Origin of the sequence: Xanthomonas sp. NCPPB 1754 (assembly GCF_041475725.2) — a bacterium.
Taxonomy (GTDB): domain Bacteria; phylum Pseudomonadota; class Gammaproteobacteria; order Xanthomonadales; family Xanthomonadaceae; genus Xanthomonas; species Xanthomonas euvesicatoria.
In genome coordinates this window covers 4,422,111-4,479,364 of the sequence record NZ_CM192982.1, presented here as the reverse complement: position 1 = coordinate 4,479,364, position 57,254 = coordinate 4,422,111, and the positions used below count along the sequence as shown (strand labels likewise).

Annotated in this window: 50 protein-coding genes (1 of these 50 only partly in view); 31 read left to right on the top strand and 19 right to left on the bottom strand. The window is 65.5% G+C overall.

Translation table 11 applies throughout. The annotated features are described in order from the left end of the window. The 4 genes in view from ACCQ15_RS19290 to cyoE are tightly spaced (at most 27 nt apart) and all read left to right on the top strand, a layout consistent with a single transcriptional unit that may run on beyond the window. Nucleotides 1-438, top strand: partial view of an SURF1 family protein gene (locus tag ACCQ15_RS19290; RefSeq protein ID WP_046933469.1) — the 3' portion only. Its footprint begins 285 nt before the window's first position; the window shows 438 of its 723 coding nt (coding positions 286-723); its start codon lies off the left edge, out of view; its stop codon occupies nt 436-438. A gap of 27 nt (nt 439-465) precedes the next feature. Beyond that, nucleotides 466-1,041 carry a redox-active disulfide-containing membrane protein gene (locus ACCQ15_RS19285; protein WP_008577447.1) on the top strand — a complete coding sequence of 192 codons (576 nt, stop codon included), beginning with the start codon at nt 466-468 and terminating at the stop codon, nt 1,039-1,041. Nucleotides 1,042-1,051: 10 nt separating this feature from the next. Beyond that, nucleotides 1,052-2,215: a COX15/CtaA family protein gene (locus ACCQ15_RS19280; protein ID WP_011348838.1), complete on the top strand. Its 1,164-nt coding sequence runs from the start codon at nt 1,052-1,054 to the stop codon at nt 2,213-2,215. 2 nt (nt 2,216-2,217) lie between these two features. After that, nucleotides 2,218-3,114 (top strand): heme o synthase, encoded by an 897-nt coding sequence (cyoE, locus tag ACCQ15_RS19275; protein ID WP_011348837.1) that lies wholly within the window; start codon nt 2,218-2,220, stop codon nt 3,112-3,114. Between the two features lie 234 nt (nt 3,115-3,348). Here cyoE and ACCQ15_RS19270 read toward each other — a convergent pair whose 3' ends face one another. The 6 genes from ACCQ15_RS19270 to rpsU form a co-directional block, all read right to left on the bottom strand. Further along, entirely contained in the window at nt 3,349-4,929 is a 1,581-nt protein-coding gene (locus ACCQ15_RS19270) for a thioredoxin family protein (RefSeq protein ID WP_372157529.1), read from the bottom strand. A gap of 170 nt (nt 4,930-5,099) precedes the next feature. Next, nucleotides 5,100-6,146, bottom strand: coding sequence for a bile acid:sodium symporter family protein (locus ACCQ15_RS19265; protein ID WP_057680838.1), 1,047 nt, complete (start codon nt 6,144-6,146; stop codon nt 5,100-5,102). A gap of 109 nt (nt 6,147-6,255) precedes the next feature. Next, on the bottom strand, nt 6,256-8,004 hold the full coding sequence (gene dnaG / locus ACCQ15_RS19260; RefSeq protein ID WP_372380952.1) for a DNA primase: 1,749 nt from the start codon (nt 8,002-8,004) through the stop codon (nt 6,256-6,258). 81 nt (nt 8,005-8,085) lie between these two features. Further along, a complete protein-coding gene (locus ACCQ15_RS19255) occupies nt 8,086-9,048 on the bottom strand; it encodes a YihY/virulence factor BrkB family protein (protein WP_033479312.1) in 963 nt (320 codons plus the stop codon). Nucleotides 9,049-9,614: 566 nt separating this feature from the next. Further along, the gene (locus ACCQ15_RS19250; protein ID WP_011348832.1) at nt 9,615-10,061 is read right to left on the bottom strand and encodes a GatB/YqeY domain-containing protein; all 447 of its coding nucleotides are present in this window, start codon (nt 10,059-10,061) and stop codon (nt 9,615-9,617) included. Between the two features lie 263 nt (nt 10,062-10,324). After that, entirely contained in the window at nt 10,325-10,540 is a 216-nt protein-coding gene (gene rpsU, locus ACCQ15_RS19245; RefSeq protein ID WP_002808376.1) for a 30S ribosomal protein S21, read from the bottom strand. Between the two features lie 278 nt (nt 10,541-10,818). On the opposite strand from rpsU, the gene tsaD reads away from it, so the two are divergent. From tsaD to ACCQ15_RS19230, 3 genes are all read left to right on the top strand, one after another. Beyond that, nucleotides 10,819-11,880 carry a tRNA (adenosine(37)-N6)-threonylcarbamoyltransferase complex transferase subunit TsaD gene (gene tsaD, locus ACCQ15_RS19240; RefSeq protein WP_031425137.1) on the top strand — a complete coding sequence of 354 codons (1,062 nt, stop codon included), beginning with the start codon at nt 10,819-10,821 and terminating at the stop codon, nt 11,878-11,880. A gap of 84 nt (nt 11,881-11,964) precedes the next feature. Beyond that, nucleotides 11,965-12,321, top strand: coding sequence for a dihydroneopterin aldolase (folB, locus tag ACCQ15_RS19235; protein ID WP_008577426.1), 357 nt, complete (start codon nt 11,965-11,967; stop codon nt 12,319-12,321). Nucleotides 12,322-12,547: 226 nt separating this feature from the next. After that, complete coding sequence (locus tag ACCQ15_RS19230) at nt 12,548-14,719, top strand: glycoside hydrolase family 3 N-terminal domain-containing protein (RefSeq protein WP_372380951.1); 2,172 nt, start codon at nt 12,548-12,550, stop codon at nt 14,717-14,719. A gap of 171 nt (nt 14,720-14,890) precedes the next feature. Here the strand turns inward: ACCQ15_RS19230 and ACCQ15_RS19225 are convergent, their stop codons facing one another. Further along, nucleotides 14,891-16,069 carry a PQQ-dependent sugar dehydrogenase gene (locus ACCQ15_RS19225; protein ID WP_277573240.1) on the bottom strand — a complete coding sequence of 393 codons (1,179 nt, stop codon included), beginning with the start codon at nt 16,067-16,069 and terminating at the stop codon, nt 14,891-14,893. Nucleotides 16,070-16,251: 182 nt separating this feature from the next. Between ACCQ15_RS19225 and yiaA the strand changes: the two genes are divergently transcribed. Continuing rightward, nucleotides 16,252-16,686, top strand: a complete 435-nt coding sequence (yiaA, locus tag ACCQ15_RS19220) for an inner membrane protein YiaA (RefSeq protein WP_372381587.1) — start codon at nt 16,252-16,254, stop codon at nt 16,684-16,686. 54 nt (nt 16,687-16,740) lie between these two features. Here the strand turns inward: yiaA and ACCQ15_RS19215 are convergent, their stop codons facing one another. The 6 genes from ACCQ15_RS19215 to ACCQ15_RS19190 form a co-directional block, all read right to left on the bottom strand. Then, a complete protein-coding gene (locus ACCQ15_RS19215; protein ID WP_014091261.1) occupies nt 16,741-17,073 on the bottom strand; it encodes a hypothetical protein in 333 nt (110 codons plus the stop codon). A 175-nt stretch (nt 17,074-17,248) separates the two neighbouring features. Continuing rightward, on the bottom strand, nt 17,249-17,746 hold the full coding sequence (locus tag ACCQ15_RS19210; RefSeq protein ID WP_372380950.1) for a hypothetical protein: 498 nt from the start codon (nt 17,744-17,746) through the stop codon (nt 17,249-17,251). Nucleotides 17,747-17,945: 199 nt separating this feature from the next. Continuing rightward, nucleotides 17,946-19,262: an APC family permease gene (locus ACCQ15_RS19205; protein WP_014091259.1), complete on the bottom strand. Its 1,317-nt coding sequence runs from the start codon at nt 19,260-19,262 to the stop codon at nt 17,946-17,948. Continuing rightward, nucleotides 19,259-20,035 carry a L,D-transpeptidase family protein gene (locus ACCQ15_RS19200; protein WP_218502695.1) on the bottom strand — a complete coding sequence of 259 codons (777 nt, stop codon included), beginning with the start codon at nt 20,033-20,035 and terminating at the stop codon, nt 19,259-19,261. The genes ACCQ15_RS19205 and ACCQ15_RS19200 overlap by 4 nt, the downstream gene beginning before the upstream one ends. Nucleotides 20,036-20,294: 259 nt before the next feature. Then, nucleotides 20,295-21,392: a dipeptide epimerase gene (locus ACCQ15_RS19195; RefSeq protein WP_372167025.1), complete on the bottom strand. Its 1,098-nt coding sequence runs from the start codon at nt 21,390-21,392 to the stop codon at nt 20,295-20,297. Further along, nucleotides 21,389-22,801, bottom strand: a complete 1,413-nt coding sequence (locus tag ACCQ15_RS19190; protein ID WP_372380949.1) for a C40 family peptidase — start codon at nt 22,799-22,801, stop codon at nt 21,389-21,391. Before ACCQ15_RS19190 ends, ACCQ15_RS19195 begins: the two co-directional genes overlap by 4 nt. A 372-nt stretch (nt 22,802-23,173) precedes the next feature. On the opposite strand from ACCQ15_RS19190, the gene ACCQ15_RS19185 reads away from it, so the two are divergent. The 10 genes from ACCQ15_RS19185 to hglS all read left to right on the top strand — a co-directional run bounded on the left by ACCQ15_RS19185 (nt 23,174) and on the right by hglS (nt 31,076). Continuing rightward, nucleotides 23,174-23,980, top strand: coding sequence for an N-acetylmuramoyl-L-alanine amidase (locus tag ACCQ15_RS19185; RefSeq protein WP_372380948.1), 807 nt, complete (start codon nt 23,174-23,176; stop codon nt 23,978-23,980). Between the two features lie 91 nt (nt 23,981-24,071). Beyond that, the gene (locus ACCQ15_RS19180; protein ID WP_031425132.1) at nt 24,072-24,818 is read left to right on the top strand and encodes a M15 family metallopeptidase; all 747 of its coding nucleotides are present in this window, start codon (nt 24,072-24,074) and stop codon (nt 24,816-24,818) included. Nucleotides 24,819-25,103: 285 nt separating this feature from the next. Beyond that, on the top strand, nt 25,104-25,301 hold the full coding sequence (locus ACCQ15_RS19175) for a CPXCG motif-containing cysteine-rich protein (protein ID WP_008577403.1): 198 nt from the start codon (nt 25,104-25,106) through the stop codon (nt 25,299-25,301). Between the two features lie 225 nt (nt 25,302-25,526). Continuing rightward, the gene (locus tag ACCQ15_RS19170) at nt 25,527-25,904 is read left to right on the top strand and encodes a hypothetical protein (protein ID WP_031425131.1); all 378 of its coding nucleotides are present in this window, start codon (nt 25,527-25,529) and stop codon (nt 25,902-25,904) included. A gap of 226 nt (nt 25,905-26,130) precedes the next feature. Further along, nucleotides 26,131-26,484, top strand: a complete 354-nt coding sequence (locus ACCQ15_RS19165) for an EF-hand domain-containing protein (RefSeq protein WP_005911460.1) — start codon at nt 26,131-26,133, stop codon at nt 26,482-26,484. Nucleotides 26,485-26,715: 231 nt separating this feature from the next. Continuing rightward, complete coding sequence (locus tag ACCQ15_RS19160) at nt 26,716-27,117, top strand: EF-hand domain-containing protein (protein ID WP_029820509.1); 402 nt, start codon at nt 26,716-26,718, stop codon at nt 27,115-27,117. A gap of 37 nt (nt 27,118-27,154) precedes the next feature. Then, nucleotides 27,155-27,907, top strand: a complete 753-nt coding sequence (locus ACCQ15_RS19155; RefSeq protein ID WP_071117254.1) for an HAD family hydrolase — start codon at nt 27,155-27,157, stop codon at nt 27,905-27,907. A gap of 137 nt (nt 27,908-28,044) precedes the next feature. Next, nucleotides 28,045-28,632, top strand: a complete 588-nt coding sequence (locus tag ACCQ15_RS19150; RefSeq protein ID WP_372380947.1) for a hypothetical protein — start codon at nt 28,045-28,047, stop codon at nt 28,630-28,632. A 295-nt stretch (nt 28,633-28,927) separates the two neighbouring features. Next, nucleotides 28,928-29,545, top strand: coding sequence for a hypothetical protein (locus ACCQ15_RS19145; protein ID WP_218533077.1), 618 nt, complete (start codon nt 28,928-28,930; stop codon nt 29,543-29,545). Nucleotides 29,546-29,708: 163 nt separating this feature from the next. Further along, nucleotides 29,709-31,076: a 2-oxoadipate dioxygenase/decarboxylase HglS gene (gene hglS / locus ACCQ15_RS19140; protein WP_011348817.1), complete on the top strand. Its 1,368-nt coding sequence runs from the start codon at nt 29,709-29,711 to the stop codon at nt 31,074-31,076. A gap of 190 nt (nt 31,077-31,266) precedes the next feature. Here the strand turns inward: hglS and ACCQ15_RS19135 are convergent, their stop codons facing one another. The 3 genes from ACCQ15_RS19135 to ACCQ15_RS19125 form a co-directional block, all read right to left on the bottom strand. Further along, the gene (locus tag ACCQ15_RS19135) at nt 31,267-34,407 is read right to left on the bottom strand and encodes an efflux RND transporter permease subunit (protein ID WP_372380946.1); all 3,141 of its coding nucleotides are present in this window, start codon (nt 34,405-34,407) and stop codon (nt 31,267-31,269) included. Between the two features lie 133 nt (nt 34,408-34,540). Next, on the bottom strand, nt 34,541-37,789 hold the full coding sequence (locus ACCQ15_RS19130) for an efflux RND transporter permease subunit (RefSeq protein ID WP_014091248.1): 3,249 nt from the start codon (nt 37,787-37,789) through the stop codon (nt 34,541-34,543). Between the two features lie 93 nt (nt 37,790-37,882). Next, on the bottom strand, nt 37,883-39,127 hold the full coding sequence (locus ACCQ15_RS19125) for an efflux RND transporter periplasmic adaptor subunit (RefSeq protein WP_008577384.1): 1,245 nt from the start codon (nt 39,125-39,127) through the stop codon (nt 37,883-37,885). Between the two features lie 259 nt (nt 39,128-39,386). Between ACCQ15_RS19125 and ACCQ15_RS19120 the strand changes: the two genes are divergently transcribed. From ACCQ15_RS19120 to ACCQ15_RS19100, 5 genes are all read left to right on the top strand, one after another. After that, on the top strand, nt 39,387-40,694 hold the full coding sequence (locus ACCQ15_RS19120) for a M20 family metallopeptidase (RefSeq protein WP_014091247.1): 1,308 nt from the start codon (nt 39,387-39,389) through the stop codon (nt 40,692-40,694). 205 nt (nt 40,695-40,899) lie between these two features. Then, a complete protein-coding gene (gene queF, locus ACCQ15_RS19115; RefSeq protein ID WP_008577380.1) occupies nt 40,900-41,715 on the top strand; it encodes an NADPH-dependent 7-cyano-7-deazaguanine reductase QueF in 816 nt (271 codons plus the stop codon). Nucleotides 41,716-41,817: 102 nt separating this feature from the next. Continuing rightward, the gene (locus tag ACCQ15_RS19110; RefSeq protein ID WP_003484545.1) at nt 41,818-42,111 is read left to right on the top strand and encodes a LysM peptidoglycan-binding domain-containing protein; all 294 of its coding nucleotides are present in this window, start codon (nt 41,818-41,820) and stop codon (nt 42,109-42,111) included. Between the two features lie 106 nt (nt 42,112-42,217). Further along, on the top strand, nt 42,218-42,775 hold the full coding sequence (locus ACCQ15_RS19105; protein WP_372380945.1) for a RodZ family helix-turn-helix domain-containing protein: 558 nt from the start codon (nt 42,218-42,220) through the stop codon (nt 42,773-42,775). Nucleotides 42,776-43,132: 357 nt separating this feature from the next. After that, nucleotides 43,133-45,364, top strand: a complete 2,232-nt coding sequence (locus ACCQ15_RS19100) for an NADP-dependent isocitrate dehydrogenase (protein ID WP_127171189.1) — start codon at nt 43,133-43,135, stop codon at nt 45,362-45,364. Nucleotides 45,365-45,435: 71 nt separating this feature from the next. On the opposite strand, the gene ACCQ15_RS19095 is transcribed toward ACCQ15_RS19100, so the two are convergent. Continuing rightward, complete coding sequence (locus ACCQ15_RS19095; protein WP_372380944.1) at nt 45,436-45,696, bottom strand: hypothetical protein; 261 nt, start codon at nt 45,694-45,696, stop codon at nt 45,436-45,438. Between the two features lie 101 nt (nt 45,697-45,797). Between ACCQ15_RS19095 and ACCQ15_RS19090 the strand changes: the two genes are divergently transcribed. Genes ACCQ15_RS19090 through ACCQ15_RS19080 form a run of 3 tightly spaced genes read left to right on the top strand, consistent with a single transcriptional unit; the run spans nt 45,798 to nt 49,423 of the window. Beyond that, nucleotides 45,798-46,742 carry a LysR substrate-binding domain-containing protein gene (locus tag ACCQ15_RS19090; protein WP_008577370.1) on the top strand — a complete coding sequence of 315 codons (945 nt, stop codon included), beginning with the start codon at nt 45,798-45,800 and terminating at the stop codon, nt 46,740-46,742. After that, nucleotides 46,739-48,478: a bifunctional isocitrate dehydrogenase kinase/phosphatase gene (gene aceK, locus ACCQ15_RS19085; RefSeq protein WP_372380943.1), complete on the top strand. Its 1,740-nt coding sequence runs from the start codon at nt 46,739-46,741 to the stop codon at nt 48,476-48,478. Before ACCQ15_RS19090 ends, aceK begins: the two co-directional genes overlap by 4 nt. A gap of 60 nt (nt 48,479-48,538) precedes the next feature. Beyond that, nucleotides 48,539-49,423 carry a TonB C-terminal domain-containing protein gene (locus ACCQ15_RS19080; RefSeq protein WP_136733296.1) on the top strand — a complete coding sequence of 295 codons (885 nt, stop codon included), beginning with the start codon at nt 48,539-48,541 and terminating at the stop codon, nt 49,421-49,423. Nucleotides 49,424-49,530: 107 nt separating this feature from the next. On the opposite strand, the gene rho is transcribed toward ACCQ15_RS19080, so the two are convergent. Then, nucleotides 49,531-51,405 (bottom strand): transcription termination factor Rho, encoded by a 1,875-nt coding sequence (gene rho / locus ACCQ15_RS19075; RefSeq protein WP_372380942.1) that lies wholly within the window; start codon nt 51,403-51,405, stop codon nt 49,531-49,533. Between the two features lie 215 nt (nt 51,406-51,620). After that, nucleotides 51,621-51,962 carry a thioredoxin TrxA gene (gene trxA, locus ACCQ15_RS19070; protein ID WP_005923050.1) on the bottom strand — a complete coding sequence of 114 codons (342 nt, stop codon included), beginning with the start codon at nt 51,960-51,962 and terminating at the stop codon, nt 51,621-51,623. Between the two features lie 198 nt (nt 51,963-52,160). Here trxA and rhlB point away from each other — a divergent pair, with 198 nt between their 5' ends. The 5 genes from rhlB (at nt 52,161) to ung (ending at nt 57,164) form a co-directional block, all read left to right on the top strand. Beyond that, on the top strand, nt 52,161-53,882 hold the full coding sequence (rhlB, locus tag ACCQ15_RS19065; protein WP_011348805.1) for an ATP-dependent RNA helicase RhlB: 1,722 nt from the start codon (nt 52,161-52,163) through the stop codon (nt 53,880-53,882). A 75-nt stretch (nt 53,883-53,957) separates the two neighbouring features. After that, entirely contained in the window at nt 53,958-54,644 is a 687-nt protein-coding gene (gene ftsE / locus ACCQ15_RS19060) for a cell division ATP-binding protein FtsE (protein WP_003484499.1), read from the top strand. Beyond that, nucleotides 54,641-55,591, top strand: coding sequence for a permease-like cell division protein FtsX (gene ftsX / locus ACCQ15_RS19055; protein ID WP_029820491.1), 951 nt, complete (start codon nt 54,641-54,643; stop codon nt 55,589-55,591). The genes ftsE and ftsX overlap by 4 nt, the downstream gene beginning before the upstream one ends. 8 nt (nt 55,592-55,599) lie before the next feature. After that, complete coding sequence (locus tag ACCQ15_RS19050) at nt 55,600-56,442, top strand: response regulator (protein ID WP_003484494.1); 843 nt, start codon at nt 55,600-55,602, stop codon at nt 56,440-56,442. Then, nucleotides 56,439-57,164: a uracil-DNA glycosylase gene (gene ung / locus ACCQ15_RS19045; RefSeq protein WP_277574799.1), complete on the top strand. Its 726-nt coding sequence runs from the start codon at nt 56,439-56,441 to the stop codon at nt 57,162-57,164. Before ACCQ15_RS19050 ends, ung begins: the two co-directional genes overlap by 4 nt. Nucleotides 57,165-57,254: the final 90 nt, after the last annotated feature.

Here is a 57,254-nt window from a genome sequence, read left to right as displayed (position 1 = left end):
GTGCCCGAAGGTGGATCGACAGACGTGCTGGTGGATCTGGGCTGGCTGCCATTACCGGCCGATCGGCAGTTGCCCGGCATCGTTGCGCTGAAAGGCGTGCAGACCGTGCAGGGGCTCTTGAGCGCTCCGCCGTCGGCGGGGCTGGCGATCGGACCGGCGCTGGCGCCGGGGGCTGCGGCGCAGACCTGGCTGGCCACGCGACTGGATCTGCAGGCCTTACGCAGCACGCTGGGCAGGCGCGACATTTCGTCGCAGGTCCTGCGCCTGGACCCTGCACTGCCGGTTGGCTACGCACGCGATCTGGACATGCTGCCAAACACGCTACCACCCGCGCGGCACTTGGGTTACGCGGTGCAATGGTTCGGGTTGGCCGTCGCGGTCCTGGCGACCGCAATGCTGCTGACATGGCGTGCGCGCCGCCGCGACCGCGGGCACTGACGCCTGCGGCATGAGAAAATCGCCGGCATGACCTCCTCCACATCGGCCACGCCGCATTCGGTCAAACGCGGCCGCAGGATGCTGATTGCCCTGGCGGTGCTGTTCTTCGGCTCGATGTTGCTGGCCGGCGTGCTGCGCTTCTCCGGATGGCAGCCGGCGTCGATGCGCAATCACGGCGAGCTGCTGAAGCCGCCCGCGGACCTGCGGGCGCTGGTGCCAGTCCGTGCCAACGGGCAACCGTATGCATGGGCGCCGAGCGAGCGCATCTGGCGCATTGCAGTGGCGCCGCCGGCCGATTGCACGCAGCAGTGCGTGGCGTTGGCCGCGGAACTGGACAAGGTGTGGCAGTTGCTCGGGCATCGCGCCGACAAGGTGGAGGTGCTGTGGATCGGCCCACCGCCGGCCGGGCTGCCGCCGATGCCTGCATTGCGCGTGCTGCGCGACGATACCCGCCTGCGCCAGGCATTGCCGCGCGGCACCGATGCGGCCGGCGTGCCGGTGTATGTGATCGACCCCAATGGCTTTGTGATCCTGCGGTATGCCCCGGGTTTCGACCCGGCCGGCCTGCGGTCGGATCTGGTCAAGCTGCTGAAACTGATGTGAGCCCGTTTCGATGAACCTGTTTGCGCCACCGGCGTTGTTCCGTCACTTCCATCGCATGGCCTGGCTGGCCGCGTTGTTCACTGCGAGCACGATCCTGTTCGGGTCGTTCGTCCGTTTGTCCGATGCCGGCATGAGCTGCCCGGACTGGCCGACCTGCTACGGCCGCGTGACCTGGCCGCAGACCAGCGACGAAGCCAACACGCACGTGGCCAGCAAGATCCGCCCGCTGGAATCGCACAAGGCCTGGCGCGAACAGGTCCACCGCTTCCTGGCCGGTGCGTTGGGCGTGGAAGTGCTGGTGCTGTCGTTGCTGGCGGTGCGTCGCCGTCGCATGGGCATTGCCCAGGTGGTGTCGGCCGCGGTGCTAGTGGCGTTGTCGATCCCGCTCTATATGTCCGGCTGGCACGCCATGGCCTTCGGCGTGGCGATCGCCGGCGAGGCCATCCTGCTGCTGGCGGCATTGCGCTGGAGCAACATCGATCTGGCGCGTGCAGCGGTGCTGACGCTGGCGGTGGTGATCTTCCAGGCGTTGCTGGGCATGTGGACGGTGACGTTGCTGCTCAAGCCGATCGTGGTGATGGGACACCTGCTGGGCGGCATGCTGATGTTCTCGCTGCTGGTGTGGATGGCCTGGCGCGCGACGCATTTGCCGATCACCCTGGCCGATGCATCGCGCTTGAAGTGGCTGCTGCGCCTGGGAGTGGCGGTGCTGGGCCTGCAGATCGCGCTTGGTGGCTGGGTCAGCGCCAACTACGCCGCGCTGGCGTGTGGCGGCGGCAGCTGGTCGGCCGACAACTTCCCGCGCTGTGTCAGCCAGTGGTGGCCGCCGCACGATTTCCGTGAAGGTTTCACGCTGTGGCGCGGCATCGGAGTGGATTACGAAGGTGGCGTGCTGGACGGTGCGGCGCGTATCGCGATCCAGATGGCGCATCGGCTATGGGCAATTGCGACCGCGCTGTACTTGTGGTGGCTGGCCTGGCGCTTGTCGCGCTCGCCGGGCATGCGGGTGTGGGCCGGCGCATTGGCGCTGCTGGTGGCCGTGCAGGTGACCCTGGGCATGCTCAACGTGAAGCTGGCGCTGCCGCTGGAGGTCTCGGTCATGCATAACGGCGGGGCGGTGGCGTTGCTGTTCGTGCTGGTCTCGCTGCTGGCGCGGCTGCGCGCGCCGGAGTGAGCATGGCTGTCAGCGCACGCGATTATTGGGATCTGACCAAACCCAAGGTGGTGGCACTGATCGTGTTCACCGCGTTGGTGGGCATGTTCCTGGCCATTCCCGACATGCCGACCTGGCTGCAGGTACGCACCGGCGCGCTGGGCTTCCTGGGTATCTGGCTGGCGGCTTCAGCGGCGGCAGCGATCAACCAACTGCTCGACGCCAAGATCGACGCACAGATGGCGCGCACCTCATGGCGCCCGCTGGTGGTGGGCAAGGTGCGGCCCTGGCAGGTGCTGGTGTTCGCCGGCGCGCTGATCGTGATCTCCATGACCATTCTGGTGGTGTGGGTGAATGTCATCACCGCGGTGCTGACCTTCGCCTCGCTGATCGGGTACGCGGTGATTTACACCGTGTACCTGAAGCGTGCGACCTCGCAGAACATCGTGATTGGCGGCCTGGCCGGCGCCACCCCGCCGATGCTGGGCTGGGCCGCGGTGACCGGGCTGCCGACCAGCGCCGACTGGATCAATGCCTCGCTGCTGGTGCTGATCATCTTCATCTGGACGCCGCCGCATTTCTGGGCGCTGGCGATCTTCCGCCGTGCCGATTACGCCAAGGCCGCGATCCCGATGTTGCCGGTGACCCATGGCGTGCCGCATACGCGCAAGCAGATCCTGGTGTACACCGTATTGCTGGCGATCGTGACCTTGGCGCCGGTGGCGGTGGGCATGAGCGGGGTGTTCTATCTGGGCGGTGCGATCGTGCTCAATGCGGTGTTCCTCTGGTACGCGTGGCGCATGCTGAACCCGCCGGACGAACTGTTTTCAATGAAGATGTTCGGGTACTCCATCGTGTACCTGATGGCGTTGTTCGCCTTCCTGATGGTCGACCATCTGCTGCTGCCGTGGGTGCGCTAGTCGCCGCAGCGAGACGAGCGGCAATGCGGTAGCTCTGCCCGATGACTTGCGTGGCAATCAGGCGGATGGATGGATCACGCCTGCAGCGCCTGCCGCGTGTGGCGAAAGGTGCCGGATGCGTGCCGCGTGCGCCGCGTCGAGGTCACCAGCGGCGTCCATGTCAGCAGACGCCGCGGTTTGCGGCTTGCCACGCTCTGATCATCATGCGTTGCCGGCACACGGCACTGTGTCGACTCAACTCAGCCAACTGGCGCACTCGCTGGGAGTTTTGCTGTCGCAGCTGGACTGCATTTTCTGCTGCAGACGCGCCAGCACTGCACTGCCTTCGCGGCGATGCTGCTTGCTCCAGGTCTTCAATGCGGTGCCGAGGGTGGCGAAGCGCTGACGGGTCCGTTGCCGGTAACCATCCGGTTGACCGGCCAACTCGCCGATCACCTGGGTGGCGGCGCCCTCGATGCCGACGGTGTCATCGGGGCTGAGCCGGATGAGCCCATCCACGTACATCACGCCCCACTGCACGCGTGTGGCGGGACCTTGCGCGCTGTCGTAGGCCCGTTTGAGCCACAACAGGGCGGTCTTCTTGTCGCCGCGTTGTTCGGCCAGATCCGCCAATTCGGGCATGTAGTAGTACGGCGTCTTGCTGCGCGACAACTCGGCCAGCAGCAATTGCTCTGCCGCGCTGCGATCGCCCACCTCGCTCAGCAACGCGGCGGCCATGCTGATGGTGGATTGGCGCTCCTCGTCGGTCTTGGCGGTGTCGGTGGCCCACTGCACGCGCTGGTGCACCACCTCCACCACGTCTTTGGGCAACGGTGGTTGCGGGCCTTCGGCTTCGGTTTCGGTGGGCTGGCCTTGTGCCAGGCGTGCCAGCTGGATGCGCGCGTATGCGGTGCCAAGCCGGTCGGAGATCGGCAATGAAGGATCGGCGTAGACCTTGTCCAAGGCCTGATTCAGTGCGTTGGAGAGCGTGCTGCGCTCGCCGGCCTCGTTGCTGGCGGCGGTGACCAGGCGTGCCGGCACATAGTTCAGCGTGCCGAGATTGGCGCGCACTTCTGCCGGGTCGGCCAACACCGCTTCCAACAGCGTGCGGTTGGCGCTGCTGGCAGCCGGTGGGTGTCTGGCGGCACTGATGGCGGCCAGGGCGAAGCTGCGTTGCAGTGCCGGCTGTGGCGCCGAGGTGGAGAGCCGGGTGAGCACGTCGGCGGCGGCATCGGGTTTGACCAGCGTATCGTCGGTGCCCCAGGCGTAGTTGCCGAGCACGGCCCAATCGTCCGCGCTGAGCTGTTGTGGTGTGTGCAGCGCCTTGTCGAGCAATTGCTGGGCGGTACTGGTGCTCTTGGCCGCAACCCGCAACACCTCGGCCAGGCGCGCGTTATCGGCATTGCCGGCCAGTCGGGTGATTTCGCTGCGGTCCGGGCGCAGCACGATGATGGTGGGATACGCCTTGACCCCGAAGCGCTCGCCCCAGGCCTGCGCGCCCTCCGAATCGCCGTCCAGGTGCACGGCGACGAACTGCTGGGTGCGCGCGATGAAGGCCGGATCCTTGAACAGCGTGGCCTTGAGGCGATTGCAGGGCGGGCACCAGGCTGCGCCCCAATACAACAGGATCGGCTTGCCGCTGTCCTTGGCTTCGGCAAAGGCATCTTCCACGTCGCCCTCGCGCCAGGCGATGCCGGCAACGGGTGCCGGCGTGGACGCCGTCTTGGGTGGTGCGGGCGCCGCAGGCGGTGCTGGCTTGTCGCAGGCAGTCAGCGCAGCCAGCACGGCCAGCAGCGCGATCAAGGAAGGGGAAGGGCGTGGCAGCGACAGCGTCATGGCAAATCACCGTGGGGCGGCAGAAGGTCGATCGCGCACTCTAGCGGCCGCTGGCGGACCTGGGCGGGCGTGCGTCATCACCGTTGTACATCTGCTTACAACCTGGATGTGCGGCGATGCGAACTGCTGTTACGCGATACGCAGCGGGCAGGTGCTGGCGTGGCGCAGCGTCAATGACGCTCGGCTGCGCCTTGCGGCTGGCCGGATGCACTGCGCGCATACCGTGCGGCCACAACGGCGCAGACGATCAGCTGCAACTGGTGATACAGCATGATCGGCAACACGATCGCGCCCAGCCCGCCGCCGGCAAACATCACCTTGGCCATCGGCACGCCGGTGGCCAAGCTCTTTTTCGAGCCGCAGAAGACGATGGCGATTTCATCGGCGCGGCTGAAGTGCAGGCGCCGGGCGATGAAGGTGATCGAAAGCATCGCCATGGCCAGCAACAATGCTGCAGCGCCGAGTACCGCCAGCAGTGCAGGCAGCGGCGTCTTCTGCCACAGCCCTTCGTTCACCGATGCACTGAAGGCGGTATAGACCACCAGCAGAATGGTGCCTTGATCGGTGTAACGCAGCACGGCGCGGTGACGTTCGACCCAGCCGCCGATCCACGGACGCATGAAATGGCCGGCCAGAAACGGCACCAGCAACTGCAGCAGGATCTTGCCGATCGCTTCGGCCGGATGCGCCATGGCGCCCTGACTGCCGACCAGTGCGCCCATCAGCAACGGGGTGAAAAACACGCCCAGCAGGCTGGAAAGCGAAGCGGCGCAGACTGCGGCCGGCACATTGCCGCGTGCCATCGAGGTGAAAGCGATCGAGGACTGCACCGTGGACGGCAACGCGCACAGGAACAGCACGCCGACATACAGCTCCGGCGTCAGTGCCAGATGCGCCAGTGGTTTGAACAACAGCCCCAATAGCGGGAACAGCACGAAGGTGCAGCCCAGAATCACCAGATGCAGGCGCCAGTGCAACGCGCCGGCCTTCACCGCTTCGCGCGACAGCCGCGCGCCGTGCAGGAAGAACAGCGCCGCGATCGCCACGTCGGTGACATCGTCCATAACCGCCGCCGCCGTGCCCGTGACCGGGAGAAACGAGGCCAGTGCAACTGTGCACAGCAGCGCGAGGGTGAAGGGGTCAATGCGCAACCGCGCCAGCAGCTTCTTCATCGAGGTCCAACGGTAGCGCGCGATCTTGCGCCTGGTATGGGCCATTCTACGATGCGTGCAGGCCCTGGCTGTGGCATCGACGTCACCGGTCAGGCCTGAAACGGCACGGCAGTGCGCGATGGCCTTGCGCTGCCTTCGGCCAGGCAGCACTGCATCACAACGCTGCGAGCGCCTTGAGCAGTTCGCGCATTTCGTATTTGTCGGTGTCGTCCAGCCCTTGCGCGCGCTGTTTGGCCTGCAGCTCCTCCACGCGTTGACGCAGCAACTGCTTGTCGAGTTGCGCGACGACGTCATGCAGTTCAAGCGTCCAACTGTGCTCGTCGCCGGGAAGCTCCTGCGCCGCCAGCTTCTGCAAGGCAGCAAGCTCCTGGCGCTCGGCGAAGTGCTCCAGCAGCGCGCCGGTGCTGATTTCCGGGCGTTGCCGCACCAGGTCCAGCAACTCCATCAACAAGTCGATCCCGGGCAGGCGCAGCCCGGAAAAATCATGCACGCCCTCCAGGCTCATCGCCAATGACGGCCGTTGCAGCAGGATGGCGATGGACGCACGCACCAGGCTGCGCTTCTGCGTGGGCGCACCCATGCGCGCAGGCGGCCGTGGCCTGGGTGCGGACTGCTGGGCAGACGCAGTGGCACCAACCCCGGTCAGGCGCGCCAGTTCTTGTTTCATCAGATCGCCGAACGCACCTTCGGGGATCTGCGCCAACAGCGGGCGCGCACGTTCGGCCAGGCGCGCCTTGCCGTCGAGCGTGTGCAGGTTGATCTCACGCGACATCTCGTCGAAGAAGAACTGCGACAGCGGCGTGGCCTGCTTCAGGCGCTGATCGAAGGCCTGCGCGCCTTCCTTGCGCACGATGGTGTCCGGGTCCTCGCCATCGGGCAGGAACAGGAAAAACGCCTGGCGGCCGTCCTTCATGCACGGCAGCACCGATTCGAGCGCGCGCCAGCCGGCCTTGCGCCCGGCGTTATCGCCATCGAAACAGAAATACACATCCGGCGCGTTGCGAAACAGCAGCTCGGCATGTTCGGGCGTGGTGGCGGTGCCCAGCGTGGCCACCGCCTGGGTCACGCCGAACTGGAATAGCGAGACCACATCCATGTAGCCCTCCACCACGATCAGCCGCTCGATCTTCTGATTGGCCTGGCGCACCTGCCACAGGCCATACAGCTCGCGGCCCTTGTGGAACAGCGCGGTTTCCGGCGAATTGAGATACTTCGGACCCGGGTCGCGGCCATCGGCCGGCGCGCCCATGATGCGCCCGCCGAAGGCGATCACGCGGCCGCGGCGGTCGAAGATCGGGAACATCACCCGGTCGCGGAACTTGTCGTACACATGGCCGCGATCGTTCTTGGAAAACAGCCCGGCGCGTTCGAGCACGCTCATGCGGCGCGCATCGGTGCCCAGGGTGTCCTTCAGTGCGCTGTAGCCATCGGGCGCGTAACCGATCTGGAAGCGCGCGCGGTTGTCGGCATCCACGCCGCGACCGTCCAGATAGTCGCGGGCGCGTTCGCTGCCCTCGAGCTGGCGCTGGAAGAACTTGGTCGCCGCGTCCAGTGCCGAATACAGCTCGCGGCTGTCGTCCTGCTGTTGCGGGGTGCGTTGCTGGGTCTCGCGCGGGATGTCCATGCCGGCGCGCTTGGCCAGCTCGTCGACCGCATCGAGAAATTCGAGGCGGTCGTAATTCATCAGGAAACTGATGGCGGTACCGTGCGCACCGCAGCCGAAGCAGTGATAGAACTGCTTGGTCGGCGAGACCGTGAACGAGGCCGAGCGCTCGTCATGGAACGGGCAGCGCGCCGAATATTCCTTGCCCTGACGCTTGAGCGGCACACGACCGCCCACCACCTCGACGATGTCGGTGCGTGCTAGCAGTTCGTCGATGAATGCGTCGGGGATGCGGGCCATCCCGATAGGATATCCCAGCGGCCTGCCAGCACTTCGTCGCCCCCGCTGACGAGGCCGGCGAGGCAGGCTTTGCAGCAGTCCTCAGCCGCGTGGCAGCGCGTGCGAGTCAGACGTTGAAGATGCAGGCGCCGCATCGGCAGGCGGCACGATCACCGGCGGATGCTCCGGGTCGACGCCCGCCTCGCGCAGCTTGCGATGCGAGCGCACCCGCTCGTCGATCACCGCAGTGATCAAGGCGCCGACGAAGAACACCACCGAGGCGTAGTACATCCACACCAGCAAAATGACCAATGTCCCCATCGAACCGTAGGCGCTACCCGGCGCTGCGGTGGCGATGTACACGCCGATGGCGTAGCGGCCCAGCGCGAACAACACCGCGGTGATGACGCCGCCCAAAAATGCCTGGCGCCAGTCGACGGTGCGATCGGGCAGGTAGCGATACAGGAACGCGAACGCCAGCGAATACAGGGCCAGCGTGGTCACGTAGCCGACCGCCGGCAGGACCGAGGGCAAGCGCGCAAAAACCACCTGTAGTGCGGTGGTGGCGATCATCGACACGATCAGCAAGAAGCCCAGCGCCAGGATCACCCCGAACGAGAACACCCGCTTCTGCAGCCAGGCCATCAAGCCGTCCAGGCGTTGCTTGTCGGTGCGAAAGATCAGGTTCAAGGCGTTCTGCAACTGCGCAAACACCGCCGTGGCGCCGATGAACAGCAGTAGCGTGCTCCACACGCCGGCCAGCGAGCCAACGCCAGGTTGATCGGTGGCATTGCGAATGATGGTCTGGGCGACTTCGGCCGCGCTGCCGCCGGCCAATTGCCCGATTTGCTGCACCAACGCTTCTTGCGCTGGCGGATAGAGCGAGGCGGTCAGCCACAACAGCAGCACCAGCAACGGGGCCAGCGACAGCAGCGCATAGAACGACAGCGACGCTGCCTGCGTCATCACGTCGATCTCGATGAAGCGGTTCAGCAGCGCCATCGGCACGCTGCGCTGCAGACGGCTCAGATGCTTGTGCAGATAGGCGGATGAAAGCGTCGTCACCGGCGGGAGAATCCTTGGCGCATACCGTTGGCGCGCAGGCGACGTCAGGGCAAGGTCGGTATGCGGAAGGACCTTGCCCATGCCTGCGCTGGCGCACCCGTTCTAGCAGGGCCGGATCGAAGGACGGGTGAAAGCGCGCACGCGGTGTGGGTAAAGCAGGAGGCGGCGCATCTGGTAGGCGCAGTCCTGTTGCTCGTCGGGAGCAAGGTGCGCGGTGTGTCTGTCAGCGCATTCAATGTGCGCCAGATGCCGATCTACCTGTATCAGTCCGTGCCTGGCACTGCCAGCTGTCCACGCGATGACGAGAGCGCACACTGTGCAGAGCGCTTGGTCCGCATGCTGGGCCAGACGCGTCTGAAGACGGCATTGCGCCTTGCCTGATGCGTTGCGTGTGGCAGATGTGCAACGGCCGTGGCGCTCCAGCGGCGTCTTGCACCATCACTGTTCGTTGGAAGGTCCGCCTTCCACTGGAAAAGCCGCTCGGTGATGCGGCAGGCAGTGCCGCAGCGCTCACTGCGCACCGGTCGCAGCGCCCTGGCCGTGGCACAGGGCGCTGCGGCGATCCATCAGCCTGCCAGCTGCTGCTTGACCAGGGTCGAGACCAGGCCCATGTCGGCCTGACCGGCCAGCTTGGGCTTGAGTGCGCCCATCAGCTTGCCGATATCGGCCGGGCTGCTTGCCCCGGTCTCGGAGATCGCGGCCCGGATGGCGGCCACGATCTCGGCTTCGCCCATCTTGGCCGGCAGATAGCGCTCGATCACCACGATCTCCTCGCGCTCGATCTGCGCCAGGTCGTCGCGCGCGGCGGCTTGGAACTGGGTGACCGAGTCCTTGCGCTGCTTGACCATCTTGTCCAGCACGGCGATCACGGCGGCGTCGTCCATCTCGATGCGCTCGTCCACTTCCTTCTGCTTGATGGCGGCGTTGATCAGCCGGATCACGCCCAGGCTGTGCTTGTCGCCGGACTTCATCGCGGCCTTCATGTCATCGGTGAGTTGCTGCTTCAGGGACATGCGGTAACTCCTGAGTGTAGGGATCGAGTGGTGGCCAAGGCGCCCAAGCGGGCTGGGTACCTCGGCCGAACGGGGGCAGGGCGTGCGTGGAGAGATGTCTTGCAGCGCCTCGCGCGTGGCGCGGACTGCCTGATGTCTCCAGCGCAATGCCTTGTGGCAGGCCAATACAAAAAGCCGGCGACGCTTGCGCGTGCCGGCTCTTGGGTTCGCTCCCGCCAGGTCGCGCCTTCAGCGCAGACCTACCGGCAAGGAACCGCGTTCGATCAGTACAAGCGCTGGCGCTTGGTGACGTCGCGCGAGGAACGACGCAGCTGACGCTTCACGGCAGCGGCAGCCTTACGCTTACGCTCCTGGGTCGGCTTTTCATAGAACTCGCGCTTGCGGGTTTCGGCCAGCACGCCGGCCTTTTCGCAGGTGCGCTTGAAACGACGGAGCGCAAATTCGAAGGGCTCGTTCTCGCGGACTTTAACGCTGGGCATGTGTTCTCCAGAAATGGGATTTCCGTCCGGGAGCCCCGGGCGGGTGCGAGCGGACTCGCGTGACGGAATTTCCGGGTTGCCCCGGCGAGCCGCGCATTATAACGACTTGCCGACGACCTGCAAGCCCCCGGCAGAATTTCCCGCCGCGACACTGATAAAGCGTGCGCCCGGGCCATATGCGGCAGGCACGGCAGGGCCGAGCAGCATCTGGGAATCGGCCGATCTGCGCAGTGCAAAAGCTGCGAAAATAGTGGCATCTCCCTGCATGCCGAGCTGCCGTGAAAGTCCTTGGGATCGAATCATCGTGCGATGAGACCGGTGTGGCGGTCTATGACACCGCATTGTCGGGCGTGCCGGCGCTGCGCGCCCACGCGGTGTACAGCCAGATTGCGCTGCATGCCGAATACGGCGGCGTAGTGCCCGAGCTGGCCAGCCGCGACCATGTGCGCAAACTGCTGCCGCTGATCCGTCAGACCCTGGGCGAAGCCGGGTTGAGGATCGACGAACTCGATGGCGTGGCCTACACCGCCGGTCCGGGCCTGGTCGGGGCCTTGCTGGTCGGTGCCGGGGTGGCGCGTTCGCTGGCCTGGGCACTGGATGTGCCGGCGATCGGCGTGCATCACATGGAAGGCCACCTGCTGGCGCCGTTGATGGAGGACGACCCGCCGCAGGCGCCGTTCGTGGCCTTGCTGGTCTCCGGCGGGCATACCCAATTGGTGTCGGTGAAGGCGCTGGGCAGCTACGAAGTGCTGGGCGAGACGCTGGACGACGCGGCCGGGGAAGCCTTCGACAAGACCGCCAAGATGATGGGCCTGCCGTACCCGGGCGGCCCGCAGCTGGCGGCCTTGGCCGAAACCGGTACGCCGGGGCGCTATAAGTTCGCGCGTCCGATGACCGACCGGCCCGGCCTGGATTTCAGTTTCAGCGGGCTCAAGACCCAGGTGCTGCTGGCCTGGCGGTCCAGCGACCAGTCCGACACCACCCGCGCGGACATCGCGCGTGGCTTCGAAGACGCGGTGGTGGAAACCCTGGCCATCAAGTGCCTGCGCGCGCTGGATGCGGCCGGCTGCAACACCTTGGTGGTGGCCGGCGGCGTGGGCGCAAACAAGCGCTTGCGCGCGCGCCTGCAAGAGGCCGCCCAGCGCCGCGGCGGCCGGGTCTGCTTCCCGCGCCCGGCCTTGTGCACCGACAACGGCGCGATGATCGCCTTCGCCGGCGCGCTGCGGCTGCAGGCCGGCGAGCATGCGGATGCGGCGGTGCATGTGACGCCGCGGTGGGATATGGCGGGCTTGCCGCCGCTGGCGGCGGCGCGGGAATCGGGAGTGGGGAATCGGGAATAGTGAAGAGCTTTACGCCGATCCTGTCCGTACGTGCGCTGTTGTCTTTGCTCCTCCCCATTCCCTATTCCCGACTCCCGATTCCCCATGGATAAAGTGTTTATTGAAGGTCTCGACATCGATGCGCTGATCGGCATCTACGATTGGGAACGGCGCATCCGGCAGACCTTGCGGTTCGATCTGGAAATGGGGTTCGACAACCGCATTCCGGCGGCCAGCGACGACATCGCCGATACGTTGAACTACAAGGCGGTGAGCAAGCGCTTGATCGAGTTCGTGCAAACCTCGGACTTCGGGCTGGTGGAGACGCTGGCCGAGCGCTGCGCGGCGCTCGTGCTGGACGAATTCGGCGTGCACTGGCTGCGGTTGAAGCTGAGCAAGCCGGGGGCGGTGCGCGGCGCGCAGGCGGTGGGCGTGATCATCGAACGGGAACGAGCGGTCTGATCGCCGCCTGCGCACCCGCCTGCCGGCCATTCACTCCATGGCGGAAGCCGAGGGCTGGGGGCGCCTGGCGGAGAGGGCTGCGCCGCCGCGGCTTTCTGGCGCGCACTGTGCGTTGCAACCGGCCTCTACAAATCACCAAATCCCACTCCCGGCCCTCGAAACTTGCCTGCGCGCAGGTGCGTCAGGCTAGAATTGACGGCCATGTAAACGTTTTCTCAAGGATCTCATGGCTGCTGATCGCATCGAAACCCTGATTGCCCGGATGACCGTCGAAGAGAAGGTCGGACAGTTAGGTGTGTTCGCCGACATGGTGCGGCCGTTCGCGCCGGACGTGAATCCCGAGGCCAACGTGCTCAATGCCGACGAGGTGTTGCAGCAGGTGCGCCTGGGTCGGGTCGGCTCGCTGTTCAACGGGGTGGGCGCCGCGCTGGGCGTGCAGATCCAAAAAGTCGCGGTGGAAGAGAGTCGCCTGGGGATCCCGGTGATCCTGGCCGCCGACGTGATCCACGGCATGCGCACGGTGTTCCCGATCCCGCTGGGCGAGGCGGCCAGTTTCGAGCCGGCGTTGGCCGAGCGCACCGCGCGCGCCACCGCGATCGAGGCCACCGCTGCCGGCCTGCACTGGACCTACGCGCCGGCCGTGGACATCGCCCGCGACCAGCGCTGGGGCCGTGGTGCCGAGGGTGCCGGCGAAGACGTGATGCTGGGCGCCGCCTTTGCCGCTGCCCGTGTGCGCGGGTTTCAGGGCAGCGACCTGACCGCCCACGATTGCCTGCTGGCCACGCCCAAGCATTTCGCCGCCTATGGCGCAGTGGCGGCGGGCATGGAATACAACACCGTCGACATCGCGCCGCAGACGCTGCGCGATGTGCACTTGCCGCCGTTCAAGGCCGCTTTCGAGGCCGGCGCGTTGACCGTGATGTCGTCCTTCAACGACATCAACGGCGTGCCGGCCAGCGCCAACCATGAGTTGCTGACCGAGATCCTGCGCGGGGAATGGCAATTCCCAGGCGTGGTGATTTCCGATTACACCGCCGACATGGAATTGATCGCCCATGGCTATGCCGCCGATGAGCGCGACGCGACCAAGAAAGCCTTCCTGGCCGGGTTGGACCTGAGCATGCAGAGCGGCTTTTATGCCGCGCATCTGCCTGCGCTGGTGGAAAGCGGCGAGGTGCCGATGGCCACGTTGGATGCCAGCGTGCGGCGCATCCTGCAGCTGAAGGACGCGATCGGGCTGTTCGACAATCCGTATCGCTCGCTGGACCCGGCGCGCGAAGCCGACACCACGCACCTGCCGGCGCACGATGCGCTGTCGCGCGATGCGGCGCGGCGTTCGATCGTGCTGTTGAAAAACGAAGGCGGCGTGTTGCCGCTGAAGAAGAGCGGCCAGCGCATCGCGTTGATCGGCCCGTTCGTGCAGGACCGCGAGAACATCGAGGGCTGCTGGACCTTGTTCGGCGACAAGGAACGCTACGTGACCCTGGAGCAGGGCGTGCGTGCGGTGGTCGGCACCGAAGATCTGAGCGTGGTGGCCGGTTGCGGACTGGAAGAGGCGCTGCCGGGTGGCATTTCCGCTGCGATCGATGCAGCGCAGGCGGCCGATGTGGTGGTGCTGGCGTTGGGCGAGCCGCAGCGTTTCAGTGGCGAGGCACAATCGCGCACCGAAATCACCTTGCCGCCGGCGCAACAGGCACTGGCCGAAGCGATTGCAGCGACCGGTACCCCGATGGTGGTGTTGTTGCGCAATGGCCGCGCGCTGGCCTTGAGTGGTGCGGTGCGCGATGCCGATGCGATTGCCGTGACCTGGTATCTGGGCACGCAAACCGGGACCGGCGTGGCCGATGTGCTGTTCGGCGACTACAACCCGTCGGCGCGTCTGCCGATCAGCTTCCCGCAGGTGACCGGGCAACAGCCGTATTTCTATAACCATCTGCGCACCGGACGCCCGGAATTGCCGGCCCTGTCCGAGTACAAGGCGCGTTGGCGCGAGATGCCAAACGAACCGTTGTATCCGTTCGGACATGGATTGAGCTACACCACCTTTGCGTATGCGCAGCCGCAGTTGAGCGCGGCGCAACTCGGCTGGGATGAGACACTGACCATTACCACGCGCGTCACCAACACCGGCAAGGTCGCCGGCGAGGAAGTGGTGCAGTTGTATGTGCACGATCGCGTGGCCAGCCGCGTGCGCCCGGTGCGCGAACTCAAGGGATTTCGCAAGGTGTTGCTGCAGCCCGGCGAGAGCCAGGAGGTGGTGTTCACACTGGAGCGCGACGCGCTGGCATTCACCAACCACAAGGGCATCTTCGGTGCGGAGCCGGGTCTGTTCGATCTATGGGTGTGCGCGTCGGCCAAGAGCGGCGAGGCCGTCAGCTTCGAGCTGCTAAAACGCTGATAGCGGCGCGCTTGGCACCGACAGCCAGCGGCTATCGTGCAAACGGATGACCACGGCTACAACACGAAGCCCCCGCTGATGCGGTGCTCAGACGCGATGACGACTGTTCATGTCGTCATCGCGTCTGCCGGTGCGCTGCGTCAGCTACACCGGCTCATGCTGCGGAATCGATCAGGCGTCGTTCTCGACCGCGGCCTTGCTCTTGGGCGTCAGCTTCAGCAGACGTCCGGTGCTGCCACTGGCTTCGTCTTCCAGTAGCCAGAGCGCGCCGTCCGGACCTTGTTCCACTTCGCGGATGCGTGCGCCCATGTCGTAACGCGCCACTTCGCGCGGCTGGTCGCCCAGCGACACCTGCACCAGCGCCATCGACGACAGCCCACCGATGAAGCCATTGCCGCGCCACGCCGGGAACTGCTTGCCGCTGTAGATCACAAAGCCTGCCGGCGAAATCACCGGTGTCCAGCTGATCTTGGGCGCGGCGAACTCCGGGCGCGTGTAGTGGTCGGGGATCGGCGTGCCGTCATAGTTGTCGCCGTTGGAGACGATCGGGTAGCCATAGTTGGCGCCACGCTGGATCAGGTTCAACTCATCGCCGCCGAGCGGGCCCATTTCGTGTTCCCACAGGCGGCCCCTGCTGTCGAAGGCCAGGCCAAGAATATTGCGGTGACCCAACGACCACACCTGCGCAGCAACGCCGCCTTGCGCAACGAACGGGTTGTCGGTCGGTACGCTGCCGTCGTCGTTGAGCCGGATCAGCTTGCCGAGGTTGGCTTTCATGTCCTGGGCAGGAGTGAATTTCTGCCGTTCGCTGGAGCTGATCCACAGTTTGCCATCGGGCCCGAACGCGAGCCGATGCCCGAAGTGGCCATTGCCGGTGACCTTGGGATCCTGGCGCCAGATCACCTTCAGGTCCGACAGCGTGCCGCCGCCGGTTGCATCCAGCGTGAGTTTGGCGCGCGCCACCGCGGCGCCCCGCGTGTCGCCCTCGCCGGGCTCGGCATAACTCACGTAGACCAGCCCGTTCTTGGCGAAGCGCGGATGCGCCAGCACATCGCCGAAACCGCCCTGGCCACCATAAGCAACGGCCGGAATACCGGTAATGGCGCTCTTGCGCTTGGTCTTTAAGTCCAGTCGCATCAAGGCGCCGCGCTTTTCGCTGACCAGCAAGCTGCCATCGGGCAGAAAGGTCATTGCCCACGGTTCGTCGAAATCGGCGACCGTGGTGGCCTGAAATGGCCACTGTGCCTTGGGAATGGAGGCCGCGGGGGCGGCTGCGGGCGCAGCAACTGCAGTGCCGGCAGTAAACAGGGTGGCCGAGCAGGCCAGGGCAAGCACACGACGGACAGACATGGGGTCCTCCTGGGGATGGGCGCGGTACGTTGCAGCCCTCCCGCAACGTGTCCCGCGTCGGGTTTTCAAGTACCTTACACGACGTCGCCGGGGGCACCCTTGTTGCAGATCACTGTCTGCACGACGCCCGCGTCTCACATCGTTGTATGTCGTGCATCGTTTCACCATGGAAAGACGTTTCCATAGCCACGCAAAAAACCTCGCCTGCTTTTATCGCTGCATCCTGGACCGCCTTGTTGCTAGGCAGTGCGGCATATCTGATCGAGTTGTGGAATGCCGAGAGGTTGCTCAACGAAAAGGGTTACTACTTCACGCTGCTACTGTTCGGTTTATTCGCATCGGTATCATTGCAGAAGAGCGTGCGTGACCGTGCCGATGGGATTCCGGTCACTGGCTTGTACTACGCCATTTGCTGGTTTTCGCTGATCGTCGCATTGGTGCTGCTGACCATCGGCCTGATCAATGCCACGCTGTTGCTGAGCGAAAAAAGCTTTTATGCCATGGCGTATGCGTTGAGCCTGTTCGGTGCGGTTGCGGTGCAGAACAATACCTGCGATGCGATGGAGATCACCGACGCGCCGCGCAGTGCGCGTAGCGTGCCGCCAGTACTCGACTGATCCATTGCAGATCGTAAGACGCAACAACGCCACCTTGACGGTGGCGTTGTCGTCTCAGCGCTTATGCGTATCGTCCCCGGTGACGAAATCGGCTGCGTTTTCCCAGGCGCGCTTGACGGCATGCCGCGCCTTGCTCCAACTCAGCGACGAGGTGCCGCGCTTGGCTTCCCAATCGCGATGCAATTCGGCTTCGACCTGGTCGTAGGCACGTGCGTTGTCGCGGATGCGCGCTTCATGCCCTGCAAGATAAGCGCCCTCATAATCTTCGTAGCGATCACCTTCGGTGTAATACGGCTCTTCGGTGAAGCGTTCGCGCCAATACGTCGATATGTTCTGACTGCGGTCTTCGTCCGGTGCCCGGCCCGGAATCTGATACGGCACGTTCATGCCTGTCTCCGTGGTGGATGTGCGAATTACCCTAGGCCGATTGCCGTTAATTTCATTGCCAGGGCAGGTGAGGAGTACATCAATGCAGCAGGCTCGAAACGGCAGCGTCGGCCACGCTTTTCAACGTGCGATCGCTGCAACGTTGCGTGGCATGGCAGGCGCCTGGTCGATCGCTTCAAGTGGTCGCTGAGGCCGCTTCATACGGCAATGGGGTGGCACCTGCCGCCACCATGGCGGCCTCGGCGTCCTGGAGCTCCGGCTGCTCTGCGTCGATGATCACCAGCACGCGCCCGGCCTGGATTTGATCTTCGAACTGACGACGCACCGGATCGGGCACCGTGGCGCCGATCAACGCCGACGACCAGCTGCCGACCAGCGCACCAGCCAGTGCCATGACGCCCGCGCCGGCCAAGGTCAGCCCGATCGGCGGTACTGCGATGGCGACCAGGCCAGCCACCAGGCCGGCGGCACCGCCGGTGGCAGCGCCGCGTGCGGCAGCGGGAAGGAAGTCGGTCTTGACGTCCTTACGTTCGTCCGGCACCTCCTGCAGCTCGATATCGGAGCGGGCAATCAACGAGAGCGCATCATTGTCGATGCCGGTACTGCGCGCGGCCTGCAGCACGCGCTGGGCGCTGTCGAGATCGGCGGTGCTGTAGACATGGCGCAGTTTCATCGCAAGCTCCCATGCAGATAGAAGCGCAGCGTTGGGTGCGCGCGGTTAGGTGTGCGTGAGCGCTGCGCGAGCATGCCGCGAAATCGCAGGTCATCGCCGGGCGCGCGGCTCACTGCCCGATGGACGGGAACGTGCAGCAAACATGCGTTCGTGCGCGCATGCCGCCTCGAAGGCTGCTCAACCGCAGTTCGTCGTGCCCTCAGCCGCTTTCGACCTGCTTGCGCGGAAACAGATAAAACACCCAGCCGACCAGAAGTGCGACGCCTGCTGCGGCCAGATTCTGCCAACTGGCGCTGGCCAGCAGGCCCAGCGACAGCACCAAGGCGGCAATGGGGATGGCCGGGCCGCCGGGCAGGCGCAACGTGTCGGTGCGCTGCCGGTACCTGCGCGCCAGCACGATCACTGCTGCGGCGGTGCCGATGTAGGCGAACAGGCGGGTGACCATCGACAGCAATGCCAGCTGCGTAAACGATCCCGACAACGCCAATGCAAGCGACAAAGCACCCTGCGTCAGCACCGCCGCGGCGGGCGTGTGGAAGCGCGGATGCACGCGTGCGAGAAACGCAGGGCCATAGCCATCGCGCGCAAGCGCAAACAGAAAGCGCGGGCCGAGCATCACGGTGTTGCTGGTGGTGCCGAGGATGGAAATGGTGGCACCCACGGTGAGGATCAGTGCCAACGCTTCGCCACCGAATCGGCTTGCGGCATCTGCCAGAGGCGTCGGCGAGGCCGCAAGGTTGGGCAGGGTGCCTTGCGCCACCACCTGCACGGCGGCGTAGATCAGGGTGACGGTGACGATCATGGTGATCAACGCAAATGGCACATCGCGCCGCGGGTTGCGGTATTCGCCAGCGGCCGCCGGAATGTTTTCGAAACCCGCGTAGGCGAACAGCAGCAGCAAGGCCGCTTCACCGAGATTGCCCAGGTCGCGCAGATCGGGAGCGGTGCCGGCAAAGGCCCACGACCAATCGACATAGAACAGGCCGATCGCCACGAACAGCAACAACGGCACCAGCTTGCCGATGACCAGCGCGATGCCGGTGCGCGCGGCCGACTTCACGCCGATCACGTTGATGGCGGTGAGCAGTCCCAGCGAGCCGACGACCACCAGCAAGCGCGCCCAGGGATCGGTGGAGGCGGTGGGCCAGAACCGCGCCACTGCGTCGGCCAGGCCATTGCTCAAGGCGGCGGCCGAGCTGATGCGGGTAAGCCAGATCATCCAGCCAATCTGAAAACCGACGAACGGGCCGAATGCTTCGCGCGTATAGAGATAGCTGCCGCCCGGCGTATCGAAGTAGCTGCCCGCCTGCGCGTAGCACAGCACCAGCAAGGCGACCGCGAGGCCGGCCAGCATCACGGCCCACAAGCTCATCGGCCCGAGCAGCGCGGCGGTTGCGGCAGGCAGCAGGTAGATGCCGCTGCCGATGACATCGTTGATCGACAGGCCGACGATCTGCCATCGGCTGACGACACGGACCAACCCCGTCGCGTCCGGCGCAGGTTGCGGCGTGCTCATGGCGCGTCCTCGGTCAGTGCAGGCAATTGCCATGCAGTGTGCAGGCGTGCGTATTCGGTGCGTGGCAGCAGCACGAACAACGGGCGATCTTCCGGCTTCAGCCAGGCGAGCAGGCGTTGCATGTCGGCCGCCGCCATCGCAGTGCAGCCGGCGGTGAACTGGCCCGGCGTGCGCCACAAGTGCGCGAAGATGCAGCTGCCGCGCCCGGGAATGGCCTTGGGGTTGTGCGCGATCACGAAACCCTCGCTGTAGCGCGCATCGCCTGGGTGGCGCAGATCCAGACGCATCGGCTCGGTCGAGCCGGCGACGGCGGCCTCGCCCACTTGCGCGGCATCGACGATGCGGTTGTACAGCGGCGAGCTGGGCACATCCATGCAGTAGTGGGTGGCGCTCATCGCCTGGTACGGCATCGCGCTGTCGATCTTCGAGGCATAGCCGAACGCCGGGCCGATGGCGAAGACGCCGGCAGGGCTGCGGCCATCGCCTTCGCGCTTCTGCGGGCCTTGCGTCTGCGCCGGATGCAGGCCCTCGCCCCAGGCACTGCCATGCCGCCCGAGCGCGACGGTAAAGCTCCGGGCAGCCGGTTGCCATTTGCCATCCACACGGGTGAAGGTGTGCAGACGCGCCTGGGTGCTGTTCCAGTCCGCGGTGGTCACCACGATCAACGTGCGTGCCTGATTCAACGCATCGACCGGGCTGGCCGCAATGGAGAGACTGCTACAGCTTGTCAGCGCCAACAGCACAAGGGATCGAAACACGGTGGCAAGGCGCATGCAGGCTCCGGGTGTTGGGTCGAGCGGGATGAATCTAGGGGCGACACACGTTGCTGAAGACGGGGGCCACGCTGGTGTCGCGTGATCGCACCGCCTTGTCGTTACTGTACTCAGCAATGCCGCCCGGTGGTGCATATGCGTGCCGCGCAGCAGGCAGGCGCGTCCGTTGCCCGGAATCGGCGAGTAACGCTGGTCATACCAACGTTTCAGCGCGGTCTGCTCCACTTGGGAGCCGTGCGCTGCACCGCGTCCGCCGCTTTCACGCCGGCAACAGCTCCAGCCCACGAATGCGGCGGATGCCCAGTCCCGGCGAATCGTCGATGTGTATCTGCGCCTCGTCGAAATGCGCGCCGCCCTCGGTGGGGTCGAACTGCCCGAGCGCAGGTGCATCCAGATCGGCCAGGGTGATGCTGTCGGCCTTGGCCACCGCCAGATGCACCGCGGCAGCCACGCTGATGCTGGATTCGATCATGCAGCCGATCATGCATGGCAGCCCGTACACCCCGGCGGTGTCGGCGATGCGGATGGCATTGGACAGCCCGCCGGTCTTCATCAGTTTGATGTTGATGATGTCGGCGGCGCGACGCTGAATCAGCTCGATCACCTGCGTGGGCGAGAAGACGCTCTCGTCGGCCATCACCGGCGTGTCGATGCGTGCGGTGACGAAGGCGAGCCCGTCGAGGTCGGCGGCCTTGACCGGCTGCTCCAGCAGCTCCAGCGCGATGCCGCCATCTTCCAGCGTGCGCATGGTGCGCACCGCTTGTTTGGGCGTCCAACCTTGATTGGCATCCAGCCGCAGCGATGCGCGCCCGGCCACTGCCGCATGAATTGCCGTGACGCGTTCGACATCCGACTCGATGTCCTTGCCGACCTTGATCTTCAGTGCGCGATAGCCACGTGCGAGCGCGGCCTGCGCCTGCGCCACCATGGTGTCGATCGCATCGGCACTGATGGTGATGTCGGTGGTGATACGCGGCGTGCCGCCACCGAGTAACCGGTACAGCGGCGCACCAAACGCCTGCGCCCACAGGTCGTACAGTGCGATTTCCACGGCGGCCTTGGCGCTGGTATTGCGTTCGATCGCGTGTTGGACGCGCCCGCATAGCCGGTTGAGATCGGCCACGTCCTGGTCGATCAGCTTGGGGCCGATGCAGTGTTCGATCGCGGCAATGATGCTGCCATGGGTGTCGCCGGTGATGGGCGCGGTGGCGGGCGCGGCGCCGTACCCGATATGGCCGCTGTCGGTCTGCAACAGCACCACCACGTCCTCGATTGCCTGCACCGTGCGCACGGCGGTCTTGAATGGTGTTTTCAAGGGCACGCGCAGCATGCCAAGCCGAAAGCCGGTGATCTTCATAAGGTGGCCGTTGGAAAAACGCGTTGAATGCGGGTGATGTGGTCGATGAATGCAGTGCCATCGCTGGCAAGCAACGGCAGCAACGGGGTGACCGACACACCATTCAAACGCGCGCGCTGCACGCTGCCATCGACGACGCGGTAACTGGCCCCGGCCACATCATGGATCACCCATGGCGTGCCATCTGCATGCCCGATGACCAGCATCACATGGCCTGGAATGTAGATCAGATCGCCAACCTGCAGCTGTGCGAGCCGTTGCAGGCGGTGCGCCAACGGCGCGCCAGCGTCGAACGCAACACCGTGCAACACCGCGCTGCGCGCCTGATCGCCGGTATTGCGAGGCAGCGCGAGACCGAGGCTGCGATAGACATCCAGCACGAAGCCGCTGCAATCGCGCGCATCGTAGTCGTTGCCCCAGCCATAGCGTTCGCCAAGGAATTTGAAGGCCTGCTGGAGCAGTGCGGCGTCGGTGGCGGGCAATGCGCCGATGCGCACATCGGCACCGCGCGGCATCAATGCGGGCACCAGCTGCAGACGCCCATCGGCACTGCGCACCGGCAATTGCACCACGTGGGCCGCTAGCGGCAACTGTCCGTTGACTGGCTGCTGCGGCGGCCAGTCGCCGAGCAAGGGCAGGCTGGTGCCCATGTCCAGGGTCAGTGCAGAAATTGCCGGACGTTCGGGTGTGTAGACGGTCTGCCCGCGGGCTGCGGTGACGATCAGGCGCGGGCTGCGCTGTGCGTAATTCAGCACCTCGGTGCGGCTGCCTTCGGCAAGCTGCGTGCTTGCGATCCAGGCAGCGTAGTTGGCGGCGATCACGAACTTCCACGCGCCATCGGCACTGCTGTGCAGGACCGCCACCGGCGTGCCGGGGTATAGCGCCGATTCCTGGAAGCGGTCGATATCGCGGTCGTCGGTACTGGTGAACACACGCTGCGCAGTGGGGAAGGTGCGCAATGCGCCACGTGTGACGACCAGCGCAAAGCGCAGTGGCACCTGTGCGGGTATCGCATCCAATGCCAAGGCCGTGCGCAATGTCGCCAAGCGTGCGGTATCCAGACGCCGCCCGTCTGCGTCGTAGAGCGGACGCGTCGGTATTGCCGATAACGCGTCGATACGCGCTCTCACATCGGCTGCGGGCAGCGTCTGGGGAAGTTGCGCGATGTCATGCATCGATGCATCGTCGCGCAGCAGGCGTGTATTGACGTCGGCAATCTGCGCGGGGTCGATCCGCGGCATCTGCGCGTTGCGGCTGCGCCGGATCCAATACTCTGCGGTGAGCTGTGCATCGCTGACGACAAAGGGCGGTGCTTGCGCGGCCGGCGTGGCAGCAGGCGCTGGTGCGGCGCCGCTGGAACGGGCAAGCGCGATCAGCAGCAACATCAGCAGGTGGCGCGACAATAGCATGCAGGGCTCGGGAGGAAGGCAGCCGCTGGCGCGCTGCGAGGCAAGGCCGATAGTGGCATGCGGCGCAGAGCGTATCCACATGTCCTAACTGCGTGGCGACTCTTGCCGGCAGGGGACGTTTGGGGGCGCGTTGGTGCAGAGCGTGCGGGAAGCCCATGACCCTCCTTGCCGCAGCCGTAGATACGCGAGTGGCCGCTACTGCCGTCTCCGCAACGGCGATGCTTGCCAAGCTGGGAGACACCACCTGCGACTCACCGATGGCAGCGCGTAAGGCACCGCGCTGCCGACGGTCCCATCGGCAGACGGCCGCGCAAGCACGACTCGGCCGATAATGGTGCTGCGCAGGTCGTCCGGCCTTCCCAGGAGTAATCCGTGCTGCCCAGCTTTTCTCTCTCGTCATCGGCCTGGCTGCGTGCAGCTGTTTGCCTGGCCGCTCTGTCGCTGGGCGCCTGTGCCCACGCACCGCAGCGCAATCCGCTGGCGCAGTGGGGGCCATCGCCCAACTACGACACGCGGCGACCGATCCTGATCGTGTTGCATTTCACCGACCAGCAGTCAGTCCGGCAAAGCCTGAGTACCCTGCGCGGCCGCAACAGTGGCGGGCGCGTCAGTGCGCACTACCTGATCGGTGAAGACGGCCAGCGCTACCAATTGGTCAGCGATGGGCAGCGCGCCTGGCACGGCGGGGCCGGTCGCTGGGGCACCATCACCGACATCAATTCGGCCTCGATCGGCATCGAACTGGACAACGACGGTAGCGAGCCGTTCGCGCCGGCGCAGATCGACAGCCTGCTGGTGTTGCTGGACGATCTGTGTCAGCGCCTGCGTATCCCGCGCACGCAGATCGTCGGCCATGAAGACGTGGCCCCGACGCGCAAGAACGACCCCGGACCGTTGTTCCCCTGGAAGCGCCTGGCCGACGCCGGTTTCGGCCGCTGGCCCGCTGCCGACGCGCCCGCTGCCCCGGAAGGTTTCGATCCGTGGCAGGCGCTGGCCCTGATCGGCTACAGCATCGACGATCCGGCCGCCACCCTGCAGGCGTTTCACCACCACTATCGCGGCAACAGCGCCACCACCCTGGATGCCGAAGACCTGCGCATCTTGTCTGCGTTGACCCACCACGCGAGACCTTCCAGCCCGCGACCGGCGCTTGAGCCAACTGAAGGCGACGACCACTAGGCCCACGGGGATCGCGTCACGCTGTAGCCGGTGGCGAAAGACGCGCGGCTTGATCTACCGCGCAAATGCGGCCTCTTGCAAGGGAACCGAAATGACCGACAACCTGCTGTTCCGGAATGGGCGCTGCTGGCGTCAGTGCTTTGTTCAAGGCGCTTTGCTGATGAGCGCCGTGGCGCCATTTGCGCTGGTCGCCGGCCAGGTGCATATGTCCTCGGCAAGGACCGCGGCAGAGGCCGGCCTTGTGGACGTGCACGCCCTCGCGCCGGATATCGCATTGGACATGCGGTATGCGAGCAGCAACAACTTCACTGGGCGGATGGTACCGGGCTATGACGCGCCGCGGTGTTACCTGTTGCGGCCGGCTGCCGACGCATTGGCGCGGGTAGCGCAGACGCTCAAGGCCGAGGGCTATCGGCTACAGGTGTTCGATTGCTATCGGCCGGTGCGGTCGGTGAAGGCATTCGTCACCTGGGCTGCGGATCTGCAGGATCAATCGACCAAGGCGCAGTACTACCCGCGGGTGGACAAGCGCGCACTGCTGGGCGATTACATTGCGCCCACCTCCGGGCACAGCCGTGGCGCGACGCTGGACCTGGGCTTGCTGGAGTGCCGGCCGGGCGGGTGCCGTGCAGTGGACATGGGCACAGGATTCGACTTCTTCGATGCGCGGGCGCACACCCACGCGCCCGACATCAGCGCAGCGCAACGCGCGCACCGCCAGCGCCTGTTGCAGGCGATGGCGGCCGAAGGATTTTCCAACTATCCGATGGAATGGTGGCATTTCACGTTGCGTCCCGAACCCACGCCCGAGACGGCCTACGATGTTCCGGTGGACTGACAGCGACCAGGCAACACGCTCTTGGTCGCTGATCGATCTGGTCGTGCTCGCGATCGGTTGGCCGCTCGCGAGACCCGTGGAGGCAGGCATCGTGTCGACGTCGGCCGCACTTGCATGGTCGGGCGCGTGCTCGCCTCATGCAGATCGTGCTGGCATCGGTCGCCTCACCGGCACGGCGCAAGCACCAGCGCAGCGCCAGTCGTACACTCCGATGTCCGCCAGCAGCATCGGCCGGGGTCGCCCGCCACGTCCGGTCACTGGCTTCGATAGATCCAAGGAACCGTCATGTCCGACCCGGAACGCTTTGTCGATATCGCCTGCCCGTACTGCGGGGAGTGGATCACGCTGGCGCTGGACCTGACGGGCGGCGATCAGCATTACATCGAAGATTGCCAGGTCTGCTGCAAGCCGATTGCGGTAAGCGTGCGCTGGGACGAAGAAGGCGAAGCGCAGGTGACTGCGCGTGGTCAGGACGACGCCTGAGCCATTGTGCGGGCGGCCGCATCTGGCCCGCCTGTGATTGTGATACGCGACAGTAGCGCGCCCGGTGGCATGCGTATGCCGGCAATCGCCTGTCATCTGCAGGTCGTCACGGCCGCGCCATGGGCCTGGCAGCCTCCGGTTCGTTCAGGGCACCCGCGTTGCAAGGCGCGCGGATCCAGGCGCTGCAGCCGCTAGACTGGTGCGCCTGCTGCCTGGATCGTCACAATGAATCTGCCCCTGCATTTCGGCCTGCTCGGTTCACTGGAGGCCGGGCTGATTGCGCTCGTCCTGGGCGTGGTGGTCTTTGCGGCAGTGGAGCGGGGCGGGCGACGGTTGCAGTTCAACCATGGCCACACGCTGGGCATTGCGTGCCTGCTGGCCGTGGCCATCGGTGCCGGATACGACATCTGGCATCTCGTCTACACCAGCATCGTGCGGCTGGAATCGCCGTTGTATGCGCGCCTGGCGCTGGCCAAGATCCACGACCCCAACGAATTGGGCTCGCGCGTGGTGCTGGAAGTGGCCGGCGCGCTCGCTGGCGTGGTGCTGGGTTGGAAACTGTTCAGTTCCGGGAGCTGGGAAAACGACCCGCCAAGTGCCTGAGCGTGCGGCATAAAGTGCGGGGCATGTCGCAAAATTCCATGCATTGAATGAGGCGCTTCGGTTTGACTCACTTACGCCTAACAGGCGCTTAGCCGCAAATATTCAGGCGGTGGTTAAAAGCCTGTTTCGCGCGAAATTGCGCCGAGTTGGGCGTTCATTTGCGATGGGTAGGGTGGTGCCATGTGCGGCGACACCGCGCATTCCCAAGCATAAGGAGACCACCCCAATGAAGAATCGCAACCGCACCTCGCTGCTCGCCGCTACCGCCGCTCTTGCTGCCGCCCTGGCGCTGCCGGCGATGGCGCAAAGCACTTCTCAGGACGCAGCGGCGCAGTCCGGCAGTTCGGCCACCTCCGCACAATCGAGCGGTGCAAGCTCCGGTGGCGGCCAGACGTGGGCCAGCGTGGACACCGACAGCGATGGCGCCATCAGCAAGCAGGAAGCGCAGGTCAACGCCGGCCTCGCGCAGATCTTCGATCAGGCCGACGGCAACACCGATGGCAAGCTGACCCCGGATGAGTACAAGGCCTTCGTCGCCAAGCAGCAGGGTGGCGGTGCCACCGGTTCGCAGGGCAACTAAGCCACGTTCAACATAGCGCTGGTTTGAGGAAGTAAGGCAAGCAACGCGCCGACGTAGAGTCCCGTCGGCGCTCAGCGACCAGCTTGACCTGCACCAGCAACAGGATGGACACGCGGGAGCGATCTGCCAGGGTCGCTCCCGTTTTGTTGACGTCTGCCGGGTTAGGGTGAGCCGTTCCGTGTCGAGCGCTCATCGATCATGTCGCACTTACGTCTTACCCTTCTGCTCGGGTTGGCGAACCCCGTGCTTGCGCTCGCCGCACCGCCGGTGTTGCCGCCCGCCACCCCGACGACGTCGGTGCCGGCAACCGCTGGCAGCACCACACCGGCGATGTCGCCGTTGCCGATCGATCCGCCGGCTCCGGCCACCACGCCCCTGCTGCCGACGGCACCCGGGCCCGCCAAGTCCACGAGCGGTGCCGAGGCGTCCGCTGCCGCCGCCGGCAGCCTGGCACCGCGCAGTTTCCGTAGCCTGGATACAGACGCCGACGGATCGCTGACGCTGGCCGAAGCAAGCGCCGACCCGGTGTTGCGCGAAAACTTCGCCAGCTTCGACAGCAATGGCGACGGGCGTCTGTCGCGCGAGGAATTCGCCAGCTATCAGCCTGGCCCGGGCGATGCTGCAGGCGATTGAGCACGGTGCCATACCCGTGCGCTGCTAAACTTGCCCGATGAGCTCACTTGCACAGCGCGACGGCCAGGCGATCCAACTGGTCGGCTTCGATGGCGACGATACCCTCTGGAAAAGCGAGGACTATTACCGCACTGCCGAAGCGGATTTCGAAGCGGTCCTGGCCGGGTACCTGGATCTGGGCGACAGCCGCATGCAGCAGCATTTGCTGGCGGTGGAGCGGCGCAACCTCAAGGTCTTCGGGTATGGCGCCAAGGGCATGACGCTGTCGATGATCGAAACCGCGATCGAACTGACCCAGGCGCGCATTGCCGCGCACGATATCCAGCGCATCGTCGAGATCGGCCGCGCCACGCTGCAGCATCCGGTGGAAGTGATTGCCGGGGTGCGCGAGGCAGTCAGTGCGATTGCCGCCGAGTACCAAGTGGTGCTGATCACCAAGGGCGACCTGTTTCACCAGGAGCAGAAGATCGAGCAATCTGGCCTGGCCGATCTGTTCCCGCGGGTGGAAGTGGTGTCCGAAAAGGATCCCCGGACTTATGCGCGCGTGCTCGGCGAATTCGGTTTGCCGGCGCAGCAGTTTGCAATGATCGGCAATTCGCTGCGTTCGGATGTGGAACCGGTACTGGCCATCGGTGGTTGGGGCATCTACACCCCGTACGCGGTGACCTGGGCGCACGAACAAGAGCACGGGGTCGCGGCCGACGAACCGCGCATGCGCGAAGTGCCCGACGCCGCCGGCTGGCCGGCAGCGGTGCAGGCGCTGGATGCGTTGGCGCGGCGGCAGGGCTAAGCTGGGGTGGGGCGCCGTTGTTGCGGCTATGCTGGTTTGGTAAGTTGATGCGTCAACGCGCGGGCGCCTCACGCGCCCAACGACAGGATGTTTACGGCTGTGCATGCGTGCGCGGCCGGAGCTTGGAGGGAGTGCCGATGACCATGGTGTCCGTTGCCCAGCGCGCCGGTTTGGCCTTGTTGCTCGGGCTGCTAGCGAGCGCCGCACCGCTGGCTGCCGCTGAGCTGGAAGAGGAAATCATCAACCCGAGCGAAGTCACCTTTCGCGACGGGCAGCCTTACTACGACGACGGCGGCGATTACGTACGCCTGCAAACGCGCCGTGTGGGCGGTGAGCTGGTGTATTTCCGTAAGGTGCGCTTCGATCGCGAGCAGGGCTATGTGGATGCGCACGGCGAGAGTGTCGCCAGGTCGCAGGCTCGAGCGAGCGAGCGCGATCGCAGCGACGGGTTTGTCGGCGCCGGGTACGACGACCGGGATGTGGGCGATGGCGGATATCGGGCCGTTGGTGGCCCACTTCGCCTTGGTGCCTCGCGCAACCGCCCCTACGGCCAGATGTATTATGGCAATGGTCTGTATGGTCCGGATCCGTACAGCAGTCCGCACAATCGCGACGCACGCCAGCGTTACATCGGCCCCGGCTACATCGGCCCCGGCTACATCGGCTCCTGCGATCTGAGCGGTTGCCGCGAGGTTCACCAGTTCGGGTTTTACGAGCTGCGCTAGGAGTCAGGGTGCGGCCCACGCCATCCATTGGACGTACCGTGTCATTGCCGCGCAGATCGCCGTGGCCGATCTTTCGCCGGACCTTGGACTGCGCGCCGCGGCTGACGACCACTGCAATGGCTGGTTGAAATCAGTGCGCACGGGGCCGCTGCGGCCGACGCGCTGATCTATGCCTGATAGTGCACCTGGGGCACTGCGCTGCGCTTCCTCGCCAGGCGTGGGCCGTTGATACGCGGGTGTGCCTGGCGCCCAGCAGCGGCGCTTGACCCGGCGCCCGCCTGACAGCACCGCACGCATGCGGCATCATCGCTGCATGCCTGTCTCTTGCTCATCCGTGTTGCGCTCCGTGCCATTGCTGGTGGCCTCGCTGTGGCCGGCGCTGTGCGCAGCGCAGGCCTCGCCGCCATCGGCGACCGCAGCTGCAACGGAAGAAGCGGCGCCAGCGGTGACGCCAGGCACCGGCGACGCCTGGGTGGATCAGCACCTGGCCGATATGGGCAGTTATGCGCAGCGCTATCCGGCCAGCTTCATCGACGAGGTGGCGCGCTATACCGGCACGCCGCGCGCGTATGTGCAGGCGCTGCTGCAAGTGCACGGCTGGCATGCCGGGGACATCTATTTCGCGTGCTTCTGGGCGCAGACCGTGCAGCTGTCGTGCCGGGACACAGTACGCGCTTACAGCCGCGACCATCGCGATGGCTGGGAGGGTGTGGTCACGCGGCTGTCGGTGGCACCGGACAACCTGCACATGCGCGCACTGCGGCATGCCATCGTGGCCAGCTACGACCGCTGGGAACGTCCGATCACCCTGGACGCATTGCTGCGGCGCCAGCTCGGCGATCATGCGCAGCGCCTGGAAGCGGCGCGCCAGGCGAGCGAAGCGGCCGAAGCGGCGGTGCAGGCCGGGCTCTGACGCGGTCGCTGCGTCGTCGCGCCATGCACTTGCCGGCATGGCGCGGCTGTCTGCGCAACAACACGTCGCCTGCGATGCTGCCGTGCCGCTGGTCGACCCAGGCCGCGGTCGGCGAGAATGCGCTACCGCTGGCGTTCGGCCGGCACCTGCCCAAGACCAGCCCATGCGCGATACCGCCTTTGTCTCTCCCGATCAGATCCGCAGCTGGTTCGCCCAGGCGATGTCGGACATGTATCGCACCGAGGTGCCGTTGTATGGCGACCTGATGTCGCTGGTGGCGCAGGTCAACGCGCAGACGCTGCAAGCCAATCCGGCGCTGGCGCAGCGGCTGCAGCGCAACGACGAGCGCGCGCGGCTGGATCTGGAACGGCACGGCGCCATCCGCGTCGGCACGGCGGCCGAACTGGCGACCTTGCGTCGGTTGTTCGCAGTGATGGGCATGCAGCCAGTGGGCTATTACGACCTGTCGGTGGCCGGCGTGCCGGTGCATTCCACCGCATTCCGCCCGATCGACGAGGCGGCGCTGTCGGCAAATCCGTTTCGCGTGTTCACCTCGCTGCTGCGGCTGGAACTGATCGAAGACGCCGCCCTGCGCGCACAGGCCGAGCAGATCCTGCAGCAGCGCCAGATCTTTACCGCCGGCGCCTTGCAGTTGATCGAGCGCTACGAACAGCAGGGCGGGCTGGATGCCGATCAGGCACGGCAGTTCGTGGCCCAAGCGCTGGAAACCTTCCGCTGGCATGGCGATGCCACGGTGTCGTTGCCGACCTATCGCGCGCTGAGCCAGGCGCATAAGTTGATTGCCGATGTGGTGAGCTTCCACGGCCCGCACATCAATCACCTCACGCCACGCACGCTGGACATCGATGCCGCGCAGGAACAGATGCAGCGCGCCGGTATCGATGCCAAGGCGGTGATCGAGGGGCCGCCGCGTCGGCGCGTACCGATCCTGTTGCGGCAGACCAGTTTCAAGGCGCTGGAAGAGCCGGTGCGTTTTGTCGGCGATGGCGGGCAAGCGGAACACGGCACGCATACCGCACGCTTCGGCGAGATCGAGCAGCGCGGCCTTGCCCTTACGCCAAAGGGTCGCGCGCTGTACGACGCGCTGCTGGCGCAGGCGCGCGATGCCGATGGCGCCGGCAGCACCGGCACCGATTACGCCACCCGGCTGCAGACTGCCTTCGTGGCCTTCCCCGACGACGAGGCGTTGCTGCGGCAGGAAGGGCTGGGCTATTTCCGCTATGCGCTCACCGATGCCGGCCGCGCCGACCCAGCGCAGGTGGCCGCCATGCCGGCAGAAACCGCGATCGCGCTCGGCCTGGTCAGTGCCGACCCGATCATTTACGAAGATTTTTTGCCGGTCAGCGCGGCCGGCATCTTCCAATCCAACCTCGGTGGTGCCGAGCAACGCGCCTATGCCGCCCATTCGAGCAAGCGCAGTTTCGAGCAGGCGCTCGGTGCGCAGGTGCACGACGAATTCGCGCTGTATGCGCAGCTGGAGCGGGAGTCCTTGCAGGGGTTGCTTGCGTAGCATCGCGGCATGCCGCATGCCGCATGCGTCGGCGGTATCAAGCCGGGCTCAGCGCATGCGTCCGTGCTTGCTTTGCGCAGGTGTCCTCGCCCCACGGCATGGGTCCACACGCAGACGAGCGCCTGCGTGTTTCCGGTTGCTCGCACCGAGGCTGCGCTGCCGGGCCGGGCGGGTCAGTCGACGCGAAACCTCAATGCGCCGGGGTGGCCGGGCGACGCGCTGCCGCGCGTTCTGAACGGCGTGCGCGCGCACGGGCGCGACGCGCCTTCCAGCGCTCGCTCAGGCACGAGAAGATCACGTACAGCGCCGGGGTGCTGAGCAGGGTCAGGCTCTGTGAGAACACCAGCCCGCCGATCATCGCGATGCCCAGCGGACGACGCAGCTCCGAGCCTTCACCCAGGCCCACCGCCAGCGGCACGGCGGCCAGGATCGCCACCATCGTGGTCATCATGATCGGGCGGAAGCGCACGATCGAGGCCTCGCGTGCGGCTGCGCGCGCATCCATGCCGTGCACGCGCTGCGCCACTAGCGCGAAGTCGATCATCATGATGGCGTTCTTCTTGACGATGCCGATCAGCAGCACCAGCGCAATCATCGAGATGACCGACAATTCGGTGTTGGTGATGAACAACGCCAGCAGCGCGCCCACGCCGGCGGCCGGCAAGGTGGACAGGATGGTCACCGGATGGATCAGGCTCTCGTAGAGCATGCCCAGCACGATGTAGACCGTGAGGACCGCGGCCAGCAGCAGGATGCCCATCGAATTGGGACTGAGCTGCACGTTGAAGCTGTCGTCGCCACTGAGGCGGATGCCGTCGGGCATGCGCAGGCCCTCCACGGTGGATTTGATGATCAGATCCGCCTCGCCCGTGCTGACGCCCGGCGCCAGGTTGTAGCTCAGGTCCATCGTGGTGTACTGGTTTTCGTGGATGATCTGCGGCGGCGCCAGGCCCGGTACCTGGGTGGCGACCGCGGTGATCGGCACCATCTGGCCGGCACGGTTGGGCACGAAGATCTGATCCAGCGCCTTGGGGGTGGCCGTCTGCGACGGCAATGCATTGACCACCACGCTGTACTGATTGAGGTCGGAATAGATGGTGGAAATGGAGCGCTGGCCGAACGCGCCATACAGCGCACCATCGATGGCGCCCACCGAGATGCCCAGGCGCGCCGCCTTGGCACGGTCGATCACGATGTTCTGGCGCAGGCCGGCGGTATCCACGTCGGTACCGACATCGCGCAGGTGCGGGTTCTTTTTCAGCGCGGCCTGCAGTTTGGGAAGCCATTCCTGCAGCTGCGCCAGGTCGTTGCCCTGCAGCGACACGCGGTATTGCGCGCCCTGGCTGGTGCCGCCGCCGCCGTCGCTGGGCAGGTCCTGGATCGCACGCAGGCGCAGGTCCAGGTCCGGGTAACGGTCGGCCTTGGCGCTCAGGCGCGCGACCACTTCGGCGGTGGTGTCGCGACGGCCCTCATCGCGCTTTTTGAGCTCGATATTGAACGATGCGCTGGAGCCCTGACGGCCGGAGCCCAGGCGTGCGCCGACGGTTTTCACCGCCGGGTCTGCCATCAGCATGTCGGTGATGCGGCGCTGGCGGCTGACCATATCGGCGAAGGACACCGTGGCGCTGGAATTGGCGCGGCCCCAGATCAGGCCGGTGTCCTGCGCGGGAAACGAGCCCTTCTTGACCGCACTGCCCAGGAAGAGGGTGGCGGCAATCAGCAACAACGGCGTCAACGACAGCAGGAGTGCATGGCGCAGCGAGAAATCCAGCGCCACCGTGTACACGCGCAGCATGCGTTCGTGCATGCGGTCCAGCCAGGCGCCGAAACGGCCGGGTTTTTCAGGCTCGGCGTGCGGCGACAGGAAACGGCTGCACAGCGCCGGCGTCAAGGTCAGCGACACCAGCATCGACACCACGATCGCCGCCACCAACGTCACGGTGAACTCGCGGAAGAACGCACCGATCATGCCGCTGGCGAACAGCATCGGGATGAACACCGCCACCAGCGAGGCGGTGATCGACACGATGGTGAACCCGATCTCGCGCGCACCGGCCAACGCCGCGTCCAGGCGCGACATGCCTTCGTCCAGATGCCGCATGACGTTTTCGATCACCACGATCGCATCGTCGACGACGAAGCCAATCGCAATGACCAACGCCAGCAGGCTGAGGTTGTTCAAGGTGAAGCCGAGCACGTACATCACCAGCGCCGAGCCGGCCAGCGACAGCGGCACGGTGACTGCGGCGATTAGGGTGGGCGCCAGCCGGCGCAGGAACAGCGCCATGGTCAGGATCACCATCGCCAGGCTGATCATCAGCGTGGCCTGCACCTCGTGCAGCGAGGCGCGAATGGTGGGCGTGCGGTCGAAATAGGGCGTGAGCGTGGTGCCGGGCTGCAGATAGCTGCGCAGTTCGGGAATCTGCGCCTTCACCTGGTCGACGGTTTCGACGATGTTGGCGCCGGCGCGGGTGAAGGCGTACATCACCACCGCCGGTTTGCCGTCGAACCAGGCGGCTTGATAGGCATCCTGCTGGCCGTCGTAAACGGTGGCCACATCGCCCAGCCGCACGATGCGTCCGTTGGACTGGGTGGAGATGGCCAGCTGCGCAAAATCGGCGGCCTTGGACACCGAATCGTTGGAGATGATGGCTATGGTGGTGTTGCCGTTGGACAGGAATCCGGTCGGCGAGGTCACATTGGCCGCGCGCACCGCATTGCGCAGATCGTCCGGTGTCAGGCCCAGCGCATTGAGTGCGCGCAGGTCCACGTCCACGCGGACTGCCGGGGTGGACGCACCGGCGATGTCCACCGAGCTGATGCCGGTGATCTGGCGCAGCCGCTGCGCCAGCAGCGAATCGGCCACGTTGTAGAGCTCATCGGCCGATTGCGTCTCCGAGGTCAACGCGATGGCGATCACCGGGTCGTCGTTCGGGTTGGCCTTGGAGTACATCGGCGTCCCGAGCCCGGAAGGCAGGTCCGATTGCGATGCGTTGATGGCGGTCTGGATGTCCTGCGCGGCCGAATCGATGTTGCGGCTGCTCTGGAACACCAGCACAACCAGGCTGCTGCTCTCCGAACTGGACGAGCGCATGCGGTCGATCCCGGGCAATTGGCCCAGGTGACGTTCCAGCGGCGCGGTGACGGTGGAGGCCATGGTGCTGGCGTCGGCACCGGATTGGGTGGCGTGCACGAAGATGATCGGAATCTGGATGTTCGGCAGCGCCGCCACGCCCAGCCGCAGATAGCACATCAATCCGATCACGAACAAACCGATCGCCAGCAGCGAGGTGCCGATCGGGCGCTTGATGAAGGGCGCGGAGATGTTCATCGGGTGACTGCCGGGAATCGGGATTCGGGATTCGGGAATCGGTAAAGGCAACAGCCAGCGCGGCCTCCACGCGTGCGTGTGCGCAGGCGATGCGGTGGGCAGGCAGAGCGATCAGCGAAGACGTCAGCAGTCGTCATGCCGATCGCTCCGAGGTAGATGCCGGTGTTGCGCCATCATGGCGCGCTGCGCGGCGCGCGCGCCAGGCGCGCAGCCGCTCGCCGGCGCGTTCCATGTACAGGTAGATCACCGGGGTGGTGTACAGCGTGACCAGCTGCGACAGCAGCAGCCCGCCGACGATCGCGATGCCCAGCGGGCGGCGCAGTTCCGAGCCGATGCCGGTGCCCAGCGCCAGCGGCAACGCGCCCAGCATGGCGGCAGCGGTGGTCATCATGATCGGGCGGAAGCGCAGCAGGCAGGCGCGCCGGATCGCATCGTGCGCGCTCGCCCCTTCGCGGCGTGCGTCGATGGCGAAGTCGATCATCATGATGGCGTTCTTCTTGACGATGCCGATCAGCAGCACGATGCCGACGATACCGTCCACCGACAGGCTCAGCCCGCACAGCATCAGCGCCAGCAACGCACCGACACCGGCCGGCGGCAGCGTGGAGATGATGGTCAACGGGTGGATGTAGCTTTCGTACAACACGCCCAGCACGATGTAGATCACCACGATCGAGGCCAGCAGCAGCCATACGATGTCGGTTTGGCTGCCGGTGAATTCGGCGGCCTTGCCGACGAACTGCGCATGCACCTGGGTCGGAATCTTGAGTTCTTCGCGCGCCTTCTCGATTGCCGCCACCGCCTGCGACAACGAATGCCCCGGCGCCAGGTTGAACGAGATGGTGACGGCCGGCAGCTGCTGCTGGTGGCTCACCACCAACGGTGTATTGGTGACCTTGGCTTCGGCCAGCGCGGCCAGCGGAATGATGCTGCCGGCACCGACCACGATGCCGGTGTTCTGCGCGCCCACGCCGGTGGCGGTGGACGAGTTGGACGAGGTGACCTGGCCGAAGCTGGTGGCGTTGGTGCCGGTGAGCGCGCCGCTGCCGTTGCTGGCCACGGCCAGCTGGTTCATCAGGGCGGTGCTGGTGCGGAATTCCGGCGCCACTTCCAGTACGACGCGGTACTGGTTGAGCTCGGTGAAGATGGTGGAGATCTGGCGCTGGCCGAAGGAGTCGTACAGCGTGTCGTCGATGGTCTGCATCGGCACGCCGAGCATGCTGGCCTTGTCGCGGTCGATGCTCAGTTCCAGCGCACGTCCCTGGTTGGCCAAGTTGTTGTCCACATCCGCCAGCTCGGGCAGCTTGCGCATTGCCTCGGTCATGCGCCCGGCCCAGGTGGCCAGCTCGCTGCTGTCCACGTCCGAGATCGAATACTGGTATTCGGTCGCGGCCACCCGCGTGTCCAGGGTGACGTCCTGCACCGGCTTGAGGAACAAGGCCACGCCCGGAATGCCGGCCACGGCGTTCTGCAGCCGCGGCAGCACCTCGTCCAGGCCCTCGCGGTCGCCGCGCGTCTTCAGCACGATCGACAGCTGGCCCTGGTTGAGCGTGGGGTTCATGGTGCCGGCGCCGATGAAGGCTGCCACGCCGGTCACCGCCGGGTCCTTGCGCAACGCGGCGGCCACCGCCTGGGTGCGTTGCTCCATCTGCGGGAACGCCACGTTCTGGTCGGCCTGCACCACCCCGGTGATCAGGCCCGTGTCCTGCTCGGGCAGCAAGCCCTTGGGAATGGCCACATACAGCACCACCGTCAACGCCACCGCAGCGATCGCCACGCCCAGGGTCAGCGGTTGATGGGCAAGCACCCAGTCCAGGCTGCGCTCATAGGCGCCCACGGTGCGCGTCCACAGGTTGGTCTTGCCGGCGGCGGTTGCGCGCTCGTGCGCGTCTTCGCCTTCGGGCAAGGCATCGGGCTTGAGCAGGTAGGCGCACATCATCGGCGTCAGCGTCAGCGACACCAGCATCGAGATGACCACCGCGATCGACAGCACCCAGGCAAACTCGTGGAATAACCGCCCGGTGACGCCCGGCATCAGCAGCAGTGGCAGGAACACCGCCACCAGCGACACGGTCAGCGACAACACGGTGAAGCCGATCTGTTTGGCGCCGATTTCGGCCGCTTCCGGCCCGCTCTTGCCCTGTTCGATGTAGCGCACGATGTTCTCGATCATCACGATCGCATCGTCGACCACGAACCCGGTGGCCACCACCAGCGCCATCAACGAGAGGTTGTCCAGCGACATGCCGGCGAAGGCCATCACCCCGAAGGTGCCGGCCAGCGACAACGGCACCGCCACCGAGGGAATGATGGTGGCCCACAACCGGCGCAGGAACACGAAGATCACCGCCACCACCAGGGCGATGGTCAGTACCAGGGTGAACTTCACCTCGTGCACCGAGGCGCGGATGGTTTCGGTGCGGTCGGAGAACACCTCCAGATGCACATCGGCCGGCAGCACCGATCGCAGTTGCGGCAGGATGTTGCGGATCTGCTCCACCGTCTGCACGATGTTGGCGCCGGGCTGGCGGCGGATCTCCAGCAGCACCGCCTGTTTGCCGTCGGCCCAGGCGGCCAGCTGATCGTTCTCCACCCCATCGACCACGTTGGCCACGTCGGCAAGCCGCACCGGGCGGCCGTCCTTGTAGCTGATGATGGTCTCGCGGTACTGCGCCGCGTCGGTGAGCTGGTCGTTGGTGCCGATGCTGTAGGACTGGGTCTTGCCGTTGAGCGAGCCCTTGGGCGCACTGACGTTGGTCTGGGTCAGCGCGCTGCGCAGCGACTCCATGGTCAGGCCCATGTTCGACAGCTGCGCCGGGTTGACCTGGATGCGCACGGCAGGGCGCACGTTGCCGGCGATCGACACCAGGCCCACGCCGGGCACCTGCGACAGGCGCTGGGCCAGGATCGCATCCGCATAACGGTTGACCTCGCGCAGCGGCAGCGAATCGGAGGTGAGCTTGAGCGTGAGAATGGCCGCATCGGCCGGATTGACCCGGTTATAGACCGGCTGGTACGGCAGCGAGGAGGGCAGGGTGGCCTGACGGATCGCCGCCTGCACGTCCTGCGAGGCGATATCGATATCGCGCTCCATCGAGAACTGCAGAATGATCGTGGACAGGCCCGCCGACGAATCGGAGGTCATCATCTGCAGGCCGGAAATCTGCCCGAACTGGCGCTCCAGCGGCGTGGTCACCAGCGAGGCCATGGTGGTCGCATTGGCGCCGGGGTACTGGGTGGTGACGACCAGGCTGGGCGCGTCGATTTCCGGCAACGCCGAGACCGGCAATTGACGGTAGCCCAGGATGCCCAGCAGCAGGACGCCGGCCATCAACAACGAAGTGGCGATCGGGCGGCGGATGAAAATGGTCGAAAAGCCCACGGGGGGTGTCCTTGCTGAAGACGTCAAGCGAAGCCGGCGCATGCAGCGCCGGCGCACATCGGCGACGGAGGTTCCGCCGCCGGTGGTCGAGGATTAGCGCGGACCGCCGCCACGACGGCCGCCTGGGCCACCACCACGGCTCTGTTTGTCCTTCGCGGCCTTGAGTTCGGCCTCGGTCGGTTCCGGCGGCGTCTCGCCCGGCTTGAGCGCGCTGACCTTGCTGCCCGGTTTCAGGCGGAACTGGCCTTCGGTCACCACGCGCTCGCCGGGCTTGAGGCCCTTGGTGATCTGCACATGGCTGTCGTCCACCTCCACGCCCTGCACCACGGTGCGCATCTGTGCGGTGTTGTCGCTGCCCACCACGTACACGTAATCGCCGTCGGGGCCGCGCTGCACCGACTGGGACGGCACTACGGTGCCGCCGGCGATGGTGCGCAGCTGCAGGCGCACATTGACGAACTGGCCCGGCCACAGCGCGTTGTCGGTGTTGTTGAAGATCGCGCGTGCGCCGAAGGTGCCGCTGTCGGCGGAGATGCGGTTGTCGATCACATCCAGCTTGCCGTCGCTGCTGATCACATGCGCATCGCCACGATCCAATGCCGCCACGGCCAGTGGCGCCGCCGTCTGACCGGTACGCACTGCCTGCAACTCACGCTCGGGCAGGTTGAAAGACACGTAGATCGGGCGGATCTGGGTCAGGGTGACGATCGTGGAGCTGCTGGTGACGATGTTGCCCACGTCCACGCCACGGATGCCAGCGATGCCGTCGATCGGCGCAGTGACGCGAGTGAACTGCAATTGCACCTGCGCCGAGCGCATCTGCGCATCGTTGGCCGCAACCGCGGCCTCGTATTGGGCAACCTGGTTGCGTTGGGTATCCAGGTCCGTGCGCGAGACGTACTGCTTGTAGGCCGGGTCGTTGGAACGCTGGTAATTCACCCGCGAGGTCGCCAGCAGCGCCTGGTTCTGGCGTTTGGCCGCCAGCGCCTGGTCGTAGCTGGCCTGCAGCGTGCGCGGATCGATCTGCGCGAGCAGATCGCCTTTCTTCACTTCCTGGCCTTCCTTGAAGTTCAGGCTCATCAGCTGGCCGCCCACCTGCGGGCTGACGGTGACCGTATTGAGCGCGGTGACCGTACCCAGCGCGCTGGCATAGACCGGAACATCCTGCGTGGTGGCCGCCACCACCGTCACCGGTACCGGGCCGCTGTTGTCCGGGTCATTGCCGTCCGGTGCGCCCGCGCGCTTGCCGTGATTGCCCCCACCCATCATCCGCATTGCGACGAACACCACGACAAGCACCGCGACAACCAGCAGTGTGATCTTCCAAAAACGCGACATGCGACAACTCCTGAGGGCGGGCCGGGCGCGTGGATGCGACCGTGGGGGCGGCGGTGCAAAGCATATCGTTGCGCTCTGCCAATTGAGCGTTACTGAAGTAACGGCTCGGCTGGCGAAATGACCGCAACGGTCACAGGTGCACTGCAGCGGCAACGCGCCACGGCTGCCGCGGTTGACCGCCGGGCTGAATCGGGCCCCACTGCAGCCCATCCGGCGCGCGCCTGCACTACATTAAGCAACCATCTATCGAGGATTACCGATGCGCCCCTCCCGCCTGCTGACCAGTGCGCTGCTGCTCGCCCTGCCCACGCTCGCCACCGCGCAGACCGCGCAGCGGCCCGAAGTTCAGGCCGCTGCCGCCCCGCTGCAGGCCAAGCTGGTGCAATGGCGCCGCGACTTCCACCAGCATCCGGAGTTGTCCAACCGCGAGGAGCGCACTGCCGCCGCCGTGGCCGCGCAGCTGCGCAAGCTGGGCCTCAAGCCGCGCACCGGCATCGCCCATCACGGCGTGGTGGCCATCATCAAGGGCGGCAAGCCGGGGCCGAAGATCGCGCTGCGTGCCGACATGGACGCGCTGCCGGTGAAAGAACAGACCGGGCTGCCGTTCGCTTCCAAGGCCACCGCCGAATACCGCGGCGAGCAGGTCGGGGTGATGCACGCCTGCGGCCACGATGCGCATACCGCGATCTTGCTCGGCGTGGCCGAAGCGCTGGTGGGCATGCGCGAGCAGTTGCCCGGCGAAGTGATGCTGATCTTCCAGCCCTCCGAAGAAGGCGCGCCCGGCAACGAAGAGGGCGGCGCCTCGCTGATGCTCAAGGAAGGCCTGTTCGCCGATTTCAAGCCGCAGGCGGTGTTCGGCCTGCATGTGTTCTCCAGCGTGCAGGCCGGCAAGATCGCGGTGCGCAGCGGCCCGCTGATGGCGGCCTCGGACCGCTTCGCGATCAAGATGATCGGCCGCCAGACCCACGGCTCGGCGCCGTGGAACGGCATCGACCCGATCGTGGCCAGCGCCGACATGATCGGCGCCGCGCAGACGGTGATCAGCCGCCGCGCCAACCTCTCCAAGCAGCCGGCGGTGCTCAGCTTCGGCGCGATCAAGGGCGGCATCCGCTACAACATCATCCCCGATGATGTGGAAATGGTGGGCACCATCCGCACCTTCGACGAGGGCATGCGGCAGCAGATCTTTGCCGATCTCAAGAACGTGGCCGAACACACCGCCGCCGCGCACGGGGCCAAGGTCCAGGCGCAGGTGCCGGATCAGCCAGGCAACCCGGCTACCGTCAACGACCCTGCATTGACTGCGAAGATGCTGCCCAGCCTGCAGGCCGTGGTGGGTGCCGACAATGTGTACGAGCCGCCGTTGCAGATGGGCGCGGAAGATTTCTCGTTCTACGCCCAGCAGGTGCCGTCGATGTTCTTCTTCGTCGGCTCCACCGCCAAGGGTATCGATCCGGCCACCGCACCCAGCAACCATTCGCCGCAGTTCCTGCTGGACGAGTCGTCGCTGGATGTGGGCTTGCGCGCGCTGTTGCAGGTGTCGCTGGATTATCTGCAGCAGGGGTGAATCGGGAATCGGGAATCGGGAATCGGGAATCGGGAATGGGGAATGGGGAATGGGGAATGGGGAATCGTCTGCGGCTGGGCGATTCTCGCTTCCGGCGGCGGTGCGGGGTGATTGGGCACGAGCGATGCTCTGCGAGTGCTCCATTGGCCCGTGATACGCCTCGCCATACACCTCACGGCCAGCCCGTGCGGCCTAAAATGGCGGCATGAATACCCCAGAAGATTCCACCCTCGGTCGTGAGGTCGCCTATCCGAGCGGCTACGACCCGTCGTTGCTGTTTCCGATTCCGCGTGCGGCCGGGCGCCAGGCCATCGGGCTGACCGGTGAGCTGCCGTTTATCGGCCGCGATCGCTGGCACGCCTACGAACTCAGCTGGCTCGATGCACAAGGCAAGCCCTGCGTGGCCACCGCCACCTTGCATGTGCCCTGCGATTCGCCTTCGCTGATCGAATCCAAGTCGCTCAAGCTGTATCTCAACTCGCTCAACGCCACCCGCTTCAACAGCGCCGAAGCGGTACGCACGCGCATTGCCACCGACCTGTCCACGCGCGCCGGCGCCGATGTGGCGGTGGAGTTCGGCCTGCCGCCGATCGATGCGGTCGGCGAGGGCGAATCGATCGATGCGCTGGATGTCAGCATCGACGATTACGGCCCGCCGAACGCGGCCTATCTCTGCGCACGCGCGCAGCCAGCGGTGGAAGAAGTGCTGACCTCGGCCTTGCTCAAATCCAATTGCCCGGTGACTGGTCAGCCGGATTGGGCCAGCGTCACCTTGCGTTACCGCGGGGCACCGATCGATCGCGAGGGATTGCTGCGTTATCTGGTGAGTTTCCGCGACCACGCCGAGTTTCATGAGCAATGCGTCGAGCGCATTTTCAACGACGTGCTGACGCAGTGCGCGCCGCAGTGGCTGGTGGTGGAAGCGCGCTACACACGTCGTGGCGGCCTGGACATCAACCCGCTGCGCAGTTCGGCCAGCGTGCCGACGCCGCTGTCGATCTTCCGCGACCTGCGCCAGTAGATCGCGCCCATGCGGGATCGCGCGGGCTTCACGGCGGCGCGATCCACGCTTAACAGCGCCCCGCGCACCCTGCTGACACCGCGATGCACAGGGATTGCAGCAATGAGTGTCGACAAGAAAGCAGATTTCTCCAACGTCACCTCATCGGTCGATAGCACCGCTGAAGTGACGCCTGCGCCGGATTTTTCCAACGTGCGCACCAGTGTGCAAAGCACCGCGCAGCTTGTTGAAGAATCGGTCACCGTCCAGGCCGGCGACAGCCTCTCCAGTATTGCCAAGCGCCATCTGGGCGACGGCAATCTGTGGCCACGTATTTTCGAAGCCAACCGCGAGACGCTGCAGGATCCGGACAAGATCTTTCCCGGGCAGGTACTGCGCCTGCCTGCAAAGTCGTAATCGCAGGTCGGCGTCCAGTCTCGCTGGCGGCGGCACGATTCAACACACCTAGACACCCACTCGAGCACTGCGACTGCAGATGTTCTGGCTACCGGAGAATCGATTTATGCGTATCACCTCTGTTTCGAGCAGCTTGGCCCTTGCCCTGGCCAGCGTTCTCGCAGTGTCCGGCTGCAGCAAGAAAGCCGACGACGACAGCGTTTCCAAGGACCCCACGTCCGGTGCCGCAACCGACGCGATGCCCGGCCCGGCTGCCACCCCGCCGGGGAGCGATCAGGCTGCCCAGGGTAGCGCCACCGGTGCGGCCAGCACCGATGGCGGTGCTGCGATGGGCAGCGCAGTGACGGTGTCCAGCGTGGCGGTCGGCACCCAGGCCGCGGCGGACAAGACGGTGACGCCGGCCACCAGTGTCGGCAGCAAGGACACCATCATCGTCTCGGTCAAGACCGACGGCAGCGCCAGCAACGTGGCCGTGTCGGCGAAGCTGACCTACCAGGATGGCCAGGTGGCCGGCGAACAGAATGCGACGTTGAATACCACCGGTGCGGAAACCACCAACCTGAGCTTCAGCAAGCCCGATGGCTGGCCGGCCGGCACCTACACCGCGCAGGTGATGGTGGACGGCAAGCCTGCAGGTAATCCGCAGACCATCACCGTCAAGTAAGGATGGGTGATGGAGTGGGATGTGCAGCCTTGGCCGCGCGTCGCCACTGCTTCAGTCAACGGGTGGCTCGACGTGGCACCAAGCCACCCAAGCAGGGCGCGACCGATGACGTCGCGCCTTTTTGTTGCATCGCATTTGTTACAGCTGCATCCATGTCGATTGCCCTGGTGACGGGACGAAGCATCCGCCTGTGGTCGCTTTACCCGGGCGCGGCTCAGACGCGACAATGCCGTGCTGATCCATCGCCGCACCCAACGCGCTGGTTAACCGGTGTGCATCAACGACCCCGTCGCGCGCACCACTGCCATCGTCCGTGAATGCCGGCGCTCCTCCCGACCACAAGAGCCATCGCACCTCATGTCGAAGACACCGAAGATCCTGTACACGCTCACCGACGAAGCACCCTACCTGGCCACGCAGTCGCTGCTGCCGATCATCGATGCCTACACCGATACTGCCGGCATCGTGGTCGAAACGCGCGACATCTCGCTGGCCGGCCGCATTCTGGCGCTGTTTCCCGAGCATTTGAGCGACACGCAGAAGATCGCCGACGACCTGGCCGAACTGGGTGAGCTGGCCACCACGCCGGAAGCCAACATCATCAAGCTGCCCAACATCAGCGCCTCGGTGCCGCAGCTCAAGGCCGCGATCAAGGAACTGCAGGGCCAGGGCTATGCATTGCCGGCGTATCCGGATGAACCCAAGGATGCCGCGGAAAAAGACATCAAGGCGCGCTACGACAAGGTCAAGGGCAGCGCGGTGAATCCGGTGCTGCGCGAGGGCAATTCCGATCGTCGTGCACCGCTGTCGGTAAAAAACTATGCGCGCAAGCATCCGCACCGCATGGGCAAGTGGAGCCGCGATTCCAAGTCGCACGTGTCGCACATGGAGTCTGGCGATTTCTTCGGTAGCGAACAGTCCACCACGCTGGCCGAGGCCGGCACGCTGAAGATCGAGTTCGTGGGCAACGATGGCAGCAGCACCGTGCTGAAAGACAAGGTGGCGGTGAAGGCGGGCGAAATCGTCGACGCTGCCGTATTGAGCAAGCGTGCGCTGGCCAGCTTCATCGACGCGCAGATTGCCGATGCCAAGGCCCGCGACGTGCTGTTCTCGGTGCATCTGAAAGCCACCATGATGAAGGTCTCCGACCCGGTGCTGTTCGGCGTGGTGGTCGGCGAGTTCTACAAGGACACGCTGAGCAAGCATGCCGATGCGCTCAAGTCGGTCGGCTTCGATCCCAACAACGGCATCGGCGATCTGTACGCACGTATCACGTCGCTGCCGGAAGCGAAGCAAACCGAAATCAAGGCCGATATCCAGGCCGAATACGCGCAGCGCCCGGGCCTGGCGATGGTCAATTCGGACAAGGGCATCACCAACCTGCATGTGCCCAGCGACGTGATCGTCGATGCTTCCATGCCGGCGATGATTCGCGACTCCGGCCAGATGTGGAATGCCCAAGGCAAGTTGCAGGACACCAAGGCGGTGATTCCGGACCGCTGCTATGCCGGCGTATACCAGGCGGTGATCGACGACTGCAAGGCGCATGGTGCGTTCGATCCGGCCACGATGGGTTCGGTGCCCAACGTGGGGCTGATGGCGCAGAAGGCCGAAGAATACGGCTCGCACGACAAGACCTTCCAGATGGCCGCTGCCGGCACCGTCAAGGTCACCGATGGCAACGGCAAGACGGTGTTCGAGCACGCCGTGGAAGCCGGCGATCTGTGGCGCATGTGCCAGGTCAAGGACGCGCCGATCCAGGACTGGGTGAAGCTGGCCGTGGAGCGCGCCCGCCTGAGCGAGACACCGGCCGTGTTCTGGCTGGACAAGGCGCGTGCACACGATGCGCAGGTGATCGCCAAGGTCGAGCAGTATCTGAAGGATCACGACACCAACGGCCTGGATATCCGCATCCTGCCGCCGGTGGAAGCGACCACGTTCTCGCTGGAGCGCATCCGCAAGGGCCAGGACACCATCTCGGTCACCGGCAACGTGCTGCGCGACTACCTCACCGATTTGTTCCCGATCATGGAGCTCGGCACCAGCGCCAAGATGCTCTCCATCGTGCCGCTGATGGCCGGTGGCGGTTTGTTCGAAACCGGTGCCGGTGGTTCGGCGCCCAAGCATGTGCAGCAGTTCGTCGAAGAGAACTGCCTGCGCTGGGATTCGCTGGGTGAATTCCTGGCCCTGGCCGCGTCGCTCGAGCATCTGGGCAACCGTTACGACAATCCGTCGGCCACGGTGCTGGCCAAGGCGCTGGATGTCGCCAATGGTCAGTTCCTGGACAACAACAAGTCGCCCGCGCGCAAGGTCGGCGAGCTCGACAACCGCGGCAGCCACTTCTATCTGGCCATGTACTGGGCGCAGGCCCTGGCCGCGCAGACCGAAGACACGGCATTGCAGGCCAAGTTCGCGCCGCTGGCCAAGGCCCTGACCGAGAACGAAGCCACCATCGTGGGCGAACTCAACGGCGCGCAGGGCAGGCCGGTGGAAATTGGCGGTTACTACCATCCTGACCTGGCCAAGGTCAGCGAGGCGATGCGGCCGAGCAAGACCTTCAACGACATCCTGGCCACGCTGAAGGCCTGAGTCGCCGCACCGCCTGCGGTCTCCGCATGGCGTGTTCAAGGCCCGTCTCGCAAGAGGCGGGCCTTGTCGTTTCAGCGAAACGGCGACAATGCCGTCACGCCACGCAGCAGGCGTCGGCTGAGCCGCGCCATGCGTCGCTCGCGCCGGCGTTGCGAAGGCGGATCGGTCATTGTCTGAACGTCTTGCCGTGGCTTCGCGGGAGATTCCGGCGATTCCATTGAGGTCTGCCCTTGCATCGCCTCCACTGCCGTGTCCGGTTCCGCCAGGCGCTGGGCCAGTGCCACATCGGCAATGTGGCCGTGCTGAAACAACAGTTCGCTAAAGATGCGCATGGCCCACCTCCACTTGAGTGGAATCCACGGTAGGCGCAGGCTAGTGGACGTAAAAGCGAGACTTTTACAAGTGAGTCTTGAAATCCATTCAAGGGTTGGCCATGTCGCGTCCGCCGCTTCACGCATTGCAAGGCTTCGTCAGCGCGGTACGCCTGGGCAACCTGTCGCGCGCTGCTGGCGCGATGCATCTGACCGTCAGCGCCCTTAGTCACCAGATGCGCGTGCTTGAACAACGGCTCGGGTATCCGCTGCTGCAACGGCATGCGCGCGGCGTCACTGCCACGCCGCAGGGCCAGCAACTGCTCGACCGCATCGCACCGCACCTGGACGCCATCGCCGAGGCATTCGAGCCATTCGGTGCGCGTCGCGAAGACACCCTGACCCTGAGTCTCACGCCGTCGATGGCATCGGCCTGGCTGGTGCCACGCCTGGGCGAATTTCTGGCCATTCATCCCACCATCGAAATCAACCTGCTGTCGAGCGAGCGGCTGGTGGATTTCGAGCGCCAGCAGCAAGTGGATGCCGCCATGCGCATCGGCGCCGGGCAATGGCCTGGCGTCATCGCCGAGCCCTTGTTCGACGAATGGCTGGTGCCGATGGCAAGCCCGGCCCTGATCGCCCGCATGGGCGGCGTGGAGGCGCCACCGTTGCATCAGTGGCCATTGCTGGGCGACCCGGATGACGCCTGGTTGCGCTGGTTTGCCGCGTTCGGCGGCGATGTGCCGCGACGCTATGTCGCCGTACTCGACGAATCGGAGGCACACCACCGTGCCGCCCTGGATGGCGTCGGCGTCGCACTGGGCCGCGTGACGCGCGCACGTCTGTTGCTGGCGTCCGGCCAGCTGGTGGCGTTGTCCACGCAACGGCTCAAGACCAGTTGGTCGCATTACCTGGTGTATCCGCCACGTTCCAGCACGCATGGCGGGTTTCTTGCGTTCCGCACCTGGCTGCAGGGCCAGGCGCGCGAACACGCCGCGCATGCGCAGCAGGCGACCGCCATACCACTTGCCGCGCGCCGCAAGCGCTCCGGGACACTGCCGCCATGAGCCATCCACCCTTGCCACCACAATCCGAGCGCCGCGCGCTGGCGATCGCCCAGGCCGTGTACGAAGCGTTCGAGGACTATCACGCGCGCTTTTCCGAAATCACCGCACGCGCCAAGCAGCGGTTCGAAACACGCGACTGGAGCGGCGCGCGCGAAGACGCGGTAGCGCGCATCGCGCTGTACGACCAATACATCGCCGAATGCATGTTGCGCCTGCGTGCAGTGCTGCTGGGCCAGGCGCACGATCGCGCGCTGTGGATGCGTGCGCGCGATCATTACGCCGCCTTGCTGAGCGGGTTGATCGACCAGGAGTTGTACAAGACGTTCTACAACACCCTGACCCGGCGCTACTTCGGTACCCACGGCGTCGATGCCGATATCGAATTCATCGCCCTGGATATCGAACCGACCGACGCCATCACCGTGCCTGTTGCGCGCCACACCTATGCGGTCTCGCCCGGCCGCCTGACCGACATGCTGGTGCGGGTGCTCGGCGACTACGCGTTCGCCGTACCGTATACGCACCGCACCCGCTGCGCGGCCGCCATCGCGGTGCGTCTGCTCGACGACCTTGCGCATTGGGGCGAGCATCCGGTGCGCAGCGTGGAATTACTGGAGACGGTGTTCTATCGCGAGCGGCGCGCGTATCTGGTCGGACGCGTGTTCGGCGAACATCGCTTTTCGCCGTGCGTGATCGCGCTGATCAACAACGAGGCGGGCCTGCGCGCCGAAGCGGTGTTGACCCGGCGCAGCGATGTCGCGCAATTGTTCAGTAACTCGCGTAGCTATTTTCAAGCCGACCTGTCCACTGTCGGCGACGCGGTGGTGTTCCTGCGCAGCCTGCTCACCCACAAGCCGGTCGATGAGCTATACACGATGCTGGGTCGCGCCAAGCAGGGCAAGACCGAGCGTTACCGCACGTTTTTCAGCCATTTTCAGGCGCATCCGTCCGAACAGCTGGTGCACGCCGATGGCACTCCCGGCATGGTCATGGTGGTGTTTACGCTGCCCAGTTATCCGCTGGTCTTCAAACTCATTCGCGACCGCTTTGCGTATCCCAAAACCATGAGCCGCGCGCAGGTAGAGGGCAAGTACGAACTGGTCTTCCAGCTCGACCGCATCGGCCGCCTGCTCGACGCGCAGCCGTATCGCTTCCTGCGCTTCCCCAAGGCGCGCTTCTCACCGGCGTTGCTGCAAGAACTGCAGACCAGCTGCGCGATGAGCCTGAGCGAAGACGGCGACGATGTCCTGATCGCACTGTGCTATGTGCAGCGCCGGTTGCGCCCGTTGAATTTGTACCTGCGCGAACAATTGCCCGAAGCCGCGCATGCCGCAGCGCTGGACTACGGCCAGGCCATCAAGGACATGACGCGCAACAACATCTTTCCTGGCGACATGCTGCTGAAGAATTTCGGCATTACCCGCCATCAGCGCGCGGTGTTCTACGACTACGACGAGCTATGCCTGATCACCGAATGCAACTTCCGCGATTGGCCAGTGCCCACCACTTACGAAGAACAGATGGCCGCAGAACCCTGGTTCCATGTCGGCCCGCGCGACGTCTTTCCCGAGCGCTTCGCCTTGTTCATGGGCCTGCCCGCCTCGCAACTGGAAGCGGTCAAGCACCAGCACCCGGAACTGTTCGACCCACGCTGGTGGCGCGACCTGCAGAGCCGGCTGCGCGAAGACGATTATCCCGACACCCCGCCCTATGCGGAGTCGCGCAGGCTGGCGTAGCGATTTACCGGCAGCGGCAACACTGGTACAACGCACGCTACATCATCAGGGAGTGCGGTCATGCAATGGAAGCAGCGTTTCAGTCTTGGCATCTTGCTGGCATTGAGCAGCATCGCAGCGACGCAGGCACGTCCAGGCGCAGAACAGGCGCACATGCAGATTGAGGCCAGCATGAATGTGGCAGGCGAGTTGACCCTGACCCCGGACGGTACCGTCACGGCAGTGAAACTTGCCGACGAAGCGAGTTTGCCGCCGGCAGTGCGCGAGCGGATCAAGCGTTCGGTCGCATCGTGGCGCTTCGACCCTGTGCGCGACAACGGAAGCGCCTTGCCCGCGCAGTTGCCGATGAGCCTGCTGCTGGTCGCCAAACAGGGGGAAGGGGAAAATTATCTGGTGTCGATCCGTAGCGCGCATTTTGGCGGCCAGGCGCAGGACGCGACGAGTGTGCGCACCAACGACATGCGGCCGCCGCGCTACCCCGAAGCGGCGTTTCGGGCCGGTGCCACCGGCGTGGTCTATCTGATGCTCAAGATCGGGCGCGACGGCAAGGTCCAGGATCTGATCGCAGAGCAAGTCAACCTGACATCCCTCGTGCCGGAATCCAAACGTGCACGGTTGCGCCAGGCGTTTGCCGATGCGGCCTCGACGAGGGCGCGTGCATGGACGTTTCTGCCGCCGACAGAGGGTCCGGACGTCAAGGCGCCGTACTGGGTCATGCGTGTTCCGGTCAGCTTCGACATCGGAACGTCGCCACGCGATCTGATCGCCGCACAACAGGTCCAGAAATGGCGTTCGTATCTGCCTGGCACCCGTCAGGCCGCCCCATGGGATGAACAGCGCGGCGCAGCGACATCGAGCGACAGCCCGGATGCCCTGCCTGCCAGCGGGTTGTTCTCCGCACGCGGGGAAGGTGTTCGCCTGGTCACGCCGCTGCAAGGAAGTTGAGCGCGGCTCACAGAGCTGACAGAGAAGGCTAAAGCCTGCGCAACGGCCGCCTCGCACAAAAAAGCCCCGCAATGCGGGGCTTTTTCGTCTCGATAAACCGACTGAACTCAGCGCTTCATCGAACTGAAGAACTCGTCGTTGGACTTGGTGGTCTTCATCTTGTCCAACAGGAATTCCATTGCCGCGATTTCGTCCATCGGGTGCAGCAGCTTGCGCAGGATCCAGATCTTCTGCAGCAGTTCCGGCTCGATCAACAGATCTTCGCGGCGCGTGCCCGAACGGTTGATGTCGATTGCCGGGTACACGCGCTTTTCGGTGATGCGACGGTTCAAGTGCACTTCGCTGTTGCCGGTGCCCTTGAACTCTTCGTAGATCACCTCGTCCATCTTGCTGCCGGTTTCCACCAGCGCCGTGGCGATGATGGTCAGCGAGCCACCTTCTTCCACGTTACGCGCCGCACCGAAGAAACGCTTCGGGCGGTGCAGGGCGTTGGCGTCCACACCGCCGGTGAGCACCTTGCCGGAGCTAGGCACCACGTTGTTGTAAGCGCGCGCCAGGCGGGTGATGGAGTCCAGCAGGATCACCACGTCCTTCTTGTGCTCGACCAGGCGCTTGGCCCGCTCGATCACCATCTCGGCAACCTGCACGTGACGCGCAGCCGGCTCGTCGAACGTTGAGGAGATGACTTCGCCGCGCACGGTGCGCTGCATTTCGGTCACTTCTTCCGGACGCTCGTCGATGAGCAGCACGATCATGTGCACTTCGGGATGATTGGTGGTGATGGCCGTGGCCACCTGCTGCATCATCATCGTCTTACCGGCCTTGGGCGGGGAGACGATCAGCGCACGCTGACCCTTGCCCTGCGGTGCCATCAGATCCAGGATGCGGCCGGTGATGTCCTCGGTGGAGCCATCGCCACGCTCCAGACGGAAGCGGCGGCGCGGGAACAGCGGGGTCAGGTTCTCGAACAGGACCTTGTTCTTGCTCGCTTCCAGCGGCTCGCCGTTGATGGTGTCGACGATCGACAGCGCGAAATAGCGTTCGCCGTCCTTGGGGAAGCGGATGCGGCCGGACAGGTGGTCGCCGGTGCGCAGGTTGAAGCGACGGATCTGGCTGGGCGAGATATAGGTATCGTCCGGGCCGGCCAGGTAGCTGGCTTCTGCCGCACGCAGGAAACCGAAGCCGTCGGGCAGGATTTCCAGCACGCCGTCGGCGGCAACGCCTTCACCGTGACGGGTCAGCACCTTGAGCAGGGCGAAGATCACGTCCTGCTTGCGCGCACGCGCCACGCCTTCCTGGATGTTGAGCTGGTCGGCGATGTCCAGCAGCTTCTGCGCCGGCATCCGCTTGAGGTCGCTCAGCGAATACACCGGAAAACCTTCCGGCACGGCCGGATGCGGACGCGCGATGAACGGCTCGTTGCTGCCGTCGGACGAGGGCATGCCGCCGTCGTTGCCGAAGCGGTCGCGCGGGCCGCGGTCGCGGCGGTTGCGGAACCGGTCACGGCGGTTGCCCTGCTGGTTCTGGCCTTGCTGGTTTTGTCCCTGACTCTGACCGCCCTGGCCTTGCTGATTCTGGCCGGCGTTCTGGTTCTGGTTCTGGCCCTGCTGCTGACCTTGGCCCTGGTTCTGGCCTTGATTCTGGTTCTGCTGTTGCTGCGCCTGGTTGAAGCGCTGCTGCTGCGACTGGCCAACCTCGCGGGGCTCGCCGTGGGTGTCGCCGCCGTGGCTGGCGCTGGGCGCCTGACCGGCGTATGCGCCATCGCTGGACGTCTGCGCCGGTGCCGGATCGGCAGCGCGCGACGGTGCCTGCGGGGCACGGGGTGCTTCGGGTGCGGGACTGGTGGGCAAGGGCAGGTTGGGCTGCTGTGCGCCAGCCTCTTCAGTGGCGGCGGCGGTCTTGCTCACGCGCGGCTTGCGCACGCGCTTCTCGACGGGAGCGTCGACGCTGCTCCCGGTATCGGAGGAAGGATGATCGGACAAGTGCGTGATTCCTCGCTAAGGTGCGAGCGCCCAACTAGGGGCGAACTGGTGGTAGATGGGAGTCTAGAAGAGCTTCTAGAGGGGTGCGGCGGCGCACGAACGTGCGCCGGACCAACTGACACTATCACCGCCGCGCGTGACCGCGCAAGCGTCTTCCCGGGCATGATTTAACTGCCGGCGCATCATCGGGCGCCCATTGCTGGACGCCCGCCTGCTCAGGCGGCCGCGCCACCCAGGGTCTTGTCGATCATCTGGGTCAGCTGGCCCTTGCCGACGGCGCCGATCTGGGTCGCCTGCACCTGCCCGTCCTTGAACAGCAACAGCATCGGGATCGAGCGCACGTGGTACTTGATGGCCAGCGCACGGTTCTGGTCCACATTCACCTTGGCGACCTTGAGGCGGCCCTGATAGGTGTCGGCCAGATCGTCCAGCACCGGGGCGATCATCTTGCACGGGCCGCACCACTCGGCCCAGAAATCCACCAGAACCGGTTCGCCCGATTGCAGTACAGCTGTGTCGAAGTCGGCATCGCCGACATGTTGAACCTTATCGCTCACCTTGGGTCTCCTGGAAACCAAAACGGCCCACCCGAACGGGCAGGCCGCTACATTGCGCTAAACTGGGGCATTGCGCGACTGAATCAAGTGTCAGTCCTGAAGCCGCGCTGTCCGCCACAACAGCCGCAGTTTGCGACGCTGTCGGCATCGATGCAAGCCGCGCCCGGGCTGCCCAGGGCGCCTCACGAAGACGGAATAATGAGCGACAAACCGCTGACCGATGTGACCTTTTCCTCGTTCGATCTGCATCCGGCCTTGATCGCCGGGCTGGAGAGCGCCGGGTTTACCCGCTGTACCCCGATCCAGGCGCTGACCTTGCCGGTCGCGCTGCCGGGCGGCGATGTCGCCGGCCAGGCCCAGACCGGTACCGGCAAGACCTTGGCGTTCCTGGTCGCGGTGATGAATCGGCTGCTGATCCGCCCGGCCCTGGCCGACCGCAAGCCGGAAGACCCGCGCGCGCTGATCCTGGCGCCGACCCGCGAGCTGGCGATCCAGATCCACAAGGACGCAGTGAAGTTCGGCGCCGACCTTGGCCTGCGCTTTGCGCTGGTCTATGGCGGGGTGGATTACGACAAACAGCGCGAACTGTTGCAGCAGGGCGTGGACGTGATCATCGCCACCCCGGGCCGCCTGATCGACTACGTCAAGCAGCACAAGGTAGTCTCGCTGCACGCCTGCGAGATCTGCGTGCTGGACGAGGCCGACCGCATGTTCGACCTTGGCTTCATCAAGGACATCCGCTTCCTGCTGCGGCGCATGCCCGAGCGCGGCACCCGGCAGACGTTGTTGTTCTCGGCCACGCTCAGCCACCGCGTGCTGGAGCTGGCCTACGAGCACATGAACGAGCCGGAAAAGCTGGTCGTCGAAACCGAAAGCATCACCGCTGCGCGGGTGCGCCAGCGCATCTATTTCCCCTCCGACGAAGAGAAGCAGACGCTGCTGTTGGGCTTGCTGTCGCGCAGCGAAGGCGCGCGCACCATGGTGTTCGTCAATACCAAGGCGTTCGTGGAGCGCGTGGCGCGCACCCTGGAGCGGCACGGCTACCGGGTCGGCGTGCTGTCGGGCGATGTGCCGCAGAAGAAGCGCGAGTCGCTGCTCAACCGCTTCCAGAAAGGCCAGCTCGAAATCCTGGTCGCCACCGACGTGGCTGCGCGCGGTCTGCATATCGATGGCGTCAAGTACGTCTACAACTACGACCTGCCGTTCGACGCCGAAGACTACGTCCATCGCATCGGCCGCACCGCGCGCCTGGGCGAGGAAGGCGATGCGATCAGCTTCGCCTGCGAACGCTATGCGATGAGCCTGCCGGACATCGAGGCCTATATCGAGCAGAAGATCCCGGTCGAGCCGGTGACGTCCGAACTGCTGACGCCGCTGCCGCGTGCGCCACGCGTGCCGGTGGAAGGCGAAGAGGCCGACGACGACGCTGGCGACAGCGTGGGCACGATCTTCCGCGAAGCGCGCGAGCAGCGCGCCGCCGAAGAACAGCGTCGCGGTGGCGGGCGCAGTGGTTCGGGCGGGTCGCGCAGCGGCAGTGGCGGTGGCGGTGGTCGCCGCGAAGGCGCCGGTGCCGATGGCAAGCCGCGTCCGCGTCGCAAGCCACGGGTGGAAGGCCAGGCGCCTGCAACTGCGGCGTCGACCGAACATCCGGTCGTTGCCGCAGCGGCGGGACAGGCACCTTCCGCGGGCGTGGCCGATGCCGAGCGCGCGCCACGCAAGCGTCGGCGTCGTCGTAACGGTCGTCCGGTCGAGGGTGCCGAGCCGGCAGTGGCATCCACGCCGGTTCCCGCACCTGCCGCACCGCGCAAGCCCACCCAGGTGGTTGCCAAGCCGGTGCGTGCCGCCGCCAAGCCGTCGGGCAGCCCCTCGCTGCTCAGCCGGATCGGCCGCCGACTGCGTTCGCTGGTCTCAGGCAACTGACCGTTTGCGGCACTGATCGCATCGCCGCGCATCGGCGATGCGACGCAAGCACTGACGCTCCGGCATAATCGCTGAATGACCGTTCTGCGTTTCGACAACGTCAGCAAGCACTACGCCGGTGGCCACCAGGCGCTGACCGATGTCAGCTTCGAAGTGGCCGATGGCGAGATGCTGTTCGTGACCGGCCACTCCGGCGCCGGCAAAAGTACCTTGCTCAAATTGATCCACCTCAGCGAACGCCCGAGTCAGGGCGCGGTACTGCTGGGCGAACGTAACCTGCTCAAGGTACGTGGCCGGCAGATTCCGCTGCATCGGCGCCAGGTGGGTGCGGTCTATCAGGACCACCGTCTGCTCAACGACCGCAGCATCGCCGAGAACGTGGCCCTGCCGCTGATCTTGCGCGGCACCCGGCGTGCCGAGATCGGCAAGCGCGTGCGCTCGGCATTGGAGCGCATCGGTCTGGCCCATCGCGAGAAAGCCCTGCCGTCGCAATTGTCTGCCGGCGAGCAGCAACGCGTGGGCATCGCGCGCGCCATCGTCGGCGAACCGCGGCTGCTGGTGGCCGATGAGCCCACCGGCAATCTCGACCCGGCACTGGCCGCGGAAATCATGCAGTTGTTCGCCGAACTTCCGGCCCGTGGCACCAGCGTGCTGGTGGTCAGCCACGACCTGGCGCTGCTCAAGCAGATGCGCAAGCGCGTGCTGATCCTGGATCACGGCCGCCTGGTCGACGACATCTCGCCGCAGGACCTGGCCGAATGAGCAAGCCCGCCAATACCGAAACCGTCGCGCCGTCGCGGCTCGGCGTCTGGATCGACCACCATCTGCACAGCATTGCCTTCAGCCTGGGCCGTGCGATGCGCAAGCCGTGGGCCACGTTGCTGACCATCGTGGTGATGGCCCTGGCCCTGGCCCTGCCGCTGGGGCTGTCGATCGCGCTGGATAACGTCAAGCTGCTGGCCGGCAGCGTGCAGCAGTCGCGCGAGATCAATCTGTTTCTGAAGGTCGACGTGGCTGCCGAGGCGGCGCAGGCGCTGGCCGGCGAGCTGCGTGCACGCCCGGATGTCGCCAAGGTGACGCTGCGCACGCCGGAGCAGGGCTTGGCCGAGCTGCGCGAAAGCGCCAAGCTCGATGAAGCGGCCGATGCGCTGGGCGACAACCCGCTGCCCACCTTGCTGATCGTCACTCCCGCCGATGCGACCGACGACGCGCAGCTGGCAAATGCGCTGCAGGCGCTGCCGCAGACCGATCAGGTGCAGCACGACGCGCTGTGGCGCAAGCGCCTGGATGGCTGGTTGCACTTCGGCGAGCGCCTGGTCCAGGTGTTGTCTGCCCTGCTCGGGATCGGTGCGGTGCTGGTGGTCGGCAACACCGTGCGGCTGGACATCCAGTCGCGGCGCGAGGAAATCGGCGTGCTGCAGTTGCTCGGCGCCAGCGATGGCTTCATCCGCCGCCCGTTTTTGTATCTGGGCGCGTGGTACGGACTCGGCGCCGGCGCTGTCGCGCTCGCTCTGATCGCCGCCTCGGGCCTGGCATTGCGTGCGCCGTTGGCGACATTGGCCGACAGTTACGGCAGTTCTTTTACCCTGCACGGGCTGGATCTGTTGCATTCTGCGATGGTGCTGGTCGGCACCTTAGTCCTGGGTTGGTTGGGTGCCTGGCTGGTGACCGGCCATTTCCTTCGCCAGACCCGTCCTACCGAGACCTGAGGCCTGCCATGCATCCACCAGATCTCAAACACCTGATCAGCGACGCACCGCGCGTGATGGTGGTCGATGGTTCCAAGTTGGTGCGCAAGCTGATTGCCGACGTGCTCAAGCGCGACCTGCCCAATGTGCAGGTGATCGGCTGTTCCAACATTGCCGAAGCGCGGCAGGCGCTGGAAGCCGGCGCCGTGGATCTGGTCACCACCTCGCTGTCGCTGCCCGATGGCGACGGCCTGACCCTGGCGCGCAGCGTGCGCGAAACCGCCGGGCAGGCCTATGTACCGGTGATCGTGGTCTCCGGCGATGCGCAGCAGCATCTGGTGGAGCGCCGATTCACCGAGTACGTCACCGATTATTTCGACAAGGCGCTGGGCCATGAAGCCCTGGCGACCTTCATCCGCGGCTACGTGCAGCCCGAGCCGGTGGTGGGCGCGACCGTGCTCTACATCGAAGACAGCCGCGTGGTGGCCGAGGCGACCAAGCGCATGCTCGAACGCCAGAGCCTGAAAGTGGTGCACGTGCTCACCGCCGAAGATGCCTTTGCGCTGCTCACCGCCGAATCGCTGGGCCGCACCGAGCGCCGCATCGACGTGGTGCTCACCGACGTGACCCTCAAAGGCGAGCTCAACGGCCGCGACGTGGTCGAGCGTATCCGCATCGATTTCGCCTACGGCAAGCGCCGCCTGCCGGTGCTGGTGATGACCGGCGACACCAACCCGCGCAATCAATCCGACTTGCTGCGCGCCGGTGCCAACGATCTGGTGCAAAAACCGATCGAAGAGCGCCTGCTGGTGACCAAGGTGTTGTTCCAGCTGCGCCTGGCACGCCTGGAGGATCAGGCTGTCACGCTATGACTGAAGGGGAGGGACGCATCCAGCTGGAACCGTCGTGGAAGGCAAGAGTGGGCGACTGGCTGCCGCGCCCGCAGATGCAGGAGTTGTCGGCATTCCTGCGCCAGCGCAAGGCGGCCGGGGCGCGGGTGTTTCCGCCCGGCCCGCAGATCTTCGCCGCCTTCGACGCCACCCCGTTCGAGCAGGTCAAGGTGGTGATCCTGGGCCAGGACCCGTATCACGGCGAAGGTCAGGCGCATGGGCTGTGCTTCTCGGTATTGCCCGGCGTGCCGGTGCCGCCGTCGCTGCTCAACATCTACAAAGAGATCCAGGACGACCTGGGGATCGCGCGGCCGGATCACGGCTACCTGATGCCCTGGGCGCGCCAGGGCGTGCTGCTGCTCAATGCCGTGCTGACGGTGGAGCAGGGACGCGCCGGCGCCCACCAGAACAAGGGCTGGGAAGGCTTCACCGATCATGTGGTGGACACCCTCAACCGCGAGCGCGAAGGGCTGGTGTTCCTGCTGTGGGGCAGCTATGCGCAGTCCAAGGGCAAGGTCATCGACCAGGCACGCCATCGGGTCTTGAAGGCGCCGCATCCTTCGCCGCTGTCGGCGCACCGCGGCTTCCTGGGCTGCCGGCATTTTTCCAAGACCAACGACCATTTGCGGCGGCGTGGTCTGAGCCCGATCGACTGGTCGCTGCCACCACGCAGCGCGCTGGACACCACCTCCACCGGCGCCTGAACGACGCTGGCGGCATCCCGTCGCGCAACCAATTTGTCACGGTTTGCACAGGGGCTTGGTGATACCGTAAGCCTCGAATTTGGGGTGCCG

Coding starts and splice junctions, on each gene's coding strand:
- ACCQ15_RS19285 (WP_008577447.1), top strand. CDS start 466: ATGACCTCCTCCACATCGGCCACGCCGCATTCGGTCAAACGCGGCCGC.
- ACCQ15_RS19280 (WP_011348838.1), top strand. CDS start 1,052: ATGAACCTGTTTGCGCCACCGGCGTTGTTCCGTCACTTCCATCGCATG.
- cyoE (WP_011348837.1), top strand. CDS start 2,218: ATGGCTGTCAGCGCACGCGATTATTGGGATCTGACCAAACCCAAGGTG.
- ACCQ15_RS19270 (WP_372157529.1), bottom strand. CDS start 4,929: ATGACGCTGTCGCTGCCACGCCCTTCCCCTTCCTTGATCGCGCTGCTG.
- ACCQ15_RS19265 (WP_057680838.1), bottom strand. CDS start 6,146: ATGGCCCATACCAGGCGCAAGATCGCGCGCTACCGTTGGACCTCGATG.
- dnaG (WP_372380952.1), bottom strand. CDS start 8,004: ATGGCCCGCATCCCCGACGCATTCATCGACGAACTGCTAGCACGCACC.
- ACCQ15_RS19250 (WP_011348832.1), bottom strand. CDS start 10,061: ATGTCCCTGAAGCAGCAACTCACCGATGACATGAAGGCCGCGATGAAG.
- rpsU (WP_002808376.1), bottom strand. CDS start 10,540: ATGCCCAGCGTTAAAGTCCGCGAGAACGAGCCCTTCGAATTTGCGCTC.
- folB (WP_008577426.1), top strand. CDS start 11,965: ATGGATAAAGTGTTTATTGAAGGTCTCGACATCGATGCGCTGATCGGC.
- ACCQ15_RS19230 (WP_372380951.1), top strand. CDS start 12,548: ATGGCTGCTGATCGCATCGAAACCCTGATTGCCCGGATGACCGTCGAA.
- ACCQ15_RS19225 (WP_277573240.1), bottom strand. CDS start 16,069: ATGTCTGTCCGTCGTGTGCTTGCCCTGGCCTGCTCGGCCACCCTGTTT.
- ACCQ15_RS19215 (WP_014091261.1), bottom strand. CDS start 17,073: ATGAACGTGCCGTATCAGATTCCGGGCCGGGCACCGGACGAAGACCGC.
- ACCQ15_RS19210 (WP_372380950.1), bottom strand. CDS start 17,746: ATGAAACTGCGCCATGTCTACAGCACCGCCGATCTCGACAGCGCCCAG.
- ACCQ15_RS19205 (WP_014091259.1), bottom strand. CDS start 19,262: ATGAGCACGCCGCAACCTGCGCCGGACGCGACGGGGTTGGTCCGTGTC.
- ACCQ15_RS19200 (WP_218502695.1), bottom strand. CDS start 20,035: ATGCGCCTTGCCACCGTGTTTCGATCCCTTGTGCTGTTGGCGCTGACA.
- ACCQ15_RS19195 (WP_372167025.1), bottom strand. CDS start 21,392: ATGAAGATCACCGGCTTTCGGCTTGGCATGCTGCGCGTGCCCTTGAAA.
- ACCQ15_RS19190 (WP_372380949.1), bottom strand. CDS start 22,801: ATGCTATTGTCGCGCCACCTGCTGATGTTGCTGCTGATCGCGCTTGCC.
- ACCQ15_RS19180 (WP_031425132.1), top strand. CDS start 24,072: ATGACCGACAACCTGCTGTTCCGGAATGGGCGCTGCTGGCGTCAGTGC.
- ACCQ15_RS19175 (WP_008577403.1), top strand. CDS start 25,104: ATGTCCGACCCGGAACGCTTTGTCGATATCGCCTGCCCGTACTGCGGG.
- ACCQ15_RS19170 (WP_031425131.1), top strand. CDS start 25,527: ATGAATCTGCCCCTGCATTTCGGCCTGCTCGGTTCACTGGAGGCCGGG.
- ACCQ15_RS19165 (WP_005911460.1), top strand. CDS start 26,131: ATGAAGAATCGCAACCGCACCTCGCTGCTCGCCGCTACCGCCGCTCTT.
- ACCQ15_RS19155 (WP_071117254.1), top strand. CDS start 27,155: ATGAGCTCACTTGCACAGCGCGACGGCCAGGCGATCCAACTGGTCGGC.
- ACCQ15_RS19150 (WP_372380947.1), top strand. CDS start 28,045: ATGACCATGGTGTCCGTTGCCCAGCGCGCCGGTTTGGCCTTGTTGCTC.
- ACCQ15_RS19145 (WP_218533077.1), top strand. CDS start 28,928: ATGCGGCATCATCGCTGCATGCCTGTCTCTTGCTCATCCGTGTTGCGC.
- hglS (WP_011348817.1), top strand. CDS start 29,709: ATGCGCGATACCGCCTTTGTCTCTCCCGATCAGATCCGCAGCTGGTTC.
- ACCQ15_RS19135 (WP_372380946.1), bottom strand. CDS start 34,407: ATGAACATCTCCGCGCCCTTCATCAAGCGCCCGATCGGCACCTCGCTG.
- ACCQ15_RS19125 (WP_008577384.1), bottom strand. CDS start 39,127: ATGTCGCGTTTTTGGAAGATCACACTGCTGGTTGTCGCGGTGCTTGTC.
- ACCQ15_RS19120 (WP_014091247.1), top strand. CDS start 39,387: ATGCGCCCCTCCCGCCTGCTGACCAGTGCGCTGCTGCTCGCCCTGCCC.
- queF (WP_008577380.1), top strand. CDS start 40,900: ATGAATACCCCAGAAGATTCCACCCTCGGTCGTGAGGTCGCCTATCCG.
- ACCQ15_RS19110 (WP_003484545.1), top strand. CDS start 41,818: ATGAGTGTCGACAAGAAAGCAGATTTCTCCAACGTCACCTCATCGGTC.
- ACCQ15_RS19105 (WP_372380945.1), top strand. CDS start 42,218: ATGCGTATCACCTCTGTTTCGAGCAGCTTGGCCCTTGCCCTGGCCAGC.
- ACCQ15_RS19100 (WP_127171189.1), top strand. CDS start 43,133: ATGTCGAAGACACCGAAGATCCTGTACACGCTCACCGACGAAGCACCC.
- ACCQ15_RS19095 (WP_372380944.1), bottom strand. CDS start 45,696: ATGCGCATCTTTAGCGAACTGTTGTTTCAGCACGGCCACATTGCCGAT.
- ACCQ15_RS19090 (WP_008577370.1), top strand. CDS start 45,798: ATGTCGCGTCCGCCGCTTCACGCATTGCAAGGCTTCGTCAGCGCGGTA.
- aceK (WP_372380943.1), top strand. CDS start 46,739: ATGAGCCATCCACCCTTGCCACCACAATCCGAGCGCCGCGCGCTGGCG.
- ACCQ15_RS19080 (WP_136733296.1), top strand. CDS start 48,539: ATGCAATGGAAGCAGCGTTTCAGTCTTGGCATCTTGCTGGCATTGAGC.
- rhlB (WP_011348805.1), top strand. CDS start 52,161: ATGAGCGACAAACCGCTGACCGATGTGACCTTTTCCTCGTTCGATCTG.
- ftsE (WP_003484499.1), top strand. CDS start 53,958: ATGACCGTTCTGCGTTTCGACAACGTCAGCAAGCACTACGCCGGTGGC.
- ftsX (WP_029820491.1), top strand. CDS start 54,641: ATGAGCAAGCCCGCCAATACCGAAACCGTCGCGCCGTCGCGGCTCGGC.
- ACCQ15_RS19050 (WP_003484494.1), top strand. CDS start 55,600: ATGCATCCACCAGATCTCAAACACCTGATCAGCGACGCACCGCGCGTG.
- ung (WP_277574799.1), top strand. CDS start 56,439: ATGACTGAAGGGGAGGGACGCATCCAGCTGGAACCGTCGTGGAAGGCA.